Genomic DNA, 57,201 nt, shown 5'->3' on the forward strand with positions numbered 1-57,201 from the left:
GCCGCCCACGCCAAGGCCATGACAGTCTTCCTGAACGGTCATGCGATCTCGGAGCCCGGGCCGCGCGGCGAGCGGATCTCCGACGACTCGTTCCTGCTGATGTTCAACGCCGGTGCGGACACCCTGGAGTTCACCGTTCCGGCGCACCACGGGAAGCGGTGGCAGGTCGTCGTGGACACGGCGGTCCCGGACGGGGTCCCCCCGGGTGCGGGACCCAAGGTGTCCGCGGGCGAACGGGTGACCCTCATCGGACGCAGTCTGACGGTGCTCAAGCGTCCGGCGTAGGCCGAAAGGGTCACCCCTGACGGGCCGGAGGCCGCCGGTGGGAGCCTGGTGCGGCGTCATGTGACACAGAAGCCGTCAGGCTGGGTACGTACGTGTCCATGACGCCCACCGCCACGTACCGGCTGCAGCTCCAACCGGACTTCCCGTTCGCAGCCGCCGCAGACGCCGTGCCGTACATCGCCACGCTCGGCGTCTCCCATCTGCACCTGTCCCCCGTCCTGGAGGCCGTGCCCGGCTCCGGCCACGGCTACGACGTCGTCGACCACAGCCGGGTGCGGGCCGAGCTCGGCGGCGAGGAGGGACTGCGCCGGCTGGCCGCCACGGCCCGCGCGCACGGCCTCGGGCTGATCCTGGACATCGTGCCCAACCACATGGCGGCCGCCCCCCGGTACAACCGGCCGCTGTGGGAGGTGCTGCGCGAGGGCCAGGAGTCCCCCTACGCCCACTGGTTCGACATCGACTGGGCGGCGGGCGGGGGGAAGGTCCTGATGCCGGTCCTCGCCGGGCGGATCGGCGAGGAGAGCGGCAGCTTCGAGGTCGGCGAGCGGGACGACGGCACGCCCGTGCTGCGCTACGGCGAGCAGGAGTTCCCCCTGCGCGCGGGTACGGCCGGCCTTCCCCTGCCGGAGCTGCTGGCCGCCCAGCACTACCGGCTCGGCTGGTGGCGCCTGGCCCGTACCGAGCTGAACTACCGGAGGTTCTTCACCATCTCCGACCTCATCGGGGTCCGGGTGGAGCTCCCCGACGTCTTCACCGCCACCCACGGCACGATCCTGCGACTGGTGGGGGACGGAGTCGTCGACGGCCTGCGCATCGACCACCCGGACGGTCTGGCCGAACCCGCCGCGTACCTCGAACAGCTCAGCGAGGCCACCGGGGGGCGGTGGACGGTGGTCGAGAAGATCCTGACCGGTTCCGAGGCGCTCCCGGCGGGCTGGGCCGTGGCGGGGACCACGGGGTACGACGCGCTGCACCGGATCGACGGGGTCTTCACCGATCCGATGGGCGGGGCCGACCTGCTCGGCCGCTACCGGGACTTCGCGGGTCCGCCCGGGGACCGCGGCGGCTACTGGACGGCCACCGTCCGGCGGGCGGCCTACCGCGTCGTCACCCATGACCTCGCCGCCGAGACGGAGTGGCTCACCCGCCTCGCCGTCCAGGCGTGCGCCGCGGACCCCGCCCTGCGCGACCATGCCCCGTGGGCTCTGCACACGGCGGTGCGCGAGCTGCTGGTCCGGGTGCCCGTCTACCGCCCGTACGTCACGGCGGGCGGCCCGCTCACGGAGATCGCGGAGTCGGCCCTGCCCGCCGACGCGGTGCGGGACGCCAAGGCGGTGTTCTCCGTCTCCCAGGAGGCGGAGGCGGTCGACGTGGTGCGGGGGCTGGCGCTGGGCCGGCTCGGTGACGGGCCCGACCACACGGCGTTCTGCGCCAGGTTCGCCCAGACGGCGTCCGCGCTGCACGCGAAGTCGGTGGAGGACATGGCCTTCTACCGCTACGTCCCGCTGATCTCGGCGACGGAAGTGGGCGGCGACCCCGGCAGGCCCGCGGTGAGCCCGGAGGAGTTCCACGCCTTCTGCGCGCGCATCGCCCGGGACTGGCCGGCCACCGGCACGGTACTGACCACGCACGACACCAAGCGCAGCGGGGACGTGCGGGCCCGGATCGCGGTCCTGTCCGAGTGCCCCGAGCGGTGGTCCTCGCTCGTTGCGCAGCTGACCCGGGCGACCTCCATGGCCGCCCCAGACCCGCAGCTGGCCTGGCAGGCCTGGCAGTCGGCGTACGGATGTGCCGGCCTGCCCGCCGGGGAGATGGCGGGCAGGCTGGCGCCCGCCCTGCTGAAGTCCGTTCGGGAGGCGGGTCTGTTCACCAGCTGGACGGAGCCCGACCCCGCGTACGAGCGTGCGGTGACCGACTTCGTGGCGGCGGGCCCGGGCAGCGGCGAGGGCGAGGCGCGGTCGTTGATGACCCGGTTCTCCGGCACGCTGGCTCCCTTCGTCCGGGCCAACGTGCTGGGCGCCGCCCTGGTCCACCTGACGATGCCGGGCGTGCCCGACCTGTACCAGGGCACGGAGCGGGAGTACATCGCGCTGGTCGACCCGGACAACCGGCGGCCCTTCGGCCGGCCCCCGGCGGGGCAGGACGAGAAGACGGCGGTCACGACGGCCGCGCTGCGCCTGCGGCGGGAGCGCCGGGACGTCTTCGGTGAACGGGGCACGTACGCCCCGCTCCCCGCGCGTGGCCCGGCGGCCGCCCACTGCCTGGCGTTCTGCCGGTCAGGCGAGGTGGTCACCGCCGTGACCAGGCTCTCGCTGCGCCTCGCGGAGGAGGGTGGCTGGCGTGACACGACGCTCGCGCTGCCCGACGAGGGGCCGTGGCGCGACGAGCTGGCTCCGGGCCGGGAGTTCCGGGGCGGCACGGTCGCGCTCGCCGAACTGTTCGCGGACCGGCCCGTGGCGCTGCTCGCGAAGGCCGTGGGGGGCGGTGCCGCCTGACGGGTCGGTGAGGCCCGCCCCTCACACCGTGCGGTGGAGCAGGAATCCGAGCAGCACCTCGATCTCGCGTACCGGGCCCGGGGCCAGAGGGACACTCCGCAGGCAGGCGCGGGCGGCGTCGAGGTGCCGGCGGGCCTCGTCCAGAGTGGCGGTTCGGCCGCCGGACGCCTCGACCAGCGCCGCCGCCCGGACCACGCCCTCGTCGTCGAGGGGCAGCGGGGAGTCCAGGAGGGTGGCGAGCTCCCTGGCCCGGCGGCCCTCACCGGCGAGGGCCGCCAGCACGGGAAAGGTCTTCTTGCGCTGCCGCAGATCGCTGTGCACGGGTTTGCCGGTCACCGCGGGGTCACCCCAGATGCCGAGCAGGTCGTCGACGGCCTGGAAGGCCACCCCGAGGTGGCGTCCGGTCCGGTCCAGCGCGCTCACGGTCCCGGCCGGTGCGCCGCCCAGCAGTCCGCCGAGCGCGGCAGCGCAGCCCAGCAGGGTGCCGGTCTTGAGCTCCGCCATGGCCCGGTACTCGTCGGGCCCGACGGCTTCGGGCCCCGTCCAGGGGCGGGCTGCGAGGAGCAGGTCCTCCGCCTGGCCGTGGACCAGCCCGCTCAGTGTCCTCGACAGCAGGCGCAGGGCCGCGGCGGTGTGCGGCCCGGGCGTCTCGGCGAGGGTCTGCACCGCGAGGGCGAACAGCGCGTCACCGGCCAGTACGGCGGCTCCGGTGCCGTACGCCTTCCACACGGTCTCCCGCTTCCGCCGGGTCCCGTCCCCGTCCATGATGTCGTCGTGCATCAGGGAGAAGGCGTGGGTGAGTTCGACGGCGACCGCCCCGGCGACGGCGCTCTCCCCGGGAGCTCCGGCGGCCTCCGCGCACAGTACGGCGAGGGCCTGGCGTACTCCCTTGCCCTCGAAGGCCCCGGCGGTCGGTGCGCCGCCGACCGCGCACCAGCCGAGCGAGAAGGCGGCCATCTCGCCGGGCCACGGGTGGAGCCGTCCGATCGCGGCGGACAGCGCGGGCCGCACCAGGTCACGGCAGCGGGCGAGCACCCGGGGGGCGGTCTCGGCCGGCGCCGCGGTCGGGGAGATCATCGGGCCACCCCCTCCTCGGTGCGGCGGTCCCCGTCGGGCAGAGGTCCCACCCCCAGTTCGGCGGCCGCCTTGTCGACCATGTCCCGCGCGTGCCGCAGACCGATCCGGTCGAGGGTCCTGCGCAGTCCGGCCAGTTCCACGGCGGTCTCCGCCGGGTTCCTCCCGAGGCGGGCCAGTGACTTGGCGAGCCCCAGCCGGGACAGCGCGGTCCCCCGGGGCTCGTTCATCTCCTCGAACTCCGCCAGCGCCTGCCCGTAGTCGTCGCGGGCCTGCGGGTACAGCCCGGCCCGGTAGTGCACATTGCCGCGCATCTTGTGGTTGTACGCCAGCGCGCTGGAGAGGTTCATCTCCCGGCACGCCACTTCGGCCTCGGCGAGCAGCGCCAGGGCGCGCTCCACGTCACCGTCGCGCACGGACACCACATCGGCTATTCCGCGCAGCGCCCAGGCCCGTCCACGCCGGTCGTCCGCCCGGCCGGCGGTCTCGGCCGCCTCCTCGAAGAGGGCGAGTGCCCGGTCGTAGGAGCCGGTGTTGCGGTGCATCTGCGCGATGCCTTCGAGTGCCCACACCGTGTGCCGGGCCTCCCCGCGCCGGCGGGCCTCGGCGAGCAGCTGTTCGTGCAGTTCACCGACCGCCTGGTAGTCGCCCTGGATGCGCCCGGTCTCCGCGAGACCGGCGAGCGAGTAACCGCGTACCACCACGTCGCCCCCGCGTTCGCCCAGTTCGGCCGCGAGCCCGAGCAGCCGGTACGCGAGCGCCAGCGCGCCCCGTTGCCGGGCGAGGGTGCCGCCGCTCCACAGGGCCCATGCCATCGCCCCGGTGTCCCCCGCCGAGCGTGCCGCGCGGTAACTCGCCTTCCAGGCGGCGTCGGCCTCCGTGATCCGGCCCAGCCGCCGGTACGCCTCCGCGACGGCGAGGCCGCAGCGCGCCATCTCCCGCTGCTGCCCGGCACCTTCGGCCGCGCGCAGTTCTTCGATGCCTTTCGCCAGCACCTCGGTGAGCGAGGAGTTCACCGACAGGGAGCCGAGCGCCCCCTGGTACTCGGGGGCGAACGCCTTGCCCTTCGCCGGTTCCCGCTGAGTCACCCGTGTCACCCGTGCCACCTGCCCGCTGTCTCGCCCGTGCTCGGGACCGCTGTCCCGGACGGTCGTCGGTCGTCGTCTCATCCGATCAAGACGGTATGAGGCGGCAGGGGTTCGACGAATCCCTCTCGTTGCGGGTCGTGGGTCATACCTGGGTGCCATGGAAGGCGCCCGGACTAGTCACCAGGATGTACGGCGCGGGGGCGGCCGCACCCGCACGGCCGGCCTCTCCGGCCAGGCACGCCGGGCCTCGCGGCGGGCGTCTCCGGGCGGGGCCGACACAACGGCGCGCCCGCACGGGCGGGGAGCCCTACGAGGCCCTTCGTCCGGACCAGGCCGAAGCGGATACCGGGGCGGTCAGGAGCGGGGAGCGGGGCGAGCGGGGAGCGGGGCGGTCAGGAGCGGGGAGCGGGGCGAGCGGGCCGGATCGGGGAGCGGGGCCTGGAGCCGCCGTGCGCTCCACACCGCGCCCACACCCTCACCCGTGCGAGCACCGAGCGGGCGTGTCACGTTCCGGAACAGCGCACCTAGAGCGGCGGGTTGGGCACGGGGGCGGAGAGCCGGAAGACCATCCGGCCGAAGCTCACCTGGTCGCCGTCACGCACCGGGACGGAGCCGATGACGCGCCGGCCGTTGACGCACGTTCCGTTCGTCGAGCCGAGGTCGCGCAGGATCCACCGGCTGCCGTGGGCGATCAGTTCGGCGTGGCGACGGGACACCGTCTCGTGGCTGAGCCGCAACCCGTTGCCCGGATCGCGCCCGATGTGCAGCGGGTGCGGGCCCGGCACGGGCAGGAGGAGTTTGGGCAGTCGCTCCGACTGCCAGGCCCTGCGCAGTTGTGCGGGGAAGGCGGACACACCGCCCACGGCGCGCAGCAACCCGCGCGTCCAGCGCCCGCCGGTGTCCAGGTCGGCCGTGAGCGCCTCGAGTTCCTCGGCGCGCCGGGCCACCAGCGCGAGTTCCATCCGTCGCAGGAAGGTGTCGTGGGAGAGTTTGCCCTGGGCCGCGCCGTCCCTGAGCACACCGAGGACACGGTCGCGCTGGGCGTCGGACAGCCGCGCGGGATACGTGGGGGACTCGAAGGAGGACGTCACAGTGCCGATTGTCGGTCCGACAGGCCGGGGGTGTCCAGATGAGCCCGGGTTTCGTCGTCCTGGCCCGGGAGGCACGGGAGCACACCGCCCACCGGCGGCATGCCGCCCGTTGCCGTCCCCGCTGCCGGCCATCACCGGGGCCCGTGCCTTCAGTCGACGTTGCGCCGCTCGCCGCAAGGTGACTGACGACTCGTCCACTCGGCGGCCCGGGCGGGGGCCGGCCTCTTCCGCCGTCTCTTCTGCGTCCTGGACCACGGGCTCGCCGACGGCCTCGCCACCGGCCGCCGCCGTCCCGAGCGGCTGTGGACCCCTCGCCGGGGGTGTGGACCACGTCCGCGCTGTCGACGGACCTCGGCAACGTGCCGGCTTCGCGGTCGTTCGCGCGTCCGGGTCAGGTCCACCGAGCGGGCGTTCGGCATGGTCCGGGACCGGCCGGCCGCCGGGAAAGCGATGGACGCTCCGCGTGCGGGGCCCGTACAGTGGCGAGCGACCGCAGGCCCCGGCGCGGAGGGAGGTGAGACGCGTGCGTATCCGTTCCACCCCAGGTACCACTTCGTATGCGTGCTCCCGTGCCGTCCGCAGGGCGGTGCAAGACCCGGTCTGACCGGGAGCGCGCGCTTCCTGTCCCGGAGGACACGTCCATGACCGATCTGGTCATCCGCGCGCTCACCCAGAGCGACGCCCACCTCTTCGATTCCCTGCAGGTTCCCCGTCTCGTCGGCCGCGCCGCGTTCGGCCACCGCTACGCCACCGTGCACGACGGCGGTGAGTACCGCCCCGAGTGGACCCGGGTCGCCCTGCGCGACGACACCGTCGTCGCCAGGGCCGCCTGGTGGGGCGGGCCCGAGGACACCGAACCCGTGCTGGTCAACTACTTCGACTTCGCCCCGGGTGAGGCGGCGGCGGGGGCCGAGCTGCTGCGCAGCGCGCCGTGGCGGACCGAGTACGAGCTGATCGTGCCCGCGGACTGGCGCGATGTGCCCGAGGTCCGGGCGGCCGTCTCGGCCCGGATCGCCGCGGCCGAGGCGGCCGGTATGCGGCTGCTGGTCGAGCGCTACCGCTACGAGTGGACGCCCGACGACGGCCTGCCCGAGCGGCCGGGCCGGCTGGAGTTCCGCGAGGAGCCGGACGACGAGGTGATCCTCGACGTCCTGCGCCGGGTCCACTCCGTCACGTTGGACGCCCATGCCCGGCGGGCCATCGAAGGTCCCGGCGGCCTGGAGCAGGCCGCCCGGGAGGAGCTCGACTTCTTCCGCTGGTGTCCCTCGCCGCGCTCCTGGTGGCAACTCGCGTACACCCGGGACGGCGAGCTCGCCGGGATTCACGTGCCGGCCCGTAACCCGGGCGGCCCGTGCATCGGCTTCATCGGGGTCGTCCCCGAGGCGCGCGGCCACGGGTACGGCTACGACCTGCTCGTCGAGAGCACCCACTGCCTGGCCGGCCAGGGTGCGACGTCCGTCGCGGGCGCGACCGACCGGGGCAACGCGCCCATGGCCGCCGCGTTCGCCCGGGCCGGTCACCGCATCGTGCAGGAGCGCATCCACCTGGTGTGAGCGGGGTGTCAGCCGGTGGCGCCTCCGGCGCGCTGGGCCCGGATCACGTCGCGGTACCAGGCGTACGACTCCTTGGGGGTGCGCCGGAGCGTCTCGTAGTCGATGTGGACCAGGCCGAACCGCTTGCTGGCGCCCTCGGTCCATTCCACGTTGTCGGTCAGTGACCAGGTGAAGTAACCGCGCACGTCGGCGCCCGCGTCGACGGCCGTGCGCAGGGCCTCCAGGTGTCCTTCCAGGAAGGCGATGCGGCGGCCGTCGGCGACGGGCTCGTCGACCGCGCAGCCGTTCTCCGTGATGTAGACGGGCGGCAGCCGGTCACCGAAGCGGCGCTGCAACCCGGCCAGTGTCTCGGCGAGCCCTCCGGGAACGACGGGCCAGCCGGAGTCGGTCATGTCGTAGCCCTCGATCTCCCTTATCCCGAAGGGGAGTTCGGAGGGCATCGAGTATCCGGAGAAGGACCCGGAGGCCTCGGGACCCGGCGCGCCGACGAGGGTGGGGTTGTAGTAGTTGACCCCGTACCAGTCCAGCGGGGCGGAGATCACCTGGAGGTCGTCCTCGACCGGGCCCGGCATCAGTGCGGCGAACCCCTCGTCGGGGTAGCGGCCGGTGAGGACCGGATCGGCGAACAGCCAGTTGGCCAGGGTGTCGTAGGACTCGGCGCCCAGCCGGTCCGCCTCGGAGTCGCCGGCCGTCCAGACGGGGGTGTGGGAGAGCGCGATGCCGATGTTGCCGGCTCCCGCCGCGCGAAGCGCCCGTACGCCCAGCCCGTGGGCGAGCAGTTGGTGGTGGGCGGCGGGCAGCGCGTCGAAGAGGAGGGTGCGCCCGGGCGCGTGCTCGCCGAGCGCGTAGCCCAGCATCGTGACCTCGGCGGGCTCGTTGATGGTGATCCACATGGGGACCCGGTCGGCGAGGCGCTCGGCGACGATGCCCGCGTACTCCGCGAAGCGGTAGGCGGTGTCCCGGTTGAGCCAGCCTCCGGCTTCCTCCAGCGGGAGCGGGGTGTCCCAGTGGTAGAGGGTCGGAGCCGGGGTGATGCCGTGGGCGCAGAGTTCGTCGACGAGCCGGTCGTAGAAGTCCAGCCCGGCGGGGTTGAGCGCACCGCTGCCGCCGGGCACGACGCGGGGCCAGCTGATGGAGAAGCGGAACGCGTCCGCGCCGAGTCCGGCGAGCAGGGCGACGTCCTCGCGGTAGTGCTCGTGGAAGCCGGTGCCCCGGGTGGTGTCGGTGCCGTCCTTGATACGGCCCGGCTGAGCGGCGAAGGCGTCCCAGCCGGACGGTCCTTTGCCGTCGGCGTCGTACGCGCCTTCGGTCTGGAAAGCGGAGGCGGAGGCGCCCCACAGGAAGCCGGGCGGGAACGTCGGCACGGTCATCTCGCACTCCAGCAGCCGTAAGAGGGACCTTGTATGACTGCCCGGCTCCGCTACGTATGAGCAGAAACCCGGCAGGGCAATGATCAGGACCAGACCCTAATGGCCAGGTACGGTCTCGCTCCAGTGTCCCGGGGGCCGTGTGTGCGACTTCCGCCGACCGCGGGGCCCTGTCCCAGGCATGCGGATCATGGACGAGGAGTGGTGGATGCAGTTCGAGGTGTGGGCCCCGGAAGCCGGGTCCGCCGTGCTGAGCACCGCGGGCGGGCGGCACCCCATGGAGCGTGACCCGCTGCGGGCGGGCTGGTGGACGGCGGAGGTCGAGGCGGCCGACGGCGACCGCTACGGCTTCGTGCTCGACGGTGGGCCGGTGCTGCCGGATCCACGCTCGCGCCGCCAGCCGGACGGGCCCGACGGCGAGAGCGCGGTCGTCGACCAGGAGGCGTACGCCTGGCGGCATCCGTGGGCGGGGCGCGGACTGCCGGGCGCCGTCCTGTACGAACTCCATGTCGGTACGTTCACGGAGACGGGCACCTTCGACGCCGCGGCCGAGCGGCTCGGCCACCTGGCGGACCTCGGCATCACCCATGTGTCGCTGATGCCCGTCTGCCCCTTCCCCGGCACCCACGGGTGGGGGTACGAGGGGGTGTCGCTGTGGGCGGTGCACGAACCGTACGGCGGACCGGCCGGCCTCAAGCGCTTCGTCGACGCGGCACACGGGCTGGGTCTCGCGGTGGTCCTTGACGTGGTGCACAACCATCTCGGCCCGTCGGGCAACTACCTGCCCGCCTTCGGCCCGTACTTCACCGACACCCACCACACGCCGTGGGGTTCGGCCGTCAACCTCGACGCGCCCGGCTCGGACGAGGTCCGCGCGTACCTGCTGGGCAGCGCGCTCGCCTGGCTGCGGGACTACCGCCTGGACGGGCTGCGCCTGGACGCCGTCCACGCGCTGGCCGACAGCCGGGCGCTCACCTTCCTGGAGGAGCTCTCCGCCGCCGTCGACGCACTCGCCTCGGAGCTCGGCCGGCCGCTCGCGCTGATCGCCGAGTCCGACCTCTGCGATCCGCGGACGACCACGCCCCGCACGGAGGGCGGCCTCGGCCTGCACGCCCAGTGGAACGACGACTTCCACCACGCCCTGCACACCGCGCTCACGGGCGAGACCCAGGGCTACTACGCCGACTTCGCCACCGCCCCGCTGGCGGCCCTCGCCAAGACGGTCACCTGCGCTTTCTTCCACAACGGTACGTACTCCAGCTTCCGGGGGCGCACGCACGGCCGCCCCGTCGACGTCACCCGCGCGCCCGCCCACCGCTACGTCGGCTACGCCCAGACCCACGATCAGATCGGCAACCGCGCCCTCGGTGACCGGCTCGCCGCCGGCCTCTCCCCCGGACTCCAGGCCTGCGCCGCCGCACTCGTCCTCACCGGGCCGTTCACCCCGATGCTCTTCATGGGCGAGGAATGGGGCGCCCTTACGCCGTGGCAGTTCTTCACCGACCACACCGACCCCGAACTGGCCGAGGCCGTGCGCAACGGCAGACGGCGGGAGTTCGCGGCGCACGGCTGGGCGGAGGAGGACATCCCCGATCCGCAGGACCCGCGCACCCGGGCGCGCTCCTGCCTCGACTGGAGCGAAGCCGAGCGTGAACCCCACGCCCGGGTGCTGGCCTGGTACCGCGAGCTGATCGCGCTGCGCCGTACCCTGCCCGACCTCTCCGATCCCGACCTGGCCTCGGTCAGGACCGCGTTCGACGAGGAGGCCCGCTGGCTGGCCTACCGCCGGGGCGACCTGCGGATCGCGGTCAACCTCTCGGAGGAGCCCGTGGCCATTCCTCTGGGCGGCGGGCGGCACCGCGGGGGCGGCGGCCGGGTACTGGCCGCCTGGGAACCGGTGGACTCCCCCGGCGCGGACGGCCTGCTGCACCTGCCGCCCGAGTCGTGCGTGGTCCTCGCCGACGAGTGAGGCGGCCCCGTTCACCCGACGACGGCCATCTCGCGCGCGGTGGTGTTCAGCCGCCGGCCGCCGTCCTCGGTGACGGTGACGATGTCCTCGATCCGCACCCCGAAGCGGCCGGGGAGGTAGATACCCGGCTCCACGGAGAAGCACATGCCGGGCACCAGCTGCTGCTCCTCGCCCTCGATCATGTAGGGCGGCTCGTGGGTGGTGACGCCGATGCCGTGGCCGGTGCGGTGGATGAAGCGCTCGCCGTACCCGAATTCGGTGATGACGGCGCGGGCCGCCCTGTCGATCTCCTGGCAGGCGACGCCCGGCCGCACGGCACGGCAGCCCGCCTCCTGCGCCTCCCGTACGACGTCGTGCACCCGCTGCTCCTCGGCGGTCGGTTCGCCGACGTGGACCGTACGGGAGGTGTCGGAGCCGTAGCCGTGCTTGAGCCCGCCGAAGTCCAGGACGACCATGTCGCCCCGCTCGATGGTGCGGTCACCCGCCTCGTGGTGCGGATTGGCGCCGTTGGGGCCGGAGCCGACCACGGTGAAGTCGACCTGCGCATGACCGTGCTCGATGAGCAGGGCTGCCAGGTCGGCGGCCACGTCGCTCTCCCTGCGGCCGGAGAAGCGCACCTCGAGGATCCGCTCGTACGTGGCGTCGGCAGCCGCTCCGGCCGCCGCGAGCCGCTCCAGTTCGGCCGCGTCCTTGACCGCGCGCAGCATGGGCAGTGCGGCGGTGAGCGAGGCGTACGACGTGTCGGGCCGGCGGTCCTGCAGGGCGAGCAGGTGCAGGGCCCAGGTGTTGTCGCTGACCCCGAACCGGCCCTGGGCGTCCAGGAGTCCGGCCGCCAGGCCGTAGGGGTCGGTGGCGTCCGTCCAGGCGTGCAGGGCGAGGGCCGGGGCCCCGGTCGCGTGCTCGGCGTCGGCCGCCTCCAGTGCCGGGACGACGAGGACGGGTTCCTGTCCGGCCCGCAGGACGAGCAGGGTGAGCCGCTCGGTCTCCGCGGTCGGCCGGTAGCCGGTGAGGTGGACCATGTCGGGCCCGGGCGTGACCAGGACGCCCGCCAGACCCGCGGCGTCCGCGGATTCGGCCGCGCGGACCATGCGGGCCCGGTAGTCGTCGGCGGTGAAGGGCACGGGCCGGTCGGTGTCGGGCATGGAGGCCTCCTGGCAGGCTGGCGGGACGGGACGAGCTCGGGATGGAGCAGGCGCGGGGGGGGGGGGTGGGGCGGGCGTGGGGCGGAGCAGGCGCGGGGCGGGGCGGGGCGGGGCGGCACACAGCATCCTGCCTCCCGCGCCCCGGTGCGCGCGACCGGGTTCAGGGCGTGTCCGGCAGCCGCACGACCAGGTCGGCACGGTCACGCTGACGGTCCACCAGCCGGGCGTTGCGTTCGTCGGACTCCGCGACCCAGCGCTCGGCGTACGGGCGGTCCTTCCCGAAGCGCACATGCCGGTCCACGAGCCGGCGCACCCGCAGCTCCGGATCGGCGTCCAGGAACCACGTCTCGTCCAGCAGTGCGCGCACGGACGCCCAGGGCTCCTCGTCCAGGAGCAGGTAGTTGCCCTCGGTCACGACGAGCGGGATGCCGGGCGGGACGGGCACCGCTCCGGCGATCGGCTCCTCGAGTGCCCGGTCGAACGCGGGTGCGTAGACGGGCCCCGGCGTCTCGGGCCGGCGCAGCCGCCGGAGCAGGGCGGCGAAGCCGGCGGCGTCGAAGGTGTCGGGGGCGCCCTTGCGGCCGGCGCGGCCGAGACGGACGAGCTCGGCCTGCGCGAGGTGGAAGCCGTCCATCGGGACGAGCACCGCACGTCCTTCCAGGGACTCGACGAGCCGGGTGGCCAGCGTCGACTTCCCGGCTCCCGGTGGTCCCGCGATGCCGAGGATGCGGCGGTGGCCGGTGGCGGTGAGGCGGCGGGCGCGGGCCGTCAGCGCGGCGAGGTCGCTGGTCTCCATGGCGGGGATTGTCCCCGAGCCGGCCGGACCGGCGTTAGTGTTACGTATAACCGGAGCCGTTCAGGTCGGCCTCCACGAGGACGAGGATCTCCCATGTCCCACATCGCCCTGGTCACCCTGGTCGTCCGCGACTACGACGAGGCCCTCTCCTTCTACACGGGCCCCCTCGGCTTCGAGTTGGTGGAGGACACGGACCGGGGTGACGGCACCCGCTGGGTGTTCGTGCGGCCGCGCGGGACGCAGGGCACGGGGCTGCTGCTGGCCCGCGCGAAGGACGACGGCCAGCGCGCGAGCGTCGGGGCGCAGACGGGCGGCCGGGTGGGCTTCTTCCTGCACACGGAGGACTTCGCGGGCGACCACGCCCGGATGCGGGCCGCCGGTGTCCGCTTCCTCGAGGAGCCGAGGCACGAGGCGTACGGCTCCGTAGCGGTCTTCGAGGACCTGTACGGCAACCGGTGGGACCTGCTGCAGCCCGCGTGAGGCGCCGCCCCGGCGGCTGTCGCGGCCCCTGTCCGCCCGGTTGCGCCGATCGCGGGCCGAGCCGGGCAGTCCGATCACCGCGCGACGGCGAACAGCACCGCGCGAACGGCGCCGGCCGGGCTCAGGCGAGTCCGGCCGCCGCCCCCAGCGCGTCCAGTACCGGCTTGATCAGCGGGTGCCCCTCGGCGCCCTGCCGTACGGCGGCGAAGACCCGCCGGGTGGGGGCACTTCCCTCCACGGGGCGTACGACGACACCTCCGAGTTCCGTGCCGCGCAGCGCGGACCGGGGCACCAGGGCCACCCCCGCACCGGCACCCGCCAGCGCGAGCACCGCGTGGAAGTCGTCCGAGGAGTGCTCCAGCTGGGGCGCGAAGCCCGCGTACTCGCATGCCAGGACCACCACGTCATGGCAGGGGTTGCCGGGGTAGGGGCCGATCCACCGGTCCTTGGCGAGGTCGGCGACGGCGACGTGGTCCTGCGCCGCGAGACGGTGGCCGACCGGCAGTACCGCGTCGAAGGGCTCGGAGTACAGCGGCACCCGGGTCAGCCGCCGGTCGTCGTCGCCGGGCGCGCCCCGGTACTCGACGGCGACCGCCACGTCGACCTGCCGGTCCAGGACCATGGGCACGCTCGCGTCGCCCTCGGCGTCCTGCACCCGCACCCGGATGCCGGGTGCCGTGCGGGTCAGCTCGGCGATGGCGGGGGCGAGCACGAGGCCGATACCGGTGGCGAAGGCGGCCACGGTGACGGTGCCCGCCACGCCGGCCCCGTAGTCGGCGAGTTCCGCCTCCGCCCGCTCGAGCTGGGCGAGCACCGCGTTGGCGTGGTTCAGCAGGATCTCCCCCGCGGCGGTCAGCCGGGCACCCCGCGCCCCGCGCTCGACCAGCCGGTGCCCGGTCTCCTGCTCCAGGGCGGCGAGCTGCTGGGAGACCGCGGACGGGGTGAGGTAGAGCGCGGCGGCGGCCGCGGTCACCGTGCCGTGGTCCGCCACCGCACGGAGAATGCGCAGCCGCCGTGCATCGATCATGCGCTCATTGTCCCAGGCCGGCGGGGAGCCGGTGCTACTCGCCCAGCGCGGCCCGCGCGTCGACGAACGCGTCCACGGCGCGGTTGACGTCCTCGGTGGAGTGGGCGGCGGAGAGCTGGACGCGGATGCGCGCGGCTCCCTGCGGGACGACCGGGTACGAGAACCCGATCACGTACACACCGCGCTCCAGGAGCAGTTCCGCCATCCGGCCTGCCTTCGCCGCGTCCCCGATCATGACGGGGGCGATGGCGTGGTCGCCGGGCAGGATGTCGAAGCCCTCATCGGTCATCCGCGAGCGGAAGAGCGCGGTGTTGGCGTGGAGCCGCTCGCGCAGGTCGCCGGCGGACTCCAGCAGGTCGATGACCTTGAGGGAGGCTGCGGCGATGACCGGGGCGAGCGAGTTGGAGAAGAGGTACGGGCGTGAGCGCTGGCGCAGCAGCGCGACGATCTCGGCGCGGGCCGCGACGTAACCGCCGGACGCCCCGCCCAGAGCCTTGCCGAGCGTGCCGGTGATGATGTCGACGCGGTCCATGACGCCGTGCAGCTCGGGGGTCCCCCGGCCGCCGGCGCCGACGAAGCCGACGGCGTGCGAGTCGTCGACCATGACCATGGCGTCGTAGCGGTCGGCGAGGTCGCAGATCTCCGCCAGCGGGGCGACGTACCCGTCCATCGAGAAGACGCCGTCGGTGACGACGAGACGGCGGCGTGCCCCGGACGCCTCCTTGAGCTGCTGCTCCAGATCGGCCATGTCGCGGTTGGCGTAGCGGTACCGCTTCGCCTTGGAGAGGCGGATGCCGTCGATGATGGAGGCGTGGTTGAGGGCGTCGGAGATCACCGCGTCCTCGGGACCGAGGAGGGTCTCGAAGACACCGCCGTTGGCGTCGAAGCAGGAGGAGTAGAGGATCGTGTCCTCCTGGCCGAGGAAGGCCGACAGCCGCTGCTCCAGCTCCTTGTGGACCTCCTGCGTGCCGCAGATGAAGCGGACGGAGGCCAGGCCGTAGCCCCAGCGGTCCAGCGCCTCGTGGGCGGCGGCGACGACCTCGGGGTGGTCGGCGAGGCCCAGGTAGTTGTTGGCGCAGAAGTTGAGCACCTCTCCGGCCCGGCCGCCGGAGGTGACGGCGACGGTGGCGGACTGCGGGGTGCCGATCACGCGCTCGGGCTTCTGGAGCCCGGCGTCGCGGATCTCGTCGAGGGTGGCGAGCAGGTCGTCGCGTACGGAAGCGAACATGAGGAAGGTCTCCCAGGTGGGTACGGGGGTGCGTACGAAGAGCTTCAGACGGTCCAGTCGAGCAGGACCTTGCCGCCGAGACCGCTCGCGGCGTCGTCGAAGGCCGCCTCGAAGTCGCGGTAGCCGTACCGGCCGGTGATCACGGGGGCGAGGTCGAGTCCGCCCTCCAGCATCACGGACATGGCGTACCAGGTCTCGTACATCTCGCGGCCGTAGATGCCCTTGATCGTGAGCATCGAGGTGACGATGCGCGACCAGTCCACGGGGAACTGGCCGGCGGGCAGTCCGAGCATGGCGATCCGGCCGCCGTGCGTCATGTTGGCGATCATGTCCTGCATGGCCTCGGGGCGGCCGGACATCTCCAGGCCGATGTCGAAGCCCTCGCGCAGGCCGAGGCGGCGCTGGCCGTCGGCGATGGTCTCCTTGCCGACGTCGAGGGCGAGGCTGACGCCGACCTTCCTGGCCAGTTCGAGGCGGGCCTCGCTCACGTCGGTGATGACGACGTTGCGGGCGCCGGCGTGCCGGGCGACGGCGGCGGCCATGATGCCGATGGGCCCCGCGCCGGTGATCAGGACGTCCTCGCCGACGAGCGGGAAGGAGAGTGCGGTGTGCACGGCGTTGCCGAACGGGTCGAAGATCGCGGCGACGTCGAGGTCGACCTTCTCCCGGTGCACCCATACGTTGGAGGCGGGCAGCGCCAGGTACTCGGCGAACGCCCCGTCCCGGCCCACGCCCAGGCCCAGGGTGGAGCGGCAGAGGTGGCGCCGCCCGGCGAGACAGTTGCGGCACTTGCCGCAGACGAGGTGCCCCTCGCCGCTGACCAGGTCGCCGACCTTGATGTCGACGACGTCGGCGCCGATGTCCGCGACCTCGCCGACGAACTCGTGGCCCAGGACGAGCGGGGTGCGCACGGCCTGCTGCGCCCAGCCGTCGTAGTCGCGGATGTGGAGGTCGGTGCCGCAGATTCCGGTGCGCAGGACCTTGATCAGGACGTCTCCGGGGCCGGTCTCCGGCTCCGGTACGTCCATCAGCCAGAGTCCCGGCTCGGCCTTCTGCTTCACGAGTGCCTTCACTGCTGCGGCTCCCTGTACCTGGTGGGTGCCCGGGCCGGGGCACGCCGAAGCCGGCCTGCGGCCCGGGGTGGATGGGGGTACGGCTGACGGGACAGGCCGGGACGCGTACGTCCGCTCCGCGTGCCGCCGCCCTCTGCCGTCACAGAGAAATGTGCCGTACCCCGGGCCCCAGGTCCATCGAGGATTTCTTAAGCGGCGCCGCAGCTGTGCTTCACACCGTGGAGGCTGGGCGGAGCCCCGGAGGGGCGGCCGCGTGACCGTGCGGGTCAGGGGCGGGGCCAGGGGCGTCCGTCGAGGTTCTCGATGTCGATGTTGAGGCGCTTGAGGTAACCGGCGAAATCGGCAACCTCCTCCGGAGCCCACGCGGCCATGACCCGCTCCAGGCCGCGGATGTTCTCGCTGCGCTCCTCGTCGAGGCCGCGCTGCCCCTCCTCGGTGATCCGGAACTTGCGGGCGATGCCGCCGTCGGGATCGGGGATGCGCTCGACGAGTCCGGCCCGCAGCATGGCGGCGGTCTGCCGGTTGAGCGTGGAGGCGTCCAGCCCGAAGGCGTCGCTGAGCTGCCCGATGGACATCGGCCCCTGCATGCGGATGCGGCTGAGCAGGGTGTACGCGCTGCGGTCCAGCCCGCCGCCCCGCCTCGACCGGGGCGCGCTCGGCTGGAGGTGCCGCCCGAGCACCATGGTCTCGAACTCGATCAGGTGCGTGGGCTTGTCGGGCTTCTCCATGGTCTTACTCTCGACCGCCTTCACCGTGCGTCTGGGCTCTCAACTGCAGATATACCACCACCGCGGAAGTGCATCATGCACACGGGACGCGTGACGCGGGATCGGCGGACACGCACGGCGGCGCGACGGCCGGCCGGGGAGCGTCCGGCGCCCACTCCCCCGCCCAGGGACAGCTCCCGGCGCATTTAGATATGTTGACATAGGTATCAAGGAGTACCTATGCTGCGGGCATGCCCGACTCCAGTGCGCCGCCGCAGGACATCGACCGCGTAGCTGCCGCGCTCGTGGCGTCCCTGCCTGCGCTGCACCGGGGCCTCGAGCGGCACGTCGGCCACGAGTTCCCGCACCCCCGGCTCCCGGACGGGCAGCTCGCGCTGCTCTTCCTCGTCGAGGAGCGGGAGGGGATCACCGTCCGCGAGACGGCCCAAGCCCTGCTCATGAAGCCGAACAACGTCAGCGCGCTCGTCTCCCAGCTCACCGAGCTGGGGCTGCTGGAGCGCAGGCAGGACCCGGCCGACAAGCGCGTCGCCCACCTGCATCCGACGCCCACGGCCCGCCGGCGGCTCGCCGAGGCGCGGCTGCTCAAGGAGAACCACATGGCGCGCGCGCTCCACACCCTCACCGAAGGGGAGCTCGACGCCCTCGGTGCGGCCCTGGGCGCACTGACGTCACTCTCCCGGGGACTCCACTCCCCCGCCGGCTGACTTCCGCCCCTTCCCGGCCCCGGGGTCCGGTTCCTCAACCCGGCACCGGACCCACCGCCCGCACCGGACCCGTGCCCGCGGCCGGGCGCCGCCGTGCGCCCGGCCGCGGCCTCATCCCGGCGCCGCGGCGCAACCTCCCGAAGTACGTTCACAGACAAGGCGTTCCCATGTCCTCCACCGCCGTGGGCAGATCTCCCCTGCCCGCCCACTCTCCGCCGGCCGCGCCGAAGGGCCGGCGCGCGAATCCCTGGCTGACCCTCGTCGCCGTCGCCATCGGCCTCTTCATGGTCAACCTCGACGCCTCCGTGGTCGCGATCGCCAACCCGGAGATCGGCCGGGACCTGAAGGCCTCCACCGCCGACCTGCAGTGGGTCACCAACGCCTACCTGATCGCCATGGCGGCCTTCCTGATCCTGGGCGGGAAGCTCGGTGACCGGTTCGGGCGCCACACGGTCTACATGGTCGGCACCGTCGGCTTCACCCTCGCCTCGGTCGCGATCGCCCTCTCCGGGTCGATCGAGGGCGTCGTCACCTTCCGGGCACTGCAGGGGCTCTTCGCCGCCCTGCTGATCCCGAACACGCTCGGCCTGCTGCGTGCCGTCTTCCCGCCGCGGAAGTTCGGGATGGCCGTCGGTCTGTGGGCCATGGTGGCGTCCTGCTCCACCGCGCTCGGCCCGATCGTCGGCGGACTGCTCGTCGAGCACGTCAACTGGGAATCGGTGTTCTACATCAACGCCCCCATCGGTGTCGTCGCGCTGGTCGTCAGCCTGCTCGTGCTGCCCAGGAGCAAGGACTCCACGGGTCACCACCGCTTCGACGTCCCCGGCGTGGTCCTGCTCGCCGTGGGCCTGGTGGCCCTGATCTTCGGTGTGGTCAAGGGCGAGACGTGGGGCTGGACGTCCGGCGGGACTCTGGGCTCGCTCGCCGCCGGCCTCGCCGTGCTGGCCGTCTTCTGCTGGTACGAGACCCGCGTCCAGCACCCGCTCCTGCCGATGCGCCTGTTCCGCAGCCCGGCGCTGACCATCGGCGCCATGGTCACCGCGATCAACTTCTTCGTGCTGCTCGGCGTGATCTTCTTCCTGATGCTGTACCTGCAGAACGTACGCGGTCTCACCCCGGTCGAGGCCGGTGTCCGCACCCTGCCGCTGAGCCTCGCCACCGTCGTCGCCTCCCCCCTGGGTGCGGCCCTGACGCAGCGGTTCGGGCCGCGTCTGACGATGCCGCTCGGCATGCTGCTCCAGGCTGCGGCCTCCCTCTGGATCCTGACCTGGGACACCGGTTCCCCCTACGCCGCCATGTGGCCGCCGTTCGTCGCGATCGGCCTGGGCGTCGGCATGGTGATGTCGGCGTCCTCCGACGCGATCGTCGGCAACGCACCGAAGAGGGACGGGGGCGTCGCGGGCGGGCTGCAGGCCACCGCGCTGCAGATCGGCGGCGCGCTCGGCACGTCCGTGCTGGTCTCCCTGATCAGCGGCAAGGTGGGCTCCACCCTCACGGGTGAGCTGACCTCCGCGGGCGTCCCCGCCGGTGCGGCGGCCGGCTTCGGGGAGGCGAAGGACGCCGTGTCCATGGGCGTCTCCCCCGTCTCCGCGGACATGCCCGCACAGCTGAGGGCGGCCGTCGTCGAGGGCAGCGGCAACGCGTTCATGAACGGTGTGCACGCCGCCGTGGTCGTCACCGCCGTGCTGTGCGTCGTGGGCGCGGCCCTGGCCGCGGCCGGTCTGCGCCGCCCCGCCGCTCCGGAGGCCGCCGTGACGGACTGACAGTCCGCGCACGGCCACTGTGCGGGCCGCCGCTACCGACGGCCCGCACACCCTGGCCACTCCGCCCGTACGGCGGTGGAGCCCCGCATCCGGTGCCTCCGGTGCGGGGCGCGGCCGTACCCGCCCTGGCGCGGGGCGGCTGCGCGAGTCCCTTGCCGGGTATCGCGATTCAGGCCTTCTGCGGGGCCGGTTCCTCCGCCGCCGGCACGGCGGCACGGGCGGACCCTGCTCCGAGCACCGGAGCCGTGAGAAACGCGAGCACGCAGAACGCCACCGGCAGGAAGAACGTCAGGTTCAGCGGCATCAGATGGGTCATCGGCCCGATCACCGCGGGCCCGGCCAGAATGCCGACGTAGCCGAGTCCCGCCACCCTCGAGACGTTCGTCGCGGCCGCGTTGGGGTCGATGTGGCCCGCGGCGCTGAAGAGTTGCGGAATCGTCCCGGACAGCCCGATGCCGAAGATCGTCCAGCCGGCCAGGGCCGGCGCGATCGCGGGCGAGAGGGCGGCCAGGACCAGTCCCGCCGCTGCGAGACCGGACCCGTAGCGGAGGATGGCGACCGGGCCGAAACGCGCGGCGACACGGTCGGCCAGCAGACGGCCGACGGTCATCGCGGTGGCGAAGGCGCCGTAGGCGAGGGCCGCGGTCGACGGGGACGCGTCCAGTACGTCCTTCAGGTGCAGGGCGCTCCAGTCTCCCGCCACCCCTTCGGAGAGCATGAGCACCAAGGCGAGCGCCGCCATGATCCAGATGCGGCGTGGCACGGGACGCCGGGCGGACCGCGCGGTGCCGGCGTCCTCGGCCGGGGCGGTCTCCGGGGGCAGCAGGGCAGGCATCGCGGCCAGGGTGACGCCGAGGCCGAGCACGCCCATGGCGGCGAGCGTGGCGGCCGGACTCCAGCCCCGGCCGAGGGTGAAGGCGCCGACCAGCGAGGCGAACACCCCGCCGATCGAGAACATGGCGTGGAAGGCGGACATCACAGGCCGTCCGTAGCCCCGCTCGACCTGCACCGCGTGGGCGTTCATGGCGACGTCCAGGCACCCGGTGACGCAGCCCAGCACGAACAGCGAGGCGCCCAGCGCCCAAGGGCTGGTGGCAAGACCCGGCAGGACCAGGGCGGCGCAGGAGAGCACCGACGTGACCGGGACGACCTTGCGGGCGCCGAAGCGGTCGCTGAGCGGGCCGATCAACTGCATCCCCGCGAAGGCCCCGCCGCCCAGCAGCAGCAGGAGCCAGCCGAGGACGGCGTGGCTGATCCCCACCCGCTGCTCGATGGTGGGGATGTGGACGATCCACATCCCCAGGACGAAGCCGCAGAGAGCGAAGTAGACGAAGGTGGCCAGTCGGCCGACCCGCAGGTGTCTTTCCATGCGCCGCAACCTAACAAACAGATTTTCTGAGCGGAAGTTTGTTTTGCGCACACGATTACTGTTCACTTCCACTCATGGCGAGCGCAGAGCGACTGAAGCAGATCACCCACGCGGTGCTGGAGGCGGGCCGCCGGACGGTCGCGGAGCTGGCCGAACTCACCGGCGCCTCCGAGATGACGATCCGGCGCGACCTGGAGACGCTGGCCGGGCAGGGTGTCCTGGAGCGTTACCGCGGCGGCGCGAGAAGCCTCGTACTGCGGGGCGAGGAGCCCCCGTTCGCACTCCGGGCGCAGGAGGGCCTGGAGACGAAGCGCCGCATCGCAGCCGAGGTGGCCGCACTGATCGCGGACGGCGAATCCGTCGTGCTCGACAGCGGCACCACCTGCCTGGAGGTGGCGCACGCCCTCGCACACCGCCGCCTGACGGTCATGCCACTGTCCCTGCACGCCGCCAACGCCCTCACCGGAGCGACCCGGTTGACACTGCTGCTGCCCGGAGGCCGGCCGCGCCCCGGCGAGCTCGCGCTGACCGGTCCGCTGACCGAGGCCTCGCTGGCCTCGCTGCGCTTCGACACCGCGGTCATCGGCTGCTGCGGCCTGACCGCGGCCGACGGCCTGACGGCCTTCGACCTGGAGGACACCGCCGTCAAGCGCGCGGCGATCGCTTCGGCGCGCCGGGTCGTCGCCGTCGCCGACGCCGCCAAGCTCTCGCGCACCGCCCTCGCCCTTGTCGCACCGGCCTCCGCGCTGCACACGGTGGTGACCGGCTCGGCGGCCCCCGACGACGAGACCGAGGCACTGACGGCGCTGGGCGTGGACGTGCGCAGGGTGTGACGCGGTGGCCGGCCGGCAGCCGGCGCGACCGTGGGCGAAGTGGCCCGCCCGGAGCGGGCCGCCGGCCAGGGCGCCCGTACGCGCGCCCTGACGGCCTCGCCCGGTCGCCGGGGCCGGGTCCTGCGGAATGCGGGTGTGCCGTGACACTGCGGCCTACTTGGACGTGACGCTTCCGAGCGGTCCGGGACCGGCCGTCAGCGCGTCACACGCCGCCTGCCAGGCGGCGTCCCCGGGGTGGAGCTCCGAGCGCAGGTAGGCCCAGGTGAGCCTCTGCACCGCGGACACCCGGGCGGGGTTCTCGTCCGTGGTCTCGGCGACGTCGTATCCGGAGATCCCGCCGAGCCCGTGCTCGGCGCCGAACAGGGTCAGCAGGGTCTTGGGCCCCGGAGCGAGGGTGAAGGGATCGGCATGCCAGTCCGGCCCCCGGACCGTCAGGTGGGCGGAGGCGTCCCGGTCGCCCGCGACCACGAGTGCGGGCGTCGTCATCCGGGAGAAGTCGGTGGTGAGGAGGAAGGGGAAGTTCTCGGCCGTGGACGCGCTCAGGGCGTCACCGCCCCGACCGGGCGCGGCGAGGAGGACGCCCGCCTTGATGCGCGCATCGGCCAGATCCACCTCCGCGCCGTCGTGCGGATCGGTGAGCCGGGCGCCCAGCAACAGGCTCGCGGTGTGTCCGCCCATGGAGTGCCCGGCCACCGCGACCTTGCCGGGGTCGAGACGCCCGATGAGCTGCGGGACGGCGGCCTCGATCACGTCGAGCCGGTCGAGGATGTGCCGCATGTCCTCGGCGCGCGAGCGCCAGTACAGGGGTGCGCCGGGGGTGTCGGCGTCCAGGCTCAGCGTCGTGGAGCTCAGGTGGGTGGGCTGGATCACGACGAAGCCGTGGGCCGCCCAGAAGTCGGCGAGGGGGGCGTAGCCGTTCAGCGAGGAGAGGTGGTGCGAGTAGCCCTGGCCGTGCGAGAGGAGGACGACCGGCAGACCGGTCCCGGTCACGGGCGCGGAGACTCGCATCTCCAGGTCCACGGGGCGGCCGGGAACCGGCAGCACCACGGGGGCGACCGAGTGGACCGGAGTGGGTGACGCGAAGGCGTCCGACGGATTTTCCGATGCGTTCATGGTGCGCGTGTCCCTGTTCGGTGATCCCCGCCGCCCGGCTCGTCGGCCGGCGGAGTGTGGGCGGTCAGAAGTGTCCGGCTGCGACTCCGCCGAAGCGGAGCACCGTTCCGATTACGATACGGAGCGGTGTTCCGCTTTGTCAACGGCCGTCCGGGGCAGGGCCTGAGGCCCGTGACGACCCGTTACGTGGAGGGGCCGGCCCGGGGTCGCGGTCCCGGACGCACCGCCGTGTCCGCCGCCCCGGCACCGAAGCCCTCCCGGCAGGGCGCGCGGCCGGAGGGCGCCGCCGGTGCTCGGGACCGCGTGCGGCCCAACGGGGCGTCAGGCCTTGATAACGTCGCCCGCACGACTGCGGAAAGCTCCCCGCCGGGGTCGTCGCTCCGCCGGTCCCGGCCGCCCCGACAGGACGGCGAGCGGCAGCCGGTGCGTGTCATGGGGACCGGACGTGGCAGGGACGATGAGGGCCGACGCATGAGCCTCCCGCAGTTGCACTACATCTCCGTCGCGGCCGGGGACGGGGAGCCCGGCGGCCGGTTCACCGGCGTCGACCCCGCGATACCCGGGCCGATACGCGCGGAGGCAGGCCCGCTCCTCGCCTACGAGGCGCCGGCGGGCACTCCCGGGCGGCTCACCGACGCGGAACTCCGGTCGCAGCCCGTCGCGTTCGCCTTCGCCGTGCTCTCCGACGGCAGTCATCTGCTCAGCCGTACGGTGGCTGCCGGCGCGGGCGGTTTCCACGCCCACGCCGTGCATCTCCCGGCCGGTACGCCCCTGCCCGGCCGGGTGCTCCCGGTCGCCGCGTGGGGCGCCCCGGGGTGGCTCTCCGCCGCACCGGAGCGTGCGACGGCCGACCCGCTGACCGCGACGGCTCTGGCGCACGGTCCTTCGCGGGGGCTCTCGCGCGAGGGCATCGGCGATTTCGCGGTGTCCCGCGGCCCGTGGCTCGCCGCCGTCCTCGGCGATCTGCGGCGGGTGAGCGAGGACCCGTCCGCCGCGCAGGTGGTGCTCGTGGAGCGGCAGAGCGCGGACGTGGCCCGGTGGATCGCCCTGGCCGTCGCCGTGCTGCCGCGGGAGCACGCGGAGCGGCTGACCTTCACCACGTACACCCGGCAGCCGGGGCGCACCCCGCACCAGGTCGTCGGGGTCCTTCCCGAGGACGCACCCGACGTGCGCGACCCCCGCTTCCGGGTCCACGCCGCCACCGGCCCGCTACCCGCCGGGACGGAGCGGGACGCCTGGGCGGCCACCGCCGCCCGGATCTGGCGCAGCCGTGCTCCGGAGCTCTTCCGGGACGCCGCGGAGCTGCCGGGCGAGCCCTTCGCCGCCGGCCCGCTCGCCGTGACGGCACTCGGCGCGGGCATCTCGCTCGGTTCGGCCGGGCGTGCGGCCGCTGCCGACTGGGCCGCCGAACGGCCGTACGCGCTGGACGAGAAGCGGACGCGGCAGCTGACCGACGCGTTGACCGCGCCCGCCGACGACCGCACGGCCGAGGAGTGTGCCGCCGCGCTCCGGCTGCTCACCGCGCTGGACGGCCGCAGCCCGGCCGACGTCACCGCGCCACTGGCCGCCCTGCTGGTCACGGAGGCGGTACGTGGCGGCGACGCGGCTCTCGAGCCGCCCGCGCGGTCGGCCTTCGCCGAGGCCGCCGGGGAGCGGGCGGTGGCAGCACTGGTCGCCGAGCTCGGGGACGAGCTGCGGGCCGAACTCGCCGCCGGAGTCCCGCGGGGCGTGGCCCGGACCGTGCAGGTCCTGCGTGTCGTGCGACTGCTCGGCATGGACTGCGCGGAACTGCTTCCCGGTGTCGTGCGCGGGCTGGCCCGCGCGCTGCTCGACGACCCGGAGGCCGCCGTGTGTCCCGCGTTGCCCGCCCTGCTGGACGAGCAGTTCGACGTCCGTACGGCGCTGCTGGGCGAGCTGGACCGGCTCACCCCGGACGACCCCGCCGCGACGGAGCGTCTGCTGATCCGCGCGCCCCTGCCGTTCACGGGGACCCAGGCCCTGCCGCATCTCCGGATGTGCGCCGAGGCACCCGGCGCCAGGGCGCGCGGCACGGACCGGGTGACGGTGCTGCACACGGTTCTGCGGGCCGCGGGCATGTCGCCGTTCGCCGAGCCGCTGGTGCTGCGGACCGCCGTCGGACTGGTGTGGGGCCGGGAGACCCCGACGGCCGGAGAGGCGCGGTCCCTGCTGGGCGAGACCACGTCGGACGCCCACCGGACCGCCGGCACCTGGACCCACCTCGTCGACGCGGCGCTCGCCGCACCGGCCGGCGACGAGGACGCCCCCGAACTCGCCCACGATCTGCTGCGCGGCTTCCCTCAGCAGATCGACGCCCGGGTGCGCGCCTGTCTGCTGCTGCTGGACTTCGCCCGTGACCTGCGCTCCGGGTCGGCGGAGCCGGGCTGGGCGGAGCACACCCGCTCCCTGCGCGCCCTCGCGGAACCGGTGGAGCCCATGGTGCTGGAGCACGCCCACGGTGCCCTGGCCCGGCGGCTGCTCGCCCCGGACCGGCCCGAGGCGGAGCTGTACGCGTTCGTGCACAGCGGGGACGAGGACATGATCGCGGCCTACGGCCGGGCCGCCCGCCACGACGACGTCCTGGCCCGTCTGCGGACCGAACCCGCGTACGCGGCGGACTGCTTCGCCGTGTGGAGCGCCCACCCGCACGCGGGCGACGCCTGGACCAGGACCCGCACCGCCCTGCTCGACGAGGTGCTGCGCCCCGCGGTCCGGGCCCTGTCAGCCGCCGGGGTCGCCGCGGTGGAGCAGGCCGTCGAGCACACGGGCAGCAGCCGCACCCTGGACGCCTTCCGCCTCTGGAACCGGCCGCCCCGCTCCCTCGGCCGCCTCGGCAGACGGATAGCGGGGCGGGTCCGCCGGGGGTAGCCGGCGCCCGGATACCCGGGCGGGCCCCCGCGGCGTGTGCGGCGGCCCGGAGGGCGGGTACCGTGGGGGGTTCTGTTCTCGTGTGCCTCCTGGCGGGCTGCGTGACACCCCAGGAGGAAACAGCATGACGACGAACCGCGGACGCAAGGACGTGATCCGGGACCGGATGGCCGCGACCGGCGAGTCGTACAACGTCGCCGCACGCAATCTGAAGGCGATGAAGGACATGGGCGCGACCCGCGACGCCATGCTCGTGCAGCGGTGGCGGCCCGCGGAGTCACTGGACGTCCCCTGCCCGTGCGGCGGCACGTGCGAGCCCGGGGAGACGTGTGACCGGTGCCATGCCCGGCACCGGCACGTCAAGCGGTACCCGGGAAGCGTCACGGACGTGGAGGTCTGGGCGGACCGCTACGAGTGCATGGGCTGCCCGGCCTCGTACACGCTCACCATCCGCCTGGCCGGGCGGCCGTGGGGCGTGACGGAGACCGTCGTCCAGGGCGGGGCGGCCGAGGAGGTCGTGAGGGCCCGGGTGTTTCCCGGAGTCGTGCACCCGCTGCTGCGGGCCGGGACGCAGGGGAGCGCCGAGGAGGAGTGACCTCCCCGGCGCTCCCCGGGCCGTGCGGAGGGCTCAGCTCTCCTCGGGCGCCAGCGTCAGGGAGATCGAGTTGATGCAGTACCGCTGGTCCGTGGGCGTCGGGTAACCCTCGCCCTCGAAGACGTGGCCCAGGTGCGAGCCGCAGCGGGCGCAGCGCACCTCGGTGCGGGTCATGCCCATGCTGTTGTCCTGGATCAGTTCGACCGCGTCGGAGTCCTTCGGGTCGTAGAAGGACGGCCAGCCGCAGTGCGACTCGAACTTCGTGTCGGAGCGGAACAGCTCAGCCCCGCAGGCACGGCAGGAGTAGACACCTGCCGTCTTGGTGTCGGTGTACTCGCCCACGAACGCGGGCTCGGTGCCGGCCTTGCGCAGCACCGCGTACTCGGCGGGCGTCAGCTCCGCCCGCCATTGCTCGTCCGGCTTCTCGACGTCGTACGCCACGGTGGCTCCCTCAGCTCGACAGGTGGTCCAGGATCTGCGGGCCGAGGTCGGTGACATCGCCCGCTCCCATGGTGAGAACCAGATCGCCGGGCTTCGCCATTCCCGCGATCACGGCGGGGACGGCCGTCTTGTCGGAGACGGCCGTGACATCGGCGCCCGCGGCCTTCGCCGCGTCGATGATCAGGGTGCTGGTGACACCCGGGATCGGGTCCTCGCGGGCCGGGTAGATGTCCAGGACGACGGAGGCGTCGGCGAGGGCGAGGGCCTGGCCCATCTCGGTGCCGAGTTCCTGGGTGCGGGAGAAGAGGTGGGGCTGGAAGACCACCAGGAGCCGGGAATCGGCGGCCGCCCCGCGCATGGCCTCCAGGTCGGCGGTCATCTCCGTGGGGTGGTGCGCGTACGAGTCGATGACCTGGACGCCGGCCGCCTCGCCCTTGAGCTGCAGACGGCGCTTGACGCCGGTGTACGTGCCGATGGCGGAGGCCAGGTTGTGGGCCGGGATGCCGAGGGCGACGCCGGCGGCGAGGGCGGCGACCGCGTTGAGAGCGTAGTGGCGGCCAGGCACGGAGACCGTGAAGGTGAGGTACTTGCCGTCCAGGACGACCGTGACCTCGCTGGTCAGACCGCGCGGGGTGATCTTGTGGACGCGTACGTCCGCGGTCTGCGCCTCCCCGTAGGTGACGACGTCGAGCGAGGCGACGTCGCGGACCCGCCGGGTCAGCTCGACGGCACCGGCCTGGTCGGCGGAGACGACGAGGGTGCCGCCGGGCACGACCTTGCCGACGAACGTCTCGAAGGAGTCGTAGATCTCCTCCATCGACGCGTAGTTCGCGTGGTGGTCCAGCTCGACGTTCAGGACGATCGCGACCTGGGGGTCGTACTTCTGGAAGCTGCGGTCGCTCTCGTCCGCCTCGGCGACGAAGATGTCGCCGCCGCCGTGCGTGGCGTTGGTGCCGGGTCCCTCCAGGTCGCCGCCGATGGCGTACGAGGGGTCGAGGGACAGCCCGGACAGGGCGACGGCGAGCATCGAGGTGGTGGTGGTCTTGCCGTGCGTCCCGGCGACCGCGATGGCGCGCAGGCCCTCCATGAGGGAGGCGAGCGCGTCGGCGCGGTGCACGACCGGAACGGACAGCTCGGCGGCGCGGACCAGCTCGGGGTTGTCCGCGCGGATCGCGCTGGAGACGACCACGCAGGTGGCGTCGTCCGCCAGGTGACCGGCGGCGTGCCCGATGTGGACGGTCGCCCCCAGCGCGCGCAGGGCCTGTGCGGTGGCGGACTCCTTGGCGTCGCTGCCCGCCACCTTCGCGCCCCGCTGGGCCAGGATCTTCGCGATGCCCGACATTCCGGCGCCGCCGATGCCGATGAAGTGCGGCCGTTCCAGGGCGGCAGGAATACCGGGTGCCATGCGTGTGTCTCCCGAGGGTGTGACGTGGGTGCGGTCGGCCCCAGCCTATTCGCTGTGCGCGAAGAGCTTGAGCACCGGTACGCCGACCTTGTGGCGGGCCCGGGACGCCCAGTCGCGGTGGAAGAACTCCTCCACGTAGTGCGGCGCGGTCAGCACGATGACCTCGTCGGCACGGGAGTCGTCGACCACGGTCTTCAGCTTGTCCAGGGGGTGGTCCTCGATCACCTGTCCGACCGCCTCGGACCCGGCTGTGCGCAACTCCTGGAGCGAGTACTCCAGGGCGATCGCGGCAGGCTCGCGAGCCTCCCGGCCCTCCGGCTCCTCGTTCTCGCGGGCCGCTTCCCGCAATTCCCCGATCGCCACGTCGTCGATGGCGCGCAGCAGTACGTCGGCCTGGTCACCGCGGGGCTGCATCAGCACGACGAAGGAGATCTGCTCCTCCCCGTGGAGAGTGGTGACGAACTCCACGTCCTCGGGAGTCAGCGGCTTCTCGATCATCAAAACGCTTGTGAACACGACAGGCGCCCTTCCACTTGGTCTCGTCGGCCGTGGACGGCCGCTGCTGAAACCATCCTTCCCCGCAATTGCACGGAGTTTCAGCACTAAGTGTGCCCATCTGGAACCAACCGGAACGGCACATTCCGCTAAGTGTCAGCCCTTCCCGTACCTCGTGAAGAGGAATCCTCCCTCCTCCAGGACCGAGAGAAGGGAGAAACGTTCCGGCACGGCCAGCGCGGGCCCTTGCGCGATCCGCTGCGCGTCGCCGGCCGTGAGCATCGGGGAGACGGTCAGACACAGCTCGTCCAGCACGCCCGCCGCGACGAACTGCCCGAGCAGCCGGGGCCCGCCCTCCGTGAGCAGCCGGGTCAGACCGCGCTCGGCCAGTTCCGCCACCGCGCGCGCCGGGTCGACGGTGGCGCCGTCACCGGCGATCAGCACCTCGGCGCCCGCCTCCCGGGCCGCGTGGATCCGGTCGGAGGGCGCCGCCGCCCCGGTGATGACGAGGGTCGGGACCAGGGGGGAGACGAAGAGGGGGAGGGAGAAGTCCAGGTCCAGGCTCGCGCTGACGACCGCGATGGCGGGGGCGGGGCCCTGCCCGGCGGCCGCACGCCGGCCGGCGAAGGCGTCGCGGGCCCGGGCGGGGCGGTAGCCCTCGAGCCGCACCGACTCCGCGCCGACGACGACCGCGTCGGCCAGCCCGCGCAGGGTGCCGAAGATCCGCATGTCGGTGGCGTCGGAGATGCCCTGGGAGCGGCCGTCGTGCTGCGCCGCCCCGTCCAGGGTGGACACCATGTTCGCGCGGAGCCAGCGGCGCCCCTCCCGCTCGGGGTACGCGTAGGCGTCGGCCAGTTCGTCGAGTGTCCACTCACGGCCGGCGGCGCCGGGGGCGGTGGTCGGGTCCGTCCGGCGGTCCGTCACAGGAAACAGGCGTCGCATGGGGTGCAGTCTGGCACGGCCCGTGACGGCCCCGCCTGTGGTGGGGAGCCCGCTCCCCACCACAGGCGGGGCCGTTAAGCTGAGGAGTTGTGTCGTCCTCCACAGCCGTGCCTGGGCAGAGCCCCATAGCCGAAACGGCCCCGCAGTCCCTGTGCGCCCTCGAGCCGCGCGTCCCCGCCGACCGGCTGGTCGCGGAGATGGTGCCGCCGCCGCGCTTCGACGCGGTGCGCTTCGAGACGTACGTGCCCGATCCGAACCAGCCGAGTCAGACCGAGGCGGTCGAGGTGCTCAGCGGCTTCGCCGCCGGGCTCGGCGGCGCCCACGCGACGGGCTCGGGGAAGCGCAAGTGGTTCGGGAGGAAGCCCGCCGCGCCCACCGGACCGCGCGGCGTCTACCTCGACGGCGGGTACGGCGTCGGCAAGACCCACCTGCTGGCCTCCCTGTGGCACGCCACGTCGGCCGCCCCCTCGCTCAAGGCCTTCGGCACCTTCGTCGAGCTGACGAACCTGGTCGGCGCGCTGGGCTTCCAGCAGACCGTGCAGACGCTGAGCGGGCACCGGCTGCTCTGCATCGACGAATTCGAGCTCGACGACCCGGGCGACACCGTCCTGGTGTCGTCGCTGCTCAGCAGGCTCGTCGAAGCGGGCGTGGCGCTGGCCGCCACGTCGAACACGCTGCCGGGCAAGCTCGGTGAGGGCCGGTTCGCGGCGGCCGACTTCCTCCGGGAGATCCAAGGACTCTCCGCCCACTTCAGGCCCTTGCGGATCGACGGCGAGGACTACCGTCACCGCGGACTGCCCGAGGCCCCGCCGCCGTACTCCCCGGAACAGGTCACCAAGGCCGCGTACGCCACCGCGGGCGCCTCCCTGGACGACTTCCCCGCACTGCTCCACCATCTCGCCCGGGTCCACCCGAGCCGGTACGGCGCCCTGACCGACGGGATCACGGCCGTCTGCCTCACCGACGTCGAGCCGGTGCCCGACCAGTCGACGGCGCTGCGGCTCGTGGTGCTCGCGGACCGGCTGTACGACCGCGAGGTGCCGGTGCTCGCCTCCGGTCTCCCGTTCGACCGGCTGTTCAGCGACGAGATGCTGAACGGCGGGTACCGGAAGAAGTATTTCCGGGCGATCTCGCGGCTGACAGCGCTGGCGCGTGACGCGAAGGGTCTGGTGGCGCAGTAGGTTCGGGGGGCGGACCGCGTCCGTGGCGCTCCCGGGTGCCGCGTACGCGACCGCACAACCGCGTACACCGTTTGAAGGGACCCCGTATGGCTACCACGCGTCAGGCGCACACGGTCTGGGAAGGCAACCTGCTCGAGGGCAAGGGTGTCGTCACCCTCGACTCCTCGGGGATCGGGGAGTACCCGGTCTCCTGGCCGTCCCGCGCGGAGCAGGCGAACGGCAAAACCAGCCCGGAGGAGCTCATCGCGGCCGCGCACTCCAGCTGCTTCTCGATGGCGCTCTCCAACGGCCTGGCCTCGGCGGGCAACCCGCCGGCCAGGCTGAACACCAAGGCCGAGGTCACCTTCCAGCCCGGCACCGGCATCACCGGCATCCACCTCACGGTGGAGGGCGAGGTCCCGGGCCTGGACGAGGCGGGCTTCGTGAAGGCCGCCGAGGACGCCAAGGCGAACTGCCCGGTCAGCCAGGCTCTCACGGGCACGACGATCACGCTCACCGCGTCGCTGGCCGCCTGATATCCGTGCGAGTCCCCGGGGCGGCGACCGCCGTCCCGGGGACTCGTGCGTCCGCGCCGTGGCCGGCCGTACCTTCCGGCTGCTGCTCCCCCGGCGCTCCGGCACGGATCGCAAGCCGTGGGCATGACAACGTTCGCGGAGGCGCTCGACCGGGCAGGTCTGATCCCGACGATCTCACGTCACCTGTCCGCCAACAGGGAGTTGCCTCATGTCATCCGCACCTCGACGGCTCGCGACACGACGACAGGTCCTGGCCGGCAGCGGCGCCGCCGCCGCGTCGATCGCCTTCACCGGGGCCTGTACCGAACTCTTCGCGGGCACGGCAGCCGCCCGCGGCCACAGCGGTTACGGCCCGCTCGTGCCGGACCCGCACGGCCTGCTCGATCTGCCGAAAGGTTTCCGCTACCGGGTCCTCTCCCGGGAGGGCGACGCCCTCCGCTCCGGTGAGGGACCGGTGCCCAGCCATTCCGACGGCATGGCCGCCTTCGCGGGCCGCCACGGCCGCGTCCACCTCGTGCGCAACCACGAGAACCGGCCAGACGCCCGGTTCTCCGTCCCCACGGTCCAAGGCCTCACCTACGACCCGATGGGCAAGGGCGGCTGCACGGCCCTGGAGCTCGACGGCCGGGGCCACGTCCTGGGCGAGCGCGTCGCCATCGCGGGTACGGCCGTCAACTGCGCGGGGGGACCCACCCCGTGGAGGACCTGGCTGACCTGCGAGGAGACCGAGGACAGGGCCGGCACCAACGGGTACACGAAGGACCACGGGTTCATCTTCGAGGTGGACGGCGCCGACCCGCGCCGCACGGGGGCGGTACCGCTGACCGCGATGGGCCGCTTCCAGCACGAGGCGATCGCGGTCGATCCGGGGAACGGGATCGTGTACGAGACCGAGGACGCCTTCGAGCGCCCGTTCGGCCTCTTCTACCGTTTCCTCCCCGAGAAGCCGCTCGGCGGTACGGGCTCGCTGCGGGCGGGCGGCACCCTGGAGGCGATGCGGGTGCCCGGGGTGCCCGACCTCTCCGCGGTCCAGGAGACCGGCGCGCGCTTCGACCGGATCGAGTGGGTGCCCGTACCGGATCCGCAGGCCGCTCAGACACCGATCCGGCACCAGGACTTCGGCCCGAAGGGCATCACCCACGCCCAGAAGCTGGAGGGCTGCTACTGGGGCGGATCGTCGGTCTACTTCGTCTCCAGCTTCGCCCACAGCTCGCAGGGATCGGCTGCCGACCACTTCGGCCAGGTCTGGCGGTACGAGCCCGAGCGGCGACGGCTCACCCTGGTCGTCGTCTTCGGGCCGGACACGGACGTCCAGCTGCCCGGCGAGTCCCCGGACAACATCTGCCTCGCCGCCGACGGCGGGCTGATGGTCTGCGAGGACGGCGGCGGCGCGCAGCACGTGCTCGGGGTGACGCGGCGCGGTGAGGTGTACCCGATGGCACGGGGACGGCAGAACATCGGGACACCCGAGGAGCCCGAGTGGGGCGAGTTCGCCGGGGTCACGTTCGCGCCGGACGGCGCGACGATGTTCGTGAACTGCTACACGCCGGGGACGACGTTCGCGGTGACGGGGCCCTGGCGCTGACCGGCCGAGGGCCTGGCGAACGGGGAACGGGGCCGGGTGGTGGTCACCGCCCGGCCCTCGGGCGTGGCCGGAGCGCCGCCCGCCGTTTCCGACATGTCATCAGCTAACGTCCTCCAGTGATCAAATCTGTTCGTACGATGACAGTGATGACAGCGGTCACGGCGGTGCTGGGCGCGGGCCTCGCCGGCTGCGGCGCCCCGGAGAACGCCCGCACGGAGACCACCGCGCATCCGGCCCGGTCCTCCGTCCCTCCGGCGGGCGCCGGCCCGTCGGTGACGGCGCCCGCCGAGGAGGAACCGCCCACCATGGCGCCCGGACCGGCGGGTCTGACCCCGGTCTTCGAGCGCCGGGCCGACGGCTCGAAAGACAGGTCCGAGAAGGTCGTCGCCCTCACCTTCGACGCGGACATGACAGCCGATCAGGGGCCGCGTGCGGCTGCGGGCGAGCACTTCGACAATCCTGAACTGATCGCGCTGCTGCGCCGGCTGAAGGTGCCCTCGACGGTCTTCATGACCGGCCGGTGGGCGCGGGAGTACCCGTCCCAGGCCCGCTCGATCGGCACGGACCCCTTGTTCGAGACCGCCAACCACTCGTACAGCCACTACGCCTTCTCCTCGCCCTGCTACGGGCTGCCGGCCGTGGCGCGGGCCGACATGCGCGGGGAGGTGGAGCGGGCGTTCACGGAGTTCCGCAGGGCGGGGGCCCGCAACGTCGTGCCGTACTTCCGCTTCCCCGGCGGCTGCTACGACGACGCGTCCCTGAAAACCTTGGCGTCGACGGGCGTGACGGCCGTCCAGTGGGACGTCGTCAGCGGTGACGCGTTCGCCACGGACGCCGATGCTGTGGCCGAGCAGGTGCTGGAAGGGGTGCGGCCGGGATCGCTGGTCGTCATGCACTGCACCCGCAGCGCCGCTCCCGTCACCGGCGAAGCCGTGCGCCGGGTGGTCCCGGAGCTGCGCCGGCAGGGGTACCGCTTCGTGAAGGTCTCCGAGCTGATGCGGGGCTGAGCCGACCACCGCCGCCCGAGCGAGCGGGCTGGGGGACACGTCCGGACCCGGGCGAACGGCCGGGCACCCCTCTCAGCCCGAACAGGCGGTGCGCCCCGCCTCCTGCCACTCACAGACCGGGCAGAGCGTGCTGCCCTTCGTCGACTCCGGGTACTCGGTCGGCTTCCCGCACAGCACGCAGTCGGCGTACGGGGGACCCGCGTCCGCCGGTACGGGGGCCGGCGCGGGCGTCCCGCAGTACGCGTCGTCGGTGCGTTCGTCCATGCGCTCGTCCATGCGTACGAGCGTACTCACCCCCGCAGCGCGGTGAACCGGGGCGGCGACGATCGCCGCCACCACCACGGCGGTGAGTACGCCCCGGCCGGGGCCAGGACGGGCACGTGGACGGTGCCGGGCAGCGGGCGGGTGACGGCGTGCCCGGCCGGTGGGCCGCCGGTCACCCGGTGCCGTCGGCGCCCTCGGTCCGGGCCAGGGCGTGCGTGGACGGCTCCGGTCGGGCCCCGCGCAGCACCCGGGGGCCGCGGAGGCTCCACCGGCGGCCCACCCCTCGCGGCTTCAGTTGGACGACGCCTTCTCCTGCTTGAGCTCGCTGGGCCGTACGATCACGAAGCCGTCGCCCTGCAGCATCAGCTGGACCGCCTCGCCGGAGCCGCCGCGCACCATGGAGCCGATGCTCTGCGAGCGGTGCAGGGAGGTGGAGAGGTGAGCGCTCCAGCCGACCACCGCGTCCGTGTCGACGTACACCGGCTGCTGCGCGGTGACGGGGATCACGACGGGGTGGCCGTCGCACATCAGGCCGAGCTTGCCGAACCCGCTGAAGACGCTGTTGAAGAGGCCGCCGCCGGCCATCCCGGCCCCCTTCACGGTCTTTATCTCGTAGGAGAGGCTCGCGTCGAAACACAGGACGTTGCGGCCGTTGACGGTCAGGACGTCCCCCTGCTCCATCTCCACGAGGAAGCAGTTGGCGGCCTCGTGGGCAAACCAGGCCTCGCCCTGACCACGGACAGCCATGAGCGGCAGCCCCTCACCGGTGACCGCGCGCTTGAGCATGCCGCCGATGCCCTGTCCCTTGCGTTCGAACTTCAGGGTGCCGCGATAGGCGACCATCGATCCCTGGCGTGCGTGCATCTCACCGTCGACGACGTACTTGACGCATTTGGCGTTCTGCAAGGACATGCCGGGGGCGGTGGCCGGCTGGGCCATGTGCTCGCTGGAAAAGAGGTCGCTCTTCATGCCGAGCATCCTCACCCGGACGCCCCTGTTCCGCCAAGGACGGGTCCCGAGGGCTTGTCACAGGTGCCTGGCAGACTGGGTTCCGTGAGCAGCGACAGCCTTTCCGAGCCCCTTTCCGAGCCCCTTGCCGCAGCGCCTGCGGACCCCGCCGACAGCCCGTTCCTCACGGAGCGCACGGTTCGGGACGAAGCACAGCAGTTCGTGCTGCCGCTGGTGGCACACATCGAGAAGACGGATCCCCCGGCGCGCACGGACGCGCTGGTGACCGCAGCCCGTGCGGTGCTGACGATGCTCTCGGACGAACGCTCACTGGGCGAGGGCCGGTGGGCGCAGCTCATGCGGGACTGGCAGGACGCCCGGATCCGCAAGGTGGTGCGGCGGGCTCGCGGTGCGGAGTGGCGCAAGGCGTCCGCGCTGCCCGGGATCACGGTCACGGGCGAGCGGGCCGAGGTGCGCGTGTTCCCGCCGGTGCCGCTGGACGGCTGGCCGAAGGAACTGGCCAAGCTCCAGGTGTCGGGGACGGATCTGGACGACCCCGAGCCCCCGGCCGCGCCTGATCCCGCCGGCCCGGTCCTCTGGCTCAACCCCGAGGTCGGCATGTCGGCGGGCAAGACCATGGCGCAGGTCGGACACGGTGTGCAGCTCGCCTGGTGGGAGCTGTCGGAGACGGAGCGCAAGGCGTGGCGCGAGGCCGGCTTCCCGCTCTCCGTCGCGACCCCGGACCCGGCCCGGTGGCGCGCGCTGACCGTGAGCGGACTACCGGTGGTGCGCGACGCGGGGTTCACCGAGATCGCCCCGGGCTCCTGCACGGTCGTCGCCGACCATCCGGCCCTGCGTCACTGACCGTCCGGCGCCGCACCGCCGACCGTCCGGCGCCGTGTCACGGACAGTCCGGCGCCGCACCGCGGACCGGTGGAGCGGCGGGCCGTCGGCCCCGGGCCGTCCGCCGGAAACAGGGCCGGTCCGGCTGAACACGTCTGCGCCGATCTACGTATCCCCCGGTACTGCCGCTCCACCATTACCGCCAAGTAGGTTGAACCACGTTTCAGTTGGCGGTTGATTCGGAGCTGTCACGCACCGGCCCGGGAGACACACTTGTTGCGACGCATCAACGGAACGGCCCTCATCATCGCGGCACTGGTCGCCACCCTCGGGGCACTCGCCTATCCCGTCTGGTCGTACGCCGACCGTTCCGGTACCGGCGAGGCCAATCTGAACGCCTCCAGCGTCGCCACCCCCTGGGGTCCGCTCTCCGCGACCGACCGCGACTTCCTCGTCAAGGTGCGCCTCGCCGGGCTGTGGGAGCTGCCCGCCGGGCAGCAGGCCATCGAGCGCGCGCCGAGCGAGGCGACGAAGGCGGCGGGCGACCACCTGGTGGTCGGCCACACGGACCTGGACCGCAGGACCCGTGATGTGGCCGCCAAGCTGGGGGTGGAGCTCCCGAACCAGCCGAGCGAACAGCAGCAGGGCTGGCTGCGCGAGCTGACGGCGGCGAGCGGCGACGAGTACCAGCGCAAGTTCGCCAACATCCTGCGGATCTCGCACGGCAAGGTGTTCGCGCTGATCGCCCAGGTCCGGCACACGACGCGCAACTCGCTGATCCGGCAGCTGGCCTCCGACACCAACCAGACGGTGCTCGACCACATCACCATGCTGGAGCGCACCGGCTTCGTCGACTTCGACGGGCTGGCGCGCGAGGCCGCGGGCACGTCGACGGCCAGCCCGTCGGGACCGCCCATGTCCTCCGGCGGTGGGGTTCCGCAGGTCCCCGTGCCGGTGACACCGAGCGGCGACCAGTCCTTCACCTCGCGCCCGGTCCCCCCGACGATGGCTCCGCTGCCGCAGCCCTGACCGGACGGCGTCCCGGCGCCTGGGTGGGTGGTGCCGGGACGGGAGATCCTCCCCGCGCCGGACATGGAGGCGTTCGCCCTGAGGACCGGCACCGCGCTCAGGCGACGGAACGGTACGGCGGGGCCCGGGAACCTCAAATCCAGCTCTGAACGTCCCCCTTTCCGGATTCACCGCCTTCCGGCGGGGCCATCACCCCTGCACAGAACGGGGAGGGGACACCATGAAGCTGGGAACGGGGATCGGCTGGCGGCCGGAGATCGCGGACGCCGTCGAGGCGCTGCCTGGGGTCGACTGGGTGGAGGTGGTGGCGGAGAACATCTGCACCGGCCATCTCCCCGCGTCCCTGGTGCGGCTGCGCGAGCGTGGGATCACCGTCGTGCCGCACGGCGTCTCGCTGGGGCTGGGCGGGGCCGACCGCCCCGACCAGGACCGCCTCGCGGGTCTCGCCGCGCGGGCGGTGCTGCTGGACGCACCGCTGGTGACGGAGCACATCGCGTTCGTCAGGGCGGGGGGAGTGCTCACCGCGTCGCCCAGGCTGGAGGCGGGCCATCTGCTGCCCGTGCCCCGGACGTGGGACGCGCTGGAGATGCTGTGCGAGAACGTGCGGATCGCGCAGGACTCACTGCCCGTGCCGCTGGCCCTGGAGAACATCGCGGCGCTGATCTCCTGGCCCGGCGAGGAGCTGACGGAAGGACAGTTCCTCGCGGAACTGGTCGAGCGCACCGGCGTACGGCTGCTGATCGACGTCGCCAATCTCCACACCAATCACGTGAACCGGGGCGAGGACCCCTCGGCCGCCCTCGACGAACTTCCGGTGGAGGCCATCGCGTACGTGCACGTGGCGGGCGGGGTCGAGAAGGACGGCGTCTGGCACGACACGCACGCCCACCCCGTGACGGCCCCCGTCCTGGAGGTGCTGGCCGAGCTCCGTTCCCGGGTCGAACCGCCGGGCGTCCTGCTGGAGCGCGACGACGACTTCCCGCCGGCGGCGGAGCTGGCGGACGAACTGGCGTCGATCCGGGCCACGGCGGCCGGGGTTGCGTCCGGGGCGTCCAGGGCGGCGTCCGGTTGCACTTCCGTGCGGCGGCGGTCAGGGCCTGCGAGGCCGGCCGCCGGGGTGGCGGGCGCCCGTGACCGGACCGCCGTGGCCCAGGCCGCGCTGCTCTCGTCCCTCGTGGCGGGCACGCCCGCCCCGGAGGGCTTCGACGGCCGGCGCCTGCGCGTGCAGAGTCGCGCCCTGGCCGCCAAGCGGGCCGAGGTCGTCGCCAAGGTGGCGCCGGAACTGCCCGAGATCCTCGGCGACGGCTACCGGAAGGAGTTCCTCGCGTACGCCGGCACCCGGCCCATGTCCGACGGATACCGCCGCGACGCCCTGGACTTCGCCGAGCAGCTGCTCATCGCGGGCGGCCCCGCCGACGACGTGGCGCGACGCCGGCTGACCCACTGGTGGCAGGACCGTGCGGGCTCGCGCCCCCCGCGCCGCGGCACCCGTCTCGTGCGGGCGGCCCGGGCCGCCCTGAGCGGAAGGTGACCGGCATGAGCGCTCTCGCCCTCCTTTTGACCCTGGCCGTCGCCCTCTCCTCGACGCTGCTGATCGCGGCCACCACGAGGGCGGGCCGGCAAGACGGCGGCTCCGGGGCGGCCGTGCACGACCTCTCCGAGGCCGCGTTCCTGAGCGGCGGCCCGGCCAGAGCCGTGGACACCGCGCTCACCGCCCTGCACGCGGACGGGCGCCTGGCCGTCGGCGGCCCCGGCATCGTCGCCGTCCGGCGGGCGGAGGCCCGCGACGCGGTGGAACGCGCCGTCCTCCAGGAACTGACGGCGGCCCCGAGCGGAGCCCTGCACCTGCTGCGGGAGGCCGTGATGCGGCACCCGGCGGTGCAGGAGATCGGCGACGGGCTCGCGGCCCGCGGGCTGCTCGTCGCCCCGGGCGGCATCCGGACCCGCCGCCGGTGGGCAGTCGTGCAGGGGGTGGCCTGCGCGGTGGCCTTCCCCGTCAGCATCGTCCTCACCGTCCTGCAGTACGTCCTTCTCGACGGTCGTTCGGACATCCCGGTGCCCTTCGTCGTCAAGGTGCTGCCCGCACTACTCGCCGGTGGCGTGATCGGCCTGCTCACCGCCTCGGCCGCCAAGGCGCGGATCACGAAGGCGGGGCGCCGGGCCTCGGACGCGTACCGCGCCGCCCACGCCCAGGTGACGGACCCGGCCCATCTGGTGGCCACCCAGGGGCTGCGCGCGCTCCCCGACGCCGGCCTGCGGGGGCAGTTGACGGCGGCGGCCCGCTACCGGCCCGCCCGGACCCGGTCTTCGGCCTCCCCGCCGACGGCCTCGTCCCCCACGGCTGCGGCGTTCGTACCGGTGGTGTGGTGTGCCGGCGTGGGCCCCGGCAGTGGGAGCTGCGGCAGTTCCGGGGGCGGCTCGGGGCAGGGCTCCTCCTGCGGCGCGGGGGCCGCGTGCAGTTCGGGCAGCGGCTGCGGCGGGGGCAGCGGGTCGGGCTGCGGCGGCAGCAGCGGTTCCAGCTGCAGCAGCGGGTCGAGTTGCAGCAGCGGTTCCAGCTGCAGCAGCGGGTCGAGTTGCGGCGGGAGCTCCTGACCCTCGCATAGGGATTCGGCCACTCATGACCGTGTGTGACCTAAATCTGTCCGTATCGTGAACAGGTCATGGCGCCCCGCGCCCGCCTCGCATAGAAATCCGCCATGCTCTGGGTTCTGCTTCTTCTGGTCGCGTGGGGCGCGGCGGCCATCTCCTGCATCCGGCTCTGCCTCGTCACCGCGGGTGCGGCCCTGCGGCCGGCGGAGACCGCCGGCGACCCGGCCCCGCATGAACTCAGCCTCTACGAAACGGCGTTCCTCGCAGGCGGGCCGCACCGGGTCGCCGATCTGGCACTGATCTCCATGCACCTGCGGCGCCGGTTGCTGCTCGCCCACACCGGCTGGGCGACCGTTGTCGATCCGGAGGGCCGGGACGAGGTCGAGCGCACCGTCATCCGTGTGATCGGCCCGGAGGGCCAGTCCCGGATAGCACCCGTGCGGACGGCGGCCGCCGCGGCCGACGCCGTACGCACCCTGGCCGACCGCCTCGTGGCAGCGGGACTCGCCGTACCGCACGGGACCCGGACCGGCCTGGAGTCGGCGGTACGGGCGGTGCGGGGCGCGGCCGTGCTGGTGGTGGCGCTCGCCGCAGCCGCGATGCTGATGCCCGGTCAGCAGACCGGTTACGCGGGCCCGGTGGCGGCCTGGTTCGGGCTGCCGCTCGTCCTGACACTGGGGTGCCTGGCCATCGCCCGGGTGGAGAACCGGCCGTACAGCCCGTGGGCCTCGCCGTCCGGACAGCGGTGGCTGGACTCGCTGCCGGCCCCGGTGCGTGGTGCCGACCGCGACCTGCTCGCGGCGGTGGCCGTACGGGGTGTCGACGCCCTCCAGGATCCGGAGTTGCGGGCCGCCCTGCGCAGCGGTCGCACGGCGCATCCGGTCCGCTAGGGCGTGTTTCGAAAGTGGCGTCGTCTGCCCGAAGGGCAGGCCCGGGGGCGTCTGGTGCGTGCGATCGCAAGGCGGAGGGTCGCCTCGATACCGGGTGTATCGGGGTGATCCCGACAACGCGGCGAGCGTGCGTGCCAGACGCCCCCGGGCAGGCGGGACTTTCGAAACACGCCCTAGCACCGGGGCGCCGCTTCGGTTTACCGGTGCGGGCCGTCGCAACACCCGCCGCTCGGCCCCGCGGCAGGGCGACGCACCGAGGTGCGGGTCCGTCCACGCAGAAGGCCGCCCCTGCCGGGACGGCCCTGAACACGCGCTTACGCCGTGTTGTTCGGCCCGGGCCACATCGGCCGTTCACGGCGAGGAGCGGCGGCCGGCGGGGAGGTATGGCTGACTCCCCCGCAGGCCACCGCAGTTCGCCGGTCACGGGCCGATGTGCGCCCGGAACCGGACCCGGTGTCGCTGGAACGACGGGCGGCGTCTCACGCGCCGTTGCCCGCCAACTGATCTTCCGGGTCGGGGTGGCCGGAAACGCTGGCTATGCGAGACCGGACACCAAGTCTGCGATCGACTTCCTGCGTCCTGTGTAGAACGGGACCTCCTCGCGGACGTGCATCCGTGCCTCGGAGGCCCGCAGGTGGCGCATGAGGTCGACGATGCGGTGCAGTTCGTCGGCCTCGAAGGCGAGGAGCCACTCGTAGTCGCCGAGGGAGAAGGAGGCGACCGTGTTGGCGCGTACGTCCGGGAAGCCGCGTGCCATCTTGCCGTGGTCCGCCAGCATGCGGCGGCGGTCCTCGTCCGGCAGGAGGTACCAGTCGTAGGACCGCACGAACGGGTACACGCTGATGTAGTCGCGCGGCGTCTCGTCGGCCAGGAAGGCCGGGATGTGCGACTTGTTGAACTCGGCGGGGCGGTGCAGGGCCATGTTCGACCAGACCGGCTCCAGCGCGCGGCCCAGCTTCGTGCGCCGGAAGAGGTTGTACGCCCCCTGCAGCTCGTCGGCGGTCTCCGCGTGCCACCAGATCATCAGATCGGCGTCGGCGCGCAGGCCGGACACGTCGTAGGTGCCGCGGACGGTGATGTCCTCGGCCGCGAGCTGGTCGAACAGCTCCTGGACCTCGTCGGCGTAACCGGCGCGGTCGACGGGAAGCACATCTCGCAGCTTGAAGACGGACCACAGGGTGTAGCGAACGACCTCGTTGAGGTCCTTGGCCTTCTTGCCTGCGTTCGGAAGCTTTTCTGGCGCACTCATACGGCTATTGTCCCGCCTCGCTCCGAGTGCCCTGAACCCGGGTCGGCGTGGCGATGATCTCCTTCGCCGTCTTCCCGGGGATCTTGGGTGTTCCGGCCCGCGACGTCCTGGACGATCTCGTCCGCGGCCCGCCGCGCGCTCGCGACGCAGGCGGGGATCCCGACCCCGTCGTAGGCCGCACCGCACACCCGCAGACCCGGCAGCTCGGCCACGGCGTCCCGGATCCGGGCGACCCTGGTCAGATGCCCCACGGGGTACTGCGGCAGCCCGCCGATCCACCGGGTGACCTCGGTGTCCACGGGGCGGGCCGCAAGCCCGGTGGCGGCCGCGAGGTCGCGGAGCGACACCTCGACGAGCTCGGAGTCCTCACGGTGCAGGTGGTCCTCCTCGCCGTAACGGCCCACGGAGGTGCGCAGCACGAACAGCCCCGGAGCGGCGTCGGCGACCCACCGCCACTTGTTGCTGGAGAAGGTGGACGCCTTGATCGTGCGTCCGTCCACCGGCGGTACGAGGAAGCCGGAACGCCCTCGGAGCGCCTCGGTCCCTTCGACGTCGGAGCGCCGGAACGCCAGGGTGACCAGCGCCATCGACGCGTACTCGACAGCGGCGAGCTCGGCGGAGGCGGCCGGGCACTCGGCGGCGAGCAGAGTGGACGCGGACCAGGCGGGGGTGGCGAGGACGATGCCGTCCGCGGCGATCACCCGGCTGTCCGTGCGCACGTCCCAGCCGTTCCCGGTCCGGGTGAGCCCGAGTACGGGAGCGGCGGTCAGGATGTCGGCGCCCCCGGCCCGTACGGCATCGGCGACGGCGCCCGGGAGCGTACCGATTCCTCCGTCGATGCCTTGGAAGACCGGGCCGGTCCGCCGGTGTGCGGCTGCCCGCTCCTGGACGCGGAGCACGGCGTCCAGGAGTGAGCCGCCCTCCTTCGCCGCCTCGAACAGCTGCGGTACGGCCGCGCGCATCGAGATGCGGTAGGCGTCGCCCGCGTACACCCCGCCGAGCAGCGGCTCCACGAGCCGGTCGACGACCTCGCGGCCCAGCCGGTCGGCGACGTACGCGCCGACCGCCACGTCTTCGCCCACGGTGGTCGGGGTGAGGCCGCGCTCCTGCGCGATCCGGGCCAGCCCCTCGGACGAGAGCACGTCCGCGAGGGCCGCAGGGTCCCCGGGGACGCCCATGACGTGCCCCTTGGGCATGGGGCGCAGGGCGCCGCGGGTCCAGAGCGAGGCGGTGGCGGTGGCGGGCGGCTGCAACCTCCCGCCGAGGCCCACGGCGGTGGCCAGCTCGACCGCTTCGGGCCGCCGCGCGAGCATGGACTCGGCGCCGAGGTCGACGGGCGTGCCCGCGATCTCGCCGGTCATCAGCTTGCCACCGAGCCGCTCCGTCGCCTCGAGGACGGTGACCCGCAGACCGGAGTCCAGCAGCCGGTGGGCGGCGGCGAGTCCGGCGATGCCGCCGCCGATGACGACGACATGGCCCGTGCGTGTGGAGTCGCGCTGAAGAGGACGCTGCATGGGTCCACTCTCTCAAATCCGTTCCGAGTCACGAACGTGACCGCTTCGCAACCGCCGGCCGGCAACCCGCGCACGGGCCCCGTACGTCGAACCGGCACCACGACAACGACTCTGGGGGACACGTCATGCACTTCGCCCGCCACACGGACAGCCGTCCACCCGCCCGCTCCCCACGGCGCCGCCCGCGCGCCGTCATTGCGGCCGGGCTGCTCGCCGTACTCCTGACCGCCACCGCCTGCGGCGCCGGTGACAGCGGCGGTTCGGCCGACGGGAGCAAGGCCGACCAGAAGGCGGCGGCCCCCGAAGCCGCGGGCCCCGGCAGCGAGGCGAGCGAGGCGGACGGTGCGGACTCCTCCGGCGACGCGGGCAGGCAGGCCGCCGGGAAGCCGGCCGGCGGAAAGGCCCCCGCGCCGGGTGCCGGGGTCACGGTCCATGTCATCCGGACGGCCGCGCTGGACGTCGAGGTGAAGAGCGTGCCCAAGGCGGTGGCCGCGGCCCGCGGCGCCGCGGAGGGTGCCGGTGGACTCGTCGCGGACGAGCGGACGGAACGGGTCGACGACACCCACGAGATGTCGCACCTCGTGCTGCGCGTACCCCAGGACCGCTACGAGTCCGTGCTGCGCACGCTGGCGGGTTCCGGGAAGCTGCTGTCCCGCACGTCCGGCGCGAAGGACGTCACCGGCCAGGTCGTGGACGTCGAGAGCCGGATCTCCACCCAGCGGGCGAGTGTCGCCCGGGTGCGCTCCCTCATGGACAAGGCGGAGAGGCTCTCCGACGTGGTCACCCTGGAGGGCGAACTGAGCAGCCGTCAGGCGGACCTGGAGTCGCTGCTCGCCCAGCAGGCCTCCCTGAAGGACCGCACCTCGCTGGCGACGATCACGCTCGACCTCCGCGAACCGTACGAGGACGGAAAGGACGCCGAGGACGAGGAGCCCGGCTTCCTCGACGCGCTGGGCGCCGGCTGGGACGCGTTCGTGGCGATGGTGCGGTGGATCGCCTTGGCCGTCGGCGCGACGGCGCCGTTCCTGGCCACGGCTGCCGCCCTGGTGCTCGTATGGCGTCTGCTGCGCGGCCGTCGCACGCTCCGCCGCTCCACACCCACGGCCCCTGCCCCTGCGGCGGTGCACCCGGCGCCCGGCCCGGAGGTCCCTCCCGCACCGTAGCGTCGTAGCGTGGGGCCCCTGACACTGCGGCGAAGGGACCCGGCATGGCGGCGGAGCGACTGGTGGTCATCGGAGGCGACGCGGCGGGCATGTCCGCCGCGTCGCAGGCCCGCAGGCTCAAGGGGCCGGACGAGATGAGCATCGTGGCCTTCGAGCGCGGCCATTTCACCTCGTACTCCGCGTGCGGCATCCCCTACTGGGTGAGTGGCGACGTCGACGAGCACGAGGACCTCATCGCCCGCACCCCCGAGGAGCACCGGGCCCGGTCGATCGATCTGCGCACCCGCACCGAGGTGACGGAGATCGACGTCAGTGGCCGGCGGGTGCGTGCCCTGGACCGCGACAGCGGTGAGAGGTACTGGACGGGGTACGACAAGCTGGTGATCGCGACCGGGGCCCGCCCCGTCCGCCCGGACCTGCCCGGCATGGACGCCCCAGGGGTGCACGGCGTACAGACCCTGGACGACGGTCAGGCGCTCCTGGACTCCCTGGACCGGGCCCGTGGGCGGCGTGCCGTCGTCGTCGGCGCCGGCTACATCGGCGTGGAGATGGCCGAGGCGATGCTCAAGCGCGGTTTCGAGGTGACGGTGCTCAACCGCGGCACGCAGCCCATGGCCACCCTCGACCCGGACATGGGGCGGCTGGTCCACGAGGCCATGGACGGCCTGGGCATCACGACGGTGAACGACGCCGCGGTCACCCGCATCCTGACCGGCCCGGACGGCAGGGCCACCGGAGTCGCCACCGAAGAGGAGAGTTACCCGGCGGACGTGGTCGTGCTCGGCATCGGCGTGGAGCCGGAGACCGCCCTGGCGGGCGAGGCGGGCCTGCCGCTCGGGGCGCACGGCGGTCTGCTGACGGACCTGTCGATGCGGGTCGCGGGACACGACGACATCTGGGCGGGCGGCGACTGCGTGGAGGTCCTGGACCTGGTGGCCGGCCGCACCCGCCACATCGCGCTCGGCACCCACGCCAACAAGCACGGCCAGATCATCGGGGCCAACGTCGGCGGCGGCTACGGCACGTTCCCCGGCGTCGTCGGGACGGCGGTGAGCAAGGTCTGCGATCTGGAGATCGCCAGGACCGGGCTCCGCGAGAAGGACGCACGTGCCGTCGGCCTGCGGTACGTCACGGCGACGATCGAGTCGACGAGCCGGGCGGGCTACTTCCCGGGGGCGCGGCCGATGACGGTGAAGATGCTCGCGGAGTACCGCACCGGCCGGCTCCTGGGTGTGCAGATCGTGGGCCGCGAGGGGGCGGCCAAGCGCGTGGACGTCGCGGCGGTCGCGCTCACCGCCGGCATGACGGTGGAGGCCATGACGGCACTCGACCTCGGCTACGCCCCGCCGTTCTCCCCGGTCTGGGACCCCGTACTCGTGGCGGCCCGCAAGGCGGCCTCGGCGGTACGCGAGGCGGGCAGCGTCTGAGCGCGGCCGGGGTGCGGGGCGCGGGCCCCGCACCCCGGCCCGCGTGCCGCACGTACTCCGTGGCTGTGTGCGCACGCCTCCCGGACGCGTAGGCGCCTCTTGCGGGGACGGTTACTCAGCGGGCCGTCTGCTCGTGCACGTACTCCACCAGCCGCGTCAGCGCGTCCGGGTCGGTGGTCGGCATGACCCCGTGGCCCAGGTTGAAGACGTGGCCCTCCAGCCCGGAGGCCGCGTCGAGCACCTCGCGGGTCTTCGCCTCGACCGTCGCGGTCGGCGCGAAGAGCACCGCCGGGTCGAGGTTGCCCTGCAGCGCCTTGCCGGGACCCACCCGGCGCGCGCCCTCGTCCATCGGGACCCGCCAGTCCACGCCGACGACATCCGCGCCCGCCTCGCCCATCAGGCCGAGGAGCTCGCCGGTGCCGACGCCGAAGTGGATGCGCGGAACACCGTACGAGGCGACGGCGTCGAACACCTTCGCGGAGGCCGGCATCACGGAGCGGCGGTAGTCGGCCGGGGCCAGGGCGCCCACCCAGGAGTCGAAGAGCTGGACCGCCGAGGCGCCGGCCTCGATCTGGACCTTCAGGAACGCGCCGGTGATCTCCGCGAGCCGGTCGAGGAGGTCGGCCCAGAGCTCCGGGTCGCCGTACATCATGGCCTTGGTGCGCTCGTGGTTGCGGGACGGGCCGCCCTCCACGAGGTAGCTCGCGAGGGTGAACGGGGCCCCGGCGAAGCCGATCAGCGGCGTGGCACCCAGCTCGGCGGTGAGCATGCCCATGGCCTCGGTGACGAAGGTGACGTCCTCGGGTGTGAGGTCGCGCAGGCGGGCGAGATCGGCGCGGGTGCGGACGGGCTCGGCGATCACCGGGCCGACCCCGGGCTTGATGTCGAGGTCGATGCCGATGGCCTTGAGCGGGACGACGATGTCGCTGAAGAAGATCGCGGCGTCGACCTTGTGCCGGCGCACGGGCTGCAGCGTGATCTCGGTGACCAGCTCCGGCATCATGCAGGAGTCGAGCATCGCGATGCCCTCGCGGACCTTCAGGTATTCGGGCAGTGAGCGCCCCGCCTGGCGCATGAACCAGACCGGGGTGTGCGGCACGGGCTCACGTCGGCACGCCTTGAGGAACGCCGACTCGTGGGTGGCGGATGTCGTCTGCAGGCCCAGGGGGCGCTCGTTGGCACTCACACACAGAATCTTCGCACGCGGGCCGAAGGAGCCGGACCCCGCACGGGTGTCCCTCCCTGCACGGAGCTCCGGTTCCGCCTACTCTTCCCCGCATGGCTCCGGCTCAGGGACAATATTCCGATCATTCCGACGGCACTGACAGCAAGGAAGGCACGGAGGACGAATCCGTCCCGCCCGCGTTCCGGTCGGCGGTCGACGCGCTGCGCTCCGCTCGCGTGCGCCCCGAACTGGAGGTCGAGCCGACTCGGCCGCCGCAGCGGCTCGCCCCCCATGCCTACGCCCTGGAGGCGGCGGTGGTGGAGGGCGAGGAGGATCTCGCCGACGGCCGCCTCGTCCTCCTCCATGATCCGTCCGGACATGACGCCTGGCAGGGGACGTTCCGGTTGGTCACCCTCGTACGGGCCGAACTGGAGCCGGAGATGGCGGCCGATCCGCTGCTTCCCGAGGTGTGCTGGTCCTGGCTGACGGGCGCGCTGGAGGCGCGCGGCCTGTCCTACGGGGAGGCGAGCGGCACGGTGACGCGAGCAGGCTCGCACTACTTCGGGGCACTGTCCGAACGCCGTCCGGCGACGCAGATCGAGATCCGGGCCTCGTGGACGCCGCGCGAGGGGCGCGGCGGGGTCCCGGACGTCGCGGCGCACCTGGTCGCGTGGAGCGACCTCCTCTGCCAGCTGGCCGGTCTGCCGCCGTCCGACGCGACGGACGCGTCGGTGGTGACGTTGCCTCAGCGGCGCGGTCCGCAGACGCCATAACGCTGCGTCACGCCTGTCGGGAGCCGGTCGCACAGGGACCGGCTCTCTTTTCGTACAATCGATCGCGCGTCCTATTTGCCCGAATTGTTACTCACTAAATCGTGATCTTCCTCTAAAGGAGGACGCACCTGCTGCCGAAGAGGTCAATGACCCTTCAAGCACGGTTCGCCCCGGCTTCACCCCCGAGCCGGCCCGTCCCGCCACTCCCCAGGAGGCCTGGTGTCCGTTCTCCTCGAGCAGCCCGCAAGCCTGGTCGCCTACCGCCCGAACAAACCGACGGCCATGGTCGTCGTGGCCGACCCGCGCGTCCGTTCCACCGTCACCCGCCATCTGTGGGCTCTCGGAGTTCGTGACGTCATCGAGGCGTCGTCCATCGCGGAGGCACGCCCCCGCGTCGGCAACCCGCGCGACATCTGTGTTGCCGACGTCCACCTGCCCGACGGCTCCGGGCTGACCCTGCTGTCCGAGACCCGAGCCGCCGGCTGGCCGAACGGCCTCGCCCTCTCCGCCGCCGACGACATCGGCGCCGTACGCAACGCCCTCGCGGGCGGCGTGAAGGGCTACGTCGTCACCGGCACCCGTACCAACATCGGCCACCCCACCCGCCCCGGCATGGCCCCGATCGGTGCCAACGCCGCCCGTATGCACCGCCGGCCTCCCGGGTCCCCGAGCCACCCGGGCGGCTACCGCGAACTCTCCGGCCGCGAGGTGGAGGTGCTCCGCCTGGTCGCCGAAGGCCAGTCCAACAAGGCCATCGGCGTCTCGATGGGCCTCTCCGCCCTCACCGTCAAGAGCCACCTCGCCCGCATCGCCCGCAAGCTCGGCACCGGTGACCGCGCCGGAATGGTCGCCGTCGCCCTGCGGACGGGCATCATCCACTGACCCCGCTTCCCCGCCCCCTCTCCCACACCCCCCACGGCCCACCCCCCACCGAGACCTCCCCTCCGGACCGGGCCGGGCCCTCCGAGCCCGATGACCGAACGAGAGGCCCGGACGTGCGCGGATGCGCGTCCGGCCGGTTTACGCGCATCGGCGCCCGTCGACGGAACGTTCCGTCGACGGGCGCCGCGCATACACAGATACCCTTGGCATGTGACCGACGCCCAAGAGACCGCAGCAGACACCTCACTGCGAACCACCGGGGGCGCCCCCCCGGACGACGTCGCCCCGGCGCCGATCCCCTTGCTCGAGCCACGCGAGGGCATTCCCCCGGTGGTGGCGACCGACGACGCCCTGGCCGGGGTGATCGCCGCCTTCGCGGCGGGCACCGGCCCGGTGGCCGTCGACGCCGAGCGCGCCTCCGGCTACCGCTACGGGCAGCGCGCCTACCTCGTACAGCTGCGCCGCGAGGGTGCGGGGAGTGCGCTGATCGACCCGGTCGGCTGCCCGGACCTGTCGGGTCTCGGTGAGGCCCTGACCGGCACCGAGTGGATTCTGCACGCCGCGACACAGGACCTGCCCTGCCTGCGCGACATAGGCATGATCCCGACCTCGATCTTCGACACCGAGCTCGCCGGACGGCTGGCGGGATTTCCCCGGGTCGGCCTCGGAGCCATAGTCGAGAACGTCCTCGGGTACGCGCTGGAGAAGGGCCACTCCGCGGTCGACTGGTCCACCCGCCCGCTGCCCGAGCCCTGGCTGCGCTACGCCGCGCTCGACGTCGAACTGCTGGTGGACCTGCGCAACGCCCTGGAGGAGGAGCTGGACCGGCAGGGCAAGCTGGAGTGGGCGCAGGAGGAGTTCGACGCCATCGCCTCGGCCCCGCCCGCACCCCCGCGCAAGGACCCGTGGCGCCGGACGTCCGGCATGCACAAGGTGCGCCGACGCCGTCAGATCGCGGTCGTACGCGAGCTGTGGACCGCCCGTGACCAGGTCGCGCAGCGCCGTGACGTCTCGCCGGGCAAGGTCCTGGGCGACGCCGCGATCATCGAGGCCGCCCTGGCGCTGCCGGTGAACGTGCAAGCCCTCACCGCGCTGCCCGGCTTCGGCCACCGCATGGGGCGCCGTCAGCTGGAGCAGTGGCAGGCCGCCGTCGACCGGGCGAAGTCCCTGCCCGAGGCGGAGCTCCCGCAGCCCGGCCAGCAGCCGGCGGGCCCGCCGCCCCCGCGTTCCTGGGCGGACAAGGACCCGGCCGCCGCCGCCCGCCTGTCGGCGGCCCGCTCGGCGGTCTCGGGGCTCGCCGAGCGGCTGCGCATGCCGCAGGAGAATCTGATCACCCCGGACACGGTGCGCCGGGTCTGCTGGGAGCCGCCCACGCCCCTGACGCCGGACGCGGTGGAGGGCGCGCTCGCCGCCCACGGCGCCCGCCGCTGGCAGATCGAACAGGTCGCCCCGCTGCTCCTGCGCGCCTTGGCCGCGCAGGCCTGACCCGACGCGGTGCCCGCCCGTCCCGGCGGGCCCCGCACACACCTCACCCACGACCTCACACACCCGTACGCCCCCGCCGATCCGGCCGGGGGCGTACGCATGCCACGGGCAGGCCGGTGCCGGGGCGTCCCGGTGCGGGGCTCGGGCCGTGCGGCTCCCCCGCTCATCGGCGAGGATCGAATTCACGCCAGTTCCTGAGCCCTGTCCACCCGCCGGAGGCGCCCCTGGCCGTGTGACCTTCGCCGCTCCCGCCACGAAGGGTGGGCAGTCTGGTTACCCGCAAGTAGCATGAGGGGCGGCGGCGCGCTCACCGGCGCGCCCCGCAGCAGTGCCATCCCGCACCCTGGAGGAGAGCCACCGTGCCTCGTACCATCCGGGACGTCGTCTTCGTCGACGGCGTCCGCACCCCGTTCGGCAAAGCGGGCCCGAAGGGCATCTACCACGAGACCCGCGCCGACGATCTCGTCGTGAAGGCCATCCGGGAGCTGCTGCGCCGCAACCCGGACCTGGACCCCGCGAAGATCGACGAGGTCGCCATCGCCGCGACCACGCAGATCGGCGACCAGGGACTCACCCTCGGCCGCACCGCCGGTATCCTGGCCGGTCTGCCGCAGTCGGTGCCCGGCTACTCCATCGACCGCATGTGTGCGGGCGCCCTGACGGCCGTGACCTCGACCGCCGGTTCCATCGCCTTCGGCGCGTACGACGTCGTCGTCGCGGGTGGTGTCGAGCACATGGGCCGCCACCCGATGGGCGAGGGCGTGGACCCGAACCCGCGCTTCGTGTCGGAGAAGCTGGTCGACGAGTCCGCCCTCTTCATGGGCATGACCGCGGAGAACCTGCACGACAGGTACCCCACGATCACCAAGCAGCGCGCCGACGAGTACGCGGTCCGCTCGCAGGAGAAGGCCGCCAAGGCGTACGCCGACGGCAAGATCCAGCAGGACCTGGTGCCGGTCTCCGTGCGCCGCACCAACGCCGAGGCGGGCGAGACGGGCTGGGGCCTGGTCACCGCCGACGAGCCGATGCGCCCGGGCACCACCATGGAGTCCCTCGCCGGTCTCAAGACGCCGTTCCGCGCCCACGGCCGGGTCACCGCCGGTAACGCCGCGGGGCTCAACGACGGCGCCACCGCCTCGCTGCTCGCCGCCGAGGACGTCGCCCGCGAGCTGGGCCTCCCGGTCAAGATGCGCCTCGTGTCCTACGCCTTCGCGGGCGTCGAGCCGGAGGTCATGGGCTACGGCCCGATCCCGGCGACGGAGAAGGCCCTGGCCAAGGCCGGTCTCTCCATCGACGACATCGGCCTCTTCGAGATCAACGAGGCGTTCGCCGTGCAGGTGCTCGCCTTCCTGGAGCACTACGGCATCGCCGACGACGACGCGCGCGTCAACCAGTACGGCGGCGCGATCGCCTACGGCCACCCGCTGGCCTCCTCCGGCGTCCGCCTGATGACTCAGCTGGCCCGCCAGTTCGAGGAGCAGCCGGAGGTCCGCTACGGCCTGACGACCATGTGCGTCGGCTTCGGCATGGGCGCCACGGTCGTCTGGGAGAACCCGCACTTCGACAACGCAGCCGGAGGCAGCAAGTGAGCACCACCACCACTGAGCTTCTGAAGGGTGCGGCCGAGCTGTTCCCCGGCGAGGTCGTCACGCAGGCGCACGTACGTCACCTGGACCTTCCCGGCGGTGCGGGTCGCTTCGCGCTCATCACGCTGGACAACGGCCTGGACCACACCAAGCCGACCACCTTCGGACCGCAGTCGCTGGCGAACCTTGACGCCGCGATCGACCAGGTCGAGAAGGAAGCGGCCGAGGGTGCGATCACCGGTGTCGGCATCACCGGCAAGCCGTTCATCTTCGCGGTCGGCGCGGACCTCAAGGGCGTCGAGCTCCTCAGGAACCACAAGGACGCGCTGGCCATAGGGAAGGGCGGCCACGACGTCTTCCGCCGCCTGTCCGGCCTGGCGGTCCCCACCTTCGCGTACTACAACGGCGCGGCGATGGGCGGCGGCGTCGAGGTCGGCCTGCACTGCTCGTACCGCACGGTGTCCAGGGCGCTCCCCGCGTTCTCGCTGCCCGAGGTGTTCCTCGGCCTGGTTCCGGGCTGGGGCGGCTGCGCCCTGCTGCCCAACCTGATCGGTGCCGACCGCGCCGTCTCGGTGATCATCGAGAACTCGCTCAACCAGAACCGTCAGCTCAAGGGCAAGCAGGTCTTCGAGCTCGGGATCGCCGACGCGCTCTTCGACGGCGCGGACTTCCTGGAGCAGTCGCTGATCTGGACCGCGTCCGTCCTCAAGGGCGAGATCGCGATCGAGCGTCCCGAGGTCGACCGCGGTGACGCCTGGGACCAGGCCGTCGCCCGCGGCAAGGCCGTCGCCGACTCCAAGGTGCACGGCGCCGCCCCGGCCGCGTACCGCGCGCTGGAGATCATCGCCGCCGCCAAGGACGGCGACCTGAGCGCCGGTTTCGACGCCGAGGACCAGGCCCTCGCGGACCTGATCATGGGCGGCGAGCTGCGTTCGGGGATCTACTCCTTCAACCTGGTCCAGAAGCGCGCCAAGCGCCCGGCCGGCGCCCCGGACAAGTCGCTGGCGCGTCCGGTCACCAAGGTCGGCGTGGTGGGCGCGGGCCTGATGGCCAGCCAGCTCGCACTGCTCTTCCTCCGCCGCCTCGAGGTACCGGTCGTCCTCACGGACATCGACCAGGCGCGCGTCGACAAGGGTGTGGGCTACGTCCACTCCGAGATCGACAAGCTGCTCGGCAAGGGCCGCATCAACCAGGACAAGGCCAACCGCCTCAAGGGCCTGGTCTCGGGTGTGCTGGACAAGGCGGAGGGCTTCTCCGACGCCGACTTCATCATCGAGGCCGTCTTCGAGGAGATCGGCGTCAAGCAGCAGGTGTTCGCGGAGGTCGAGGCGGTCGCCCCGGCGCACGCGATCCTGGCCACGAACACCTCGTCCCTCTCGGTCACCGAGATTGCGTCGAAGCTGAAGAACCCGGAGCGGGTCGTCGGCTTCCACTTCTTCAACCCGGTCGCGATCCTCCCCCTCCTGGAGATCGTGCGCGGCGAGCAGACCGACGACGCCTCGCTGGCCACGGCCTTCGGCGTCGCCCGCAAGCTGAAGAAGACCGCGGTCCTGGTGAAGGACGCCCCGGCGTTCGTCGTCAACCGCATCCTCACCCGCTTCATGGGCGAGATCCAGAACATCATCGACGAGGGCACCCCGGTCGAGACGGCGGAGAAGGCCATCGAGCCCCTCGGCCTGCCGATGTCCCCGCTGGTGCTGCTGGAGCTGGTCGGGCCGGCCATCGGCCTGCACGTCTCCGAGACCCTGAACCGCGCGTTCCCGGACCGCTTCACGGTCTCCGAGAACCTCGCGGCCGTGGTCGGGGCGGGCAAGCGCGGCTTCTACGTCTACGACTCCGGAAAGCCGGAGCTGGACCCGGAGGTCGCCGCCCTCCTCAAGCAGGGCGACACCGTCCTGACCGAGGACCAGGTCCGCGACCGCGTCCTCGACGCGGTGGCGCAGGAGATCGGCCTGATGCTGGACGAGGGCGTCGTCGCCGAGGCCCAGGACATCGACCTCTGCCTGATCACCGGCGCGGGCTGGCCCTTCCACCTGGGCGGCATCACGCCGTACCTGGACCGCGAGGGCGTCTCCGAGCGGGTCAACGGCAAGCGGTTCCTGGAGCAGGGCGTGGCGAGCGTTCCGGCGTAGCACTCCAACCGCACGAAAGACGCTCGGGCCGCACAGGGTTTTCCCTGTGCGGCCCGAGCGCGTGCACATCCGCAGGGTCAGACGTCCTACCACCGGCCGGCGAACGGAAGGTGCTCGCATTTGTCGGCGCACGGCTCCCTGGACATCGTCGATTCCCTGATCCAGTTGTCTTCGGGAATCCCGTGTACGCGCAGCCTGTGCTGGGTTGGTGCCGAGTGGAGGGCGCTGAAGACGGTGACGAACTCCAAGAGGTGGGTTCCGGGCTTCCAGTCGTGCGCATGCGCGACCTTCCACGTGCCATCCTCCTGGACCGGGGCACTCGCGATCATCCGTCCGTTCTCCATGATCGCCACCTGCGAGGCACCCCGCATGGCGGTTCCGGAGAACCGGGGCCGTGGACCGCTCAGTTTCTCCTCCCTCGGGCCCAGTACCACGGGGGGCTCGACGGTGTCGACGACGGTGAAGTCCACACCCGCGACCGGAGACACCCCGTGCTCGGTGAGACCGACCGCATGGACCAACTGCTCCCCCGCCGCCCACTTGAAGACTCTTCGCCAGACCCACTTACCCCCGGCGCTGACGTGCGTACCTCCGATGTACGTACCACGCTCGAAGAACAGAATGTACGAGGTCCCGGGGTCCGCCGTCCCCGAGAACTTCTGCAGGCCACTCACCATCTGTCCGCTGCGTGGGCTGCCGAAAACGGGGGCGGAACCGACACGTGCCTCGCTGCGCAGGGCGTATTGGGGGGCCTCGACCGTGAATTCGGAAGCGACCGGCGGGTACGCGGTCGGGACGGACACGGCGGCCCGGTCGACCATGCCGAACGGGAGGCCGACCGCGTTGTCCAGGCCGATGGCGACAAGTCGCGCAACCTCGCGCGCGCCCAGCTCATTGAAGTGCGTGGCGTCGATGAAGCCGTCGGGATGATTCGGATGCTCACCCGCGTCGACCCAGCGGTAGAACTGTCTCGCACGCTGCGGACCCAACTCCTGCAGCATCCCTGTGGTGAGTTGATTGAGGTCCACGAGGGGTGTACCCGTCTCGGCCGCCACCTCCCGCATCAGCTGCGGGTAACCGTCGTGGGTGTCGGCCACCGATCCGTCGGGCTCGAAGACGCAGCGCGCGGCCGGGGTCATGAGGAGCGGAATCGAGCCCTCCTGCCGAATAGCGGCGAGGTACAGGTACAGGAATTCCTTGAACTCACGATACCCGTGGTAGCGGATCGGATTGTCAATGCGCTGTTCCACCGCGCCGAAATCGATCGCGACGACGTCTCCCGGGCTCAGGAGATTCAGGAGCGAAACAAAACGGTCGGTGTAGTAGGAGCGGGCCGTCATCGCGTCGCGTGCGTAGTTGCGGACTTCGAAATACGGCGTCAGGAAATCGCCCAGGAACTGCCCCCACCCAGCCAGTGGCCCCTCCTCGGCCTTCCGTGATGCGGCCACAGAGTTGCCGATGATACAGAACTTGCTCATTTACCTCTCCTCTCCCGTCACCCTTCGACTTCCAGTCGGGTACCACTTCTCTCTAGAGCGGCCACTCCGGAAGAAGGCCGGCATGGTAACGCTGATTGCGTGGTGCCCCGTACTCGAACTGACTGGCGACGGGGAAGTAGCTGGGAAGGAACGCAGCGAGGATCGCGTCCTGTTCCTCCTCGGGCACGTCGCCGTCATGGAAGTCGTTGAGGCAGAAGACGTCGTTGGGGCGACTGGTCAGCAGCCTGTTCAGACGGGCCCTGTGCTCACTGAGACCGACATTGACGAAGCCGCACGAAATGGAACCGGGCACACCTCTGCCTGTGTGGAAGGCGAAGTAGTGGTGGAGCGATGAAGCGATGGACACGTCACTGTGGCTGCGCAACCTGCTCGCGGAGGTCTGGGCGACCTGCTGAGGGTAGGTGCGCTCCAAGTCCTCCATAACGCTCTTGCGGAGCACGTACGGCGCGTGCAGAAAAGAGTGCGTGAGTGTCTGACCGAAGCTGGCAGCGATCAGTTCGCGATTGTTCTTGGCGGCACTGATGTTGAAGTCGTCGGTAGCCAGCGGTGGCAGCATGGGCACTGCTGTCGGCGACACGAAGTGCTTCGCCTGGCCGTTCCCCAGGAAGAAGAGACTCGGCAGTACGGTACGGCCGATGAAGAAGTCGTCGTTGAAGTAGAGAAAGTGCTCGGCGAGACCGTCGATGTGGTGCAGCCGGCTTTCAATGGCATGCGAGTTGAACGTCGGAAGCGCACCCTGGTCGCCGAAGATCTCGGTGTGGTCGACGACTCGTACCCGGTGGTGCGACTGGTCCAGCCAGGAGGGCACCTGCCGGTCCGTCACGATGTAGATGTTCCGGATCCACGGCGCGTACATGTCGATGGACCGGAGCGAGTAACGGAGCTCGTCCCGGCTGCGGAACCGTGCGGCGCTGGCTGCCGCGTCCACGGTCTCCAGGCCCAGGTACGACAGCACCTGGTTCTTCCGTTCCAGCCACTGGACATCCGAGCCGTCGACCCAGGTGTAGACCGCGTCCACCGGGAAGCCCACGTCACCGTGCAGGGCGTTGGCGAACGGAGCAATGGTCGGGTAGGTACGCCCGGAGAGCACCGTCGACGTCAGGCGCATGGAGTGCTGGGAGACACGGTCACCGATCAGCGTGCGGGTGGGCGACACTAGGATGTCGCTCTCCTCGGGGTCGTTGTCCCAGAAGGAGATGGTGCACCCGTATACCGCCCCCAGCCGCAGCGTGCGCGAGGTCGACACCACGTTCTGGTAGATCCGGACACCCGAGCACGGGTGGTCGGTGTAGTCCCCGAGCAGCCCTGCGAGCACGGTGGTGACGGGGTTCTGGCGGTCGTTGAGGAGACCGGCGTAGACGCCCTCGTGCCGGTACTGGCCGGCCAGCGACTTGAGTACCGTCTCGCGGTACGAACCGTGCACGGCCACGGTCTGCCGCACCATCGTGTCCCTGACGACGAGGTAGGGGACGTCTGCGGCCTCGAGCGCCGTGGCGGCGAGGGCGAGGTTGGCCTGCACGATGTCGAAGGGCG

Annotated in this window: 48 protein-coding genes and 1 pseudogene (2 of these 49 cut by a window edge); 26 read left to right on the top strand and 23 right to left on the bottom strand. The window is 72.6% G+C overall.

Annotation, left to right across the window (positions count from 1 at the left end; genetic code table 11):
* Positions 1–285, top strand: the end of a protein-coding gene (gene glgX / locus QFZ58_RS08375) for a glycogen debranching protein GlgX (protein WP_307124288.1). It extends 1,881 nt beyond the left edge of the window; 285 of the gene's 2,166 nt are visible here — the last part of the coding sequence; the start codon falls outside the window, past its left edge; its stop codon occupies positions 283–285.
* Between the two features lie 98 nt (positions 286–383).
* Positions 384–2,780, top strand: coding sequence for a malto-oligosyltrehalose synthase (gene treY, locus QFZ58_RS08380; protein ID WP_307124289.1), 2,397 nt, complete (start codon positions 384–386; stop codon positions 2,778–2,780).
* A 21-nt stretch (positions 2,781–2,801) separates the two neighbouring features.
* Here the strand turns inward: treY and QFZ58_RS08385 are convergent, their stop codons facing one another.
* The 3 genes from QFZ58_RS08385 to QFZ58_RS08395 form a co-directional block, all read right to left on the bottom strand.
* Positions 2,802–3,857, bottom strand: coding sequence for a polyprenyl synthetase family protein (locus QFZ58_RS08385; protein ID WP_307124290.1), 1,056 nt, complete (start codon positions 3,855–3,857; stop codon positions 2,802–2,804).
* Positions 3,854–4,951, bottom strand: a complete 1,098-nt coding sequence (locus QFZ58_RS08390; RefSeq protein WP_307124291.1) for a tetratricopeptide repeat protein — start codon at positions 4,949–4,951, stop codon at positions 3,854–3,856. The genes QFZ58_RS08385 and QFZ58_RS08390 overlap by 4 nt, the downstream gene beginning before the upstream one ends.
* 515 nt (positions 4,952–5,466) lie before the next feature.
* A complete protein-coding gene (locus QFZ58_RS08395) occupies positions 5,467–6,033 on the bottom strand; it encodes a DUF1707 and FHA domain-containing protein (protein WP_307124292.1) in 567 nt (188 codons plus the stop codon).
* 641 nt (positions 6,034–6,674) lie between these two features.
* On the opposite strand from QFZ58_RS08395, the gene QFZ58_RS08400 reads away from it, so the two are divergent.
* Entirely contained in the window at positions 6,675–7,586 is a 912-nt protein-coding gene (locus tag QFZ58_RS08400; RefSeq protein ID WP_307124293.1) for a GNAT family N-acetyltransferase, read from the top strand.
* Between the two features lie 8 nt (positions 7,587–7,594).
* Here QFZ58_RS08400 and QFZ58_RS08405 read toward each other — a convergent pair whose 3' ends face one another.
* Positions 7,595–8,956, bottom strand: a complete 1,362-nt coding sequence (locus tag QFZ58_RS08405) for a GH1 family beta-glucosidase (protein WP_307124294.1) — start codon at positions 8,954–8,956, stop codon at positions 7,595–7,597.
* Positions 8,957–9,161: 205 nt separating this feature from the next.
* Between QFZ58_RS08405 and treZ the strand changes: the two genes are divergently transcribed.
* A complete protein-coding gene (gene treZ, locus QFZ58_RS08410; RefSeq protein WP_307128802.1) occupies positions 9,162–10,922 on the top strand; it encodes a malto-oligosyltrehalose trehalohydrolase in 1,761 nt (586 codons plus the stop codon).
* 11 nt (positions 10,923–10,933) lie between these two features.
* Here the strand turns inward: treZ and QFZ58_RS08415 are convergent, their stop codons facing one another.
* Positions 10,934–12,064: an aminopeptidase P family protein gene (locus QFZ58_RS08415; RefSeq protein WP_307124295.1), complete on the bottom strand. Its 1,131-nt coding sequence runs from the start codon at positions 12,062–12,064 to the stop codon at positions 10,934–10,936.
* 160 nt (positions 12,065–12,224) lie between these two features.
* A complete protein-coding gene (locus QFZ58_RS08420; protein WP_307124296.1) occupies positions 12,225–12,860 on the bottom strand; it encodes a nucleoside/nucleotide kinase family protein in 636 nt (211 codons plus the stop codon).
* A 93-nt stretch (positions 12,861–12,953) separates the two neighbouring features.
* Here QFZ58_RS08420 and QFZ58_RS08425 point away from each other — a divergent pair, with 93 nt between their 5' ends.
* The gene (locus QFZ58_RS08425) at positions 12,954–13,340 is read left to right on the top strand and encodes a VOC family protein (RefSeq protein ID WP_307124297.1); all 387 of its coding nucleotides are present in this window, start codon (positions 12,954–12,956) and stop codon (positions 13,338–13,340) included.
* Between the two features lie 121 nt (positions 13,341–13,461).
* Here the strand turns inward: QFZ58_RS08425 and QFZ58_RS08430 are convergent, their stop codons facing one another.
* From QFZ58_RS08430 to QFZ58_RS08445, 4 genes are all read right to left on the bottom strand, one after another.
* Entirely contained in the window at positions 13,462–14,367 is a 906-nt protein-coding gene (locus QFZ58_RS08430) for a LysR family transcriptional regulator (protein ID WP_307124298.1), read from the bottom strand.
* A 34-nt stretch (positions 14,368–14,401) separates the two neighbouring features.
* Positions 14,402–15,595 carry a glycine C-acetyltransferase gene (locus tag QFZ58_RS08435; RefSeq protein WP_307124299.1) on the bottom strand — a complete coding sequence of 398 codons (1,194 nt, stop codon included), beginning with the start codon at positions 15,593–15,595 and terminating at the stop codon, positions 14,402–14,404.
* Positions 15,596–15,639: 44 nt separating this feature from the next.
* The gene (gene tdh, locus QFZ58_RS08440; protein ID WP_307124300.1) at positions 15,640–16,668 is read right to left on the bottom strand and encodes an L-threonine 3-dehydrogenase; all 1,029 of its coding nucleotides are present in this window, start codon (positions 16,666–16,668) and stop codon (positions 15,640–15,642) included.
* Positions 16,669–16,934: 266 nt separating this feature from the next.
* A complete protein-coding gene (locus QFZ58_RS08445) occupies positions 16,935–17,396 on the bottom strand; it encodes a MarR family winged helix-turn-helix transcriptional regulator (protein WP_307124301.1) in 462 nt (153 codons plus the stop codon).
* A gap of 230 nt (positions 17,397–17,626) precedes the next feature.
* Here QFZ58_RS08445 and QFZ58_RS08450 point away from each other — a divergent pair, with 230 nt between their 5' ends.
* Positions 17,627–18,100 carry a MarR family winged helix-turn-helix transcriptional regulator gene (locus QFZ58_RS08450; RefSeq protein WP_307124302.1) on the top strand — a complete coding sequence of 158 codons (474 nt, stop codon included), beginning with the start codon at positions 17,627–17,629 and terminating at the stop codon, positions 18,098–18,100.
* 167 nt (positions 18,101–18,267) lie between these two features.
* Positions 18,268–19,863, top strand: coding sequence for an MFS transporter (locus QFZ58_RS08455; protein WP_307124303.1), 1,596 nt, complete (start codon positions 18,268–18,270; stop codon positions 19,861–19,863).
* Between the two features lie 169 nt (positions 19,864–20,032).
* Here the strand turns inward: QFZ58_RS08455 and QFZ58_RS08460 are convergent, their stop codons facing one another.
* Positions 20,033–21,232 carry an MFS transporter gene (locus tag QFZ58_RS08460; RefSeq protein ID WP_307124304.1) on the bottom strand — a complete coding sequence of 400 codons (1,200 nt, stop codon included), beginning with the start codon at positions 21,230–21,232 and terminating at the stop codon, positions 20,033–20,035.
* Between the two features lie 74 nt (positions 21,233–21,306).
* Here QFZ58_RS08460 and QFZ58_RS08465 point away from each other — a divergent pair, with 74 nt between their 5' ends.
* Positions 21,307–22,065 (top strand): DeoR/GlpR family DNA-binding transcription regulator, encoded by a 759-nt coding sequence (locus QFZ58_RS08465; protein ID WP_307124305.1) that lies wholly within the window; start codon positions 21,307–21,309, stop codon positions 22,063–22,065.
* 153 nt (positions 22,066–22,218) lie between these two features.
* Here QFZ58_RS08465 and QFZ58_RS08470 read toward each other — a convergent pair whose 3' ends face one another.
* Positions 22,219–23,178, bottom strand: coding sequence for a chlorophyllase (locus QFZ58_RS08470; protein ID WP_307124306.1), 960 nt, complete (start codon positions 23,176–23,178; stop codon positions 22,219–22,221).
* 471 nt (positions 23,179–23,649) lie between these two features.
* Here QFZ58_RS08470 and QFZ58_RS08475 point away from each other — a divergent pair, with 471 nt between their 5' ends.
* Together QFZ58_RS08475 and QFZ58_RS08480 are read left to right on the top strand one after the other, a co-directional pair.
* Complete coding sequence (locus QFZ58_RS08475) at positions 23,650–26,064, top strand: GTPase-associated protein 1-related protein (protein ID WP_307124307.1); 2,415 nt, start codon at positions 23,650–23,652, stop codon at positions 26,062–26,064.
* Positions 26,065–26,188: 124 nt separating this feature from the next.
* Positions 26,189–26,659 carry a hypothetical protein gene (locus QFZ58_RS08480; RefSeq protein ID WP_307124308.1) on the top strand — a complete coding sequence of 157 codons (471 nt, stop codon included), beginning with the start codon at positions 26,189–26,191 and terminating at the stop codon, positions 26,657–26,659.
* 33 nt (positions 26,660–26,692) lie between these two features.
* Here the strand turns inward: QFZ58_RS08480 and msrB are convergent, their stop codons facing one another.
* The 4 genes from msrB to QFZ58_RS08500 form a co-directional block, all read right to left on the bottom strand.
* Positions 26,693–27,100 carry a peptide-methionine (R)-S-oxide reductase MsrB gene (gene msrB, locus QFZ58_RS08485; RefSeq protein WP_307124309.1) on the bottom strand — a complete coding sequence of 136 codons (408 nt, stop codon included), beginning with the start codon at positions 27,098–27,100 and terminating at the stop codon, positions 26,693–26,695.
* Between the two features lie 10 nt (positions 27,101–27,110).
* Complete coding sequence (gene murC, locus QFZ58_RS08490) at positions 27,111–28,505, bottom strand: UDP-N-acetylmuramate--L-alanine ligase (RefSeq protein ID WP_307124310.1); 1,395 nt, start codon at positions 28,503–28,505, stop codon at positions 27,111–27,113.
* Positions 28,506–28,550: 45 nt separating this feature from the next.
* Complete coding sequence (locus tag QFZ58_RS08495; RefSeq protein ID WP_307124311.1) at positions 28,551–29,003, bottom strand: indole-3-glycerol phosphate synthase; 453 nt, start codon at positions 29,001–29,003, stop codon at positions 28,551–28,553.
* A 153-nt stretch (positions 29,004–29,156) separates the two neighbouring features.
* A complete protein-coding gene (locus tag QFZ58_RS08500) occupies positions 29,157–29,942 on the bottom strand; it encodes a pyrimidine reductase family protein (protein ID WP_307124312.1) in 786 nt (261 codons plus the stop codon).
* A gap of 89 nt (positions 29,943–30,031) precedes the next feature.
* Between QFZ58_RS08500 and zapE the strand changes: the two genes are divergently transcribed.
* The 4 genes from zapE to QFZ58_RS08520 all read left to right on the top strand — a co-directional run bounded on the left by zapE (position 30,032) and on the right by QFZ58_RS08520 (position 34,230).
* Positions 30,032–31,123, top strand: a complete 1,092-nt coding sequence (gene zapE / locus QFZ58_RS08505) for a cell division protein ZapE (protein ID WP_307124313.1) — start codon at positions 30,032–30,034, stop codon at positions 31,121–31,123.
* A gap of 86 nt (positions 31,124–31,209) precedes the next feature.
* Positions 31,210–31,638, top strand: a complete 429-nt coding sequence (locus QFZ58_RS08510) for an OsmC family protein (RefSeq protein WP_307124314.1) — start codon at positions 31,210–31,212, stop codon at positions 31,636–31,638.
* Between the two features lie 208 nt (positions 31,639–31,846).
* Positions 31,847–33,223, top strand: coding sequence for an alkaline phosphatase PhoX (locus QFZ58_RS08515; RefSeq protein WP_307124315.1), 1,377 nt, complete (start codon positions 31,847–31,849; stop codon positions 33,221–33,223).
* A 137-nt stretch (positions 33,224–33,360) separates the two neighbouring features.
* The gene (locus QFZ58_RS08520) at positions 33,361–34,230 is read left to right on the top strand and encodes a polysaccharide deacetylase family protein (protein ID WP_307124316.1); all 870 of its coding nucleotides are present in this window, start codon (positions 33,361–33,363) and stop codon (positions 34,228–34,230) included.
* 72 nt (positions 34,231–34,302) lie between these two features.
* Here the strand turns inward: QFZ58_RS08520 and QFZ58_RS08525 are convergent, their stop codons facing one another.
* Positions 34,303–34,494, bottom strand: a complete 192-nt coding sequence (locus tag QFZ58_RS08525) for a hypothetical protein (RefSeq protein WP_307128803.1) — start codon at positions 34,492–34,494, stop codon at positions 34,303–34,305.
* Between the two features lie 291 nt (positions 34,495–34,785).
* A complete protein-coding gene (locus QFZ58_RS08530) occupies positions 34,786–35,463 on the bottom strand; it encodes an AIM24 family protein (protein ID WP_307124317.1) in 678 nt (225 codons plus the stop codon).
* An 84-nt stretch (positions 35,464–35,547) separates the two neighbouring features.
* Here QFZ58_RS08530 and QFZ58_RS08535 point away from each other — a divergent pair, with 84 nt between their 5' ends.
* The 5 genes from QFZ58_RS08535 to QFZ58_RS08555 all read left to right on the top strand — a co-directional run bounded on the left by QFZ58_RS08535 (position 35,548) and on the right by QFZ58_RS08555 (position 40,793).
* Positions 35,548–36,306: a peptidyl-tRNA hydrolase gene (locus QFZ58_RS08535; protein WP_307124318.1), complete on the top strand. Its 759-nt coding sequence runs from the start codon at positions 35,548–35,550 to the stop codon at positions 36,304–36,306.
* 255 nt (positions 36,307–36,561) lie between these two features.
* Positions 36,562–37,314 (top strand): DUF4142 domain-containing protein, encoded by a 753-nt coding sequence (locus QFZ58_RS08540; RefSeq protein WP_307128804.1) that lies wholly within the window; start codon positions 36,562–36,564, stop codon positions 37,312–37,314.
* Between the two features lie 220 nt (positions 37,315–37,534).
* Entirely contained in the window at positions 37,535–38,845 is a 1,311-nt protein-coding gene (locus QFZ58_RS08545) for a DUF692 domain-containing protein (protein WP_307124319.1), read from the top strand.
* Between the two features lie 5 nt (positions 38,846–38,850).
* The gene (locus QFZ58_RS08550) at positions 38,851–39,906 is read left to right on the top strand and encodes a TIGR04222 domain-containing membrane protein (protein WP_307124320.1); all 1,056 of its coding nucleotides are present in this window, start codon (positions 38,851–38,853) and stop codon (positions 39,904–39,906) included.
* Positions 39,907–40,010: 104 nt separating this feature from the next.
* Positions 40,011–40,793 (top strand): TIGR04222 domain-containing membrane protein, encoded by a 783-nt coding sequence (locus QFZ58_RS08555; RefSeq protein WP_307124321.1) that lies wholly within the window; start codon positions 40,011–40,013, stop codon positions 40,791–40,793.
* A 535-nt stretch (positions 40,794–41,328) separates the two neighbouring features.
* Here the strand turns inward: QFZ58_RS08555 and hemQ are convergent.
* Both hemQ and hemG read right to left on the bottom strand, forming a co-directional pair.
* On the bottom strand, positions 41,329–42,042 hold the full coding sequence (gene hemQ, locus QFZ58_RS08560) for a hydrogen peroxide-dependent heme synthase (protein ID WP_307124322.1): 714 nt from the start codon (positions 42,040–42,042) through the stop codon (positions 41,329–41,331).
* Positions 42,043–42,046: 4 nt separating this feature from the next.
* Positions 42,047–43,556: pseudogene (gene hemG, locus QFZ58_RS08565) on the bottom strand (protoporphyrinogen oxidase).
* 125 nt (positions 43,557–43,681) lie between these two features.
* On the opposite strand from hemG, the gene QFZ58_RS08570 reads away from it, so the two are divergent.
* Together QFZ58_RS08570 and QFZ58_RS08575 are read left to right on the top strand one after the other, a co-directional pair.
* Positions 43,682–44,719: a DUF4349 domain-containing protein gene (locus QFZ58_RS08570; RefSeq protein ID WP_307124323.1), complete on the top strand. Its 1,038-nt coding sequence runs from the start codon at positions 43,682–43,684 to the stop codon at positions 44,717–44,719.
* 44 nt (positions 44,720–44,763) lie between these two features.
* Complete coding sequence (locus tag QFZ58_RS08575; RefSeq protein WP_307124324.1) at positions 44,764–46,146, top strand: FAD-dependent oxidoreductase; 1,383 nt, start codon at positions 44,764–44,766, stop codon at positions 46,144–46,146.
* A gap of 115 nt (positions 46,147–46,261) precedes the next feature.
* Here QFZ58_RS08575 and hemE read toward each other — a convergent pair whose 3' ends face one another.
* On the bottom strand, positions 46,262–47,332 hold the full coding sequence (hemE, locus tag QFZ58_RS08580) for a uroporphyrinogen decarboxylase (protein WP_307124325.1): 1,071 nt from the start codon (positions 47,330–47,332) through the stop codon (positions 46,262–46,264).
* A 92-nt stretch (positions 47,333–47,424) separates the two neighbouring features.
* Here hemE and QFZ58_RS08585 point away from each other — a divergent pair, with 92 nt between their 5' ends.
* From QFZ58_RS08585 to QFZ58_RS08605, 5 genes are all read left to right on the top strand, one after another.
* Complete coding sequence (locus tag QFZ58_RS08585; RefSeq protein WP_307124326.1) at positions 47,425–48,084, top strand: DUF3000 domain-containing protein; 660 nt, start codon at positions 47,425–47,427, stop codon at positions 48,082–48,084.
* A gap of 219 nt (positions 48,085–48,303) precedes the next feature.
* The gene (locus tag QFZ58_RS08590) at positions 48,304–48,966 is read left to right on the top strand and encodes a response regulator transcription factor (protein ID WP_069169388.1); all 663 of its coding nucleotides are present in this window, start codon (positions 48,304–48,306) and stop codon (positions 48,964–48,966) included.
* A gap of 210 nt (positions 48,967–49,176) precedes the next feature.
* Complete coding sequence (locus QFZ58_RS08595; RefSeq protein WP_307124327.1) at positions 49,177–50,451, top strand: HRDC domain-containing protein; 1,275 nt, start codon at positions 49,177–49,179, stop codon at positions 50,449–50,451.
* Between the two features lie 359 nt (positions 50,452–50,810).
* Complete coding sequence (locus QFZ58_RS08600) at positions 50,811–52,040, top strand: acetyl-CoA C-acyltransferase (RefSeq protein ID WP_307124328.1); 1,230 nt, start codon at positions 50,811–50,813, stop codon at positions 52,038–52,040.
* Positions 52,037–54,169, top strand: coding sequence for a 3-hydroxyacyl-CoA dehydrogenase NAD-binding domain-containing protein (locus QFZ58_RS08605; RefSeq protein ID WP_307124329.1), 2,133 nt, complete (start codon positions 52,037–52,039; stop codon positions 54,167–54,169). The genes QFZ58_RS08600 and QFZ58_RS08605 overlap by 4 nt, the downstream gene beginning before the upstream one ends.
* 86 nt (positions 54,170–54,255) lie before the next feature.
* Here the strand turns inward: QFZ58_RS08605 and QFZ58_RS08610 are convergent, their stop codons facing one another.
* Both QFZ58_RS08610 and QFZ58_RS08615 read right to left on the bottom strand, forming a co-directional pair.
* Entirely contained in the window at positions 54,256–55,647 is a 1,392-nt protein-coding gene (locus QFZ58_RS08610; RefSeq protein WP_307124330.1) for a hypothetical protein, read from the bottom strand.
* Between the two features lie 52 nt (positions 55,648–55,699).
* Positions 55,700–57,201 carry the 3' portion of a stealth conserved region 3 domain-containing protein gene (locus QFZ58_RS08615; protein ID WP_307124331.1) on the bottom strand. It continues 1,372 nt past the right edge of the window, so the window shows 1,502 of its 2,874 coding nt (coding positions 1,373–2,874); its start codon lies off the right edge, out of view; its stop codon occupies positions 55,700–55,702.

It is taken from the genome of Streptomyces sp. B1I3, assembly GCF_030816615.1.
Classification (GTDB): Bacteria; Actinomycetota; Actinomycetes; order Streptomycetales; family Streptomycetaceae; genus Streptomyces.

Bases quoted from the DNA above. Each gene is read 5' to 3' on its own strand.
- treY (WP_307124289.1), top strand. From the start codon at position 384: ATGACGCCCACCGCCACGTACCGGCTGCAGCTCCAACCGGACTTCCCG.
- QFZ58_RS08385 (WP_307124290.1), bottom strand. From the start codon at position 3,857: ATGATCTCCCCGACCGCGGCGCCGGCCGAGACCGCCCCCCGGGTGCTC.
- QFZ58_RS08400 (WP_307124293.1), top strand. From the start codon at position 6,675: ATGACCGATCTGGTCATCCGCGCGCTCACCCAGAGCGACGCCCACCTC.
- QFZ58_RS08405 (WP_307124294.1), bottom strand. From the start codon at position 8,956: ATGACCGTGCCGACGTTCCCGCCCGGCTTCCTGTGGGGCGCCTCCGCC.
- treZ (WP_307128802.1), top strand. From the start codon at position 9,162: ATGCAGTTCGAGGTGTGGGCCCCGGAAGCCGGGTCCGCCGTGCTGAGC.
- QFZ58_RS08415 (WP_307124295.1), bottom strand. From the start codon at position 12,064: ATGCCCGACACCGACCGGCCCGTGCCCTTCACCGCCGACGACTACCGG.
- QFZ58_RS08420 (WP_307124296.1), bottom strand. From the start codon at position 12,860: ATGGAGACCAGCGACCTCGCCGCGCTGACGGCCCGCGCCCGCCGCCTC.
- QFZ58_RS08425 (WP_307124297.1), top strand. From the start codon at position 12,954: ATGTCCCACATCGCCCTGGTCACCCTGGTCGTCCGCGACTACGACGAG.
- QFZ58_RS08430 (WP_307124298.1), bottom strand. From the start codon at position 14,367: ATGATCGATGCACGGCGGCTGCGCATTCTCCGTGCGGTGGCGGACCAC.
- QFZ58_RS08435 (WP_307124299.1), bottom strand. From the start codon at position 15,595: ATGTTCGCTTCCGTACGCGACGACCTGCTCGCCACCCTCGACGAGATC.
- QFZ58_RS08445 (WP_307124301.1), bottom strand. From the start codon at position 17,396: ATGGAGAAGCCCGACAAGCCCACGCACCTGATCGAGTTCGAGACCATG.
- QFZ58_RS08450 (WP_307124302.1), top strand. From the start codon at position 17,627: ATGCCCGACTCCAGTGCGCCGCCGCAGGACATCGACCGCGTAGCTGCC.
- QFZ58_RS08455 (WP_307124303.1), top strand. From the start codon at position 18,268: ATGTCCTCCACCGCCGTGGGCAGATCTCCCCTGCCCGCCCACTCTCCG.
- QFZ58_RS08460 (WP_307124304.1), bottom strand. From the start codon at position 21,232: ATGGAAAGACACCTGCGGGTCGGCCGACTGGCCACCTTCGTCTACTTC.
- QFZ58_RS08465 (WP_307124305.1), top strand. From the start codon at position 21,307: ATGGCGAGCGCAGAGCGACTGAAGCAGATCACCCACGCGGTGCTGGAG.
- QFZ58_RS08470 (WP_307124306.1), bottom strand. From the start codon at position 23,178: ATGAACGCATCGGAAAATCCGTCGGACGCCTTCGCGTCACCCACTCCG.
- QFZ58_RS08475 (WP_307124307.1), top strand. From the start codon at position 23,650: ATGAGCCTCCCGCAGTTGCACTACATCTCCGTCGCGGCCGGGGACGGG.
- QFZ58_RS08480 (WP_307124308.1), top strand. From the start codon at position 26,189: ATGACGACGAACCGCGGACGCAAGGACGTGATCCGGGACCGGATGGCC.
- murC (WP_307124310.1), bottom strand. From the start codon at position 28,505: ATGGCACCCGGTATTCCTGCCGCCCTGGAACGGCCGCACTTCATCGGC.
- QFZ58_RS08495 (WP_307124311.1), bottom strand. From the start codon at position 29,003: ATGATCGAGAAGCCGCTGACTCCCGAGGACGTGGAGTTCGTCACCACT.
- QFZ58_RS08500 (WP_307124312.1), bottom strand. From the start codon at position 29,942: ATGCGACGCCTGTTTCCTGTGACGGACCGCCGGACGGACCCGACCACC.
- QFZ58_RS08510 (WP_307124314.1), top strand. From the start codon at position 31,210: ATGGCTACCACGCGTCAGGCGCACACGGTCTGGGAAGGCAACCTGCTC.
- QFZ58_RS08515 (WP_307124315.1), top strand. From the start codon at position 31,847: ATGTCATCCGCACCTCGACGGCTCGCGACACGACGACAGGTCCTGGCC.
- QFZ58_RS08520 (WP_307124316.1), top strand. From the start codon at position 33,361: ATGACAGTGATGACAGCGGTCACGGCGGTGCTGGGCGCGGGCCTCGCC.
- QFZ58_RS08525 (WP_307128803.1), bottom strand. From the start codon at position 34,494: ATGGACGAACGCACCGACGACGCGTACTGCGGGACGCCCGCGCCGGCC.
- QFZ58_RS08530 (WP_307124317.1), bottom strand. From the start codon at position 35,463: ATGAAGAGCGACCTCTTTTCCAGCGAGCACATGGCCCAGCCGGCCACC.
- QFZ58_RS08545 (WP_307124319.1), top strand. From the start codon at position 37,535: ATGAAGCTGGGAACGGGGATCGGCTGGCGGCCGGAGATCGCGGACGCC.
- QFZ58_RS08550 (WP_307124320.1), top strand. From the start codon at position 38,851: ATGAGCGCTCTCGCCCTCCTTTTGACCCTGGCCGTCGCCCTCTCCTCG.
- QFZ58_RS08555 (WP_307124321.1), top strand. From the start codon at position 40,011: ATGCTCTGGGTTCTGCTTCTTCTGGTCGCGTGGGGCGCGGCGGCCATC.
- hemQ (WP_307124322.1), bottom strand. From the start codon at position 42,042: ATGAGTGCGCCAGAAAAGCTTCCGAACGCAGGCAAGAAGGCCAAGGAC.
- QFZ58_RS08570 (WP_307124323.1), top strand. From the start codon at position 43,682: ATGCACTTCGCCCGCCACACGGACAGCCGTCCACCCGCCCGCTCCCCA.
- QFZ58_RS08575 (WP_307124324.1), top strand. From the start codon at position 44,764: ATGGCGGCGGAGCGACTGGTGGTCATCGGAGGCGACGCGGCGGGCATG.
- QFZ58_RS08585 (WP_307124326.1), top strand. From the start codon at position 47,425: ATGGCTCCGGCTCAGGGACAATATTCCGATCATTCCGACGGCACTGAC.
- QFZ58_RS08610 (WP_307124330.1), bottom strand. From the start codon at position 55,647: ATGAGCAAGTTCTGTATCATCGGCAACTCTGTGGCCGCATCACGGAAG.